Annotated in this window: 67 protein-coding genes (2 of these 67 running past the window's edge); 30 read left to right on the plus strand and 37 right to left on the minus strand. The window is 44.6% G+C overall.

Annotation, left to right across the window (positions count from 1 at the left end; translation table 11 throughout):
* A protein-coding gene (locus JCM16456_RS13495; protein WP_068715182.1) for a RidA family protein crosses the window boundary here: on the plus strand, positions 1–180 show its 3' end. The gene continues 210 nt to the left of window position 1, outside the view; 180 of the gene's 390 nt are visible here — the last part of the coding sequence; its start codon lies beyond the left edge, outside the window; the stop codon is at positions 178–180.
* Between the two features lie 64 nt (positions 181–244).
* On the opposite strand, the gene JCM16456_RS13500 is transcribed toward JCM16456_RS13495, so the two are convergent.
* The 8 genes from JCM16456_RS13500 to mlaF form a co-directional block, all read right to left on the minus strand.
* Positions 245–970: a 1-acylglycerol-3-phosphate O-acyltransferase gene (locus JCM16456_RS13500; protein WP_068715184.1), complete on the minus strand. Its 726-nt coding sequence runs from the start codon at positions 968–970 to the stop codon at positions 245–247.
* Positions 971–1,039: 69 nt separating this feature from the next.
* Entirely contained in the window at positions 1,040–2,305 is a 1,266-nt protein-coding gene (murA, locus tag JCM16456_RS13505) for a UDP-N-acetylglucosamine 1-carboxyvinyltransferase (RefSeq protein ID WP_068715186.1), read from the minus strand.
* 9 nt (positions 2,306–2,314) lie between these two features.
* A complete protein-coding gene (gene ibaG / locus JCM16456_RS13510; protein WP_068715188.1) occupies positions 2,315–2,569 on the minus strand; it encodes a BolA family iron metabolism protein IbaG in 255 nt (84 codons plus the stop codon).
* On the minus strand, positions 2,562–2,891 hold the full coding sequence (locus tag JCM16456_RS13515; protein ID WP_068715190.1) for an STAS domain-containing protein: 330 nt from the start codon (positions 2,889–2,891) through the stop codon (positions 2,562–2,564). The genes ibaG and JCM16456_RS13515 overlap by 8 nt, the downstream gene beginning before the upstream one ends.
* A complete protein-coding gene (mlaC, locus tag JCM16456_RS13520) occupies positions 2,888–3,526 on the minus strand; it encodes a phospholipid-binding protein MlaC (protein ID WP_068715192.1) in 639 nt (212 codons plus the stop codon). The genes JCM16456_RS13515 and mlaC overlap by 4 nt, the downstream gene beginning before the upstream one ends.
* A complete protein-coding gene (mlaD, locus tag JCM16456_RS13525; RefSeq protein ID WP_068715194.1) occupies positions 3,526–4,023 on the minus strand; it encodes an outer membrane lipid asymmetry maintenance protein MlaD in 498 nt (165 codons plus the stop codon). The genes mlaC and mlaD overlap by 1 nt, the downstream gene beginning before the upstream one ends.
* Positions 4,024–4,025: 2 nt before the next feature.
* Entirely contained in the window at positions 4,026–4,817 is a 792-nt protein-coding gene (gene mlaE / locus JCM16456_RS13530; RefSeq protein ID WP_068715196.1) for a lipid asymmetry maintenance ABC transporter permease subunit MlaE, read from the minus strand.
* Complete coding sequence (mlaF, locus tag JCM16456_RS13535) at positions 4,801–5,610, minus strand: phospholipid ABC transporter ATP-binding protein MlaF (RefSeq protein WP_068715198.1); 810 nt, start codon at positions 5,608–5,610, stop codon at positions 4,801–4,803. Before mlaF ends, mlaE begins: the two co-directional genes overlap by 17 nt.
* A gap of 335 nt (positions 5,611–5,945) precedes the next feature.
* Between mlaF and JCM16456_RS13540 the strand changes: the two genes are divergently transcribed.
* The 13 genes from JCM16456_RS13540 to mgtE all read left to right on the plus strand — a co-directional run bounded on the left by JCM16456_RS13540 (position 5,946) and on the right by mgtE (position 15,245).
* Positions 5,946–6,911 (plus strand): calcium/sodium antiporter, encoded by a 966-nt coding sequence (locus JCM16456_RS13540; protein WP_068715200.1) that lies wholly within the window; start codon positions 5,946–5,948, stop codon positions 6,909–6,911.
* 15 nt (positions 6,912–6,926) lie between these two features.
* Positions 6,927–7,901 (plus strand): arabinose-5-phosphate isomerase KdsD, encoded by a 975-nt coding sequence (gene kdsD, locus JCM16456_RS13545; RefSeq protein ID WP_068715201.1) that lies wholly within the window; start codon positions 6,927–6,929, stop codon positions 7,899–7,901.
* A gap of 3 nt (positions 7,902–7,904) precedes the next feature.
* Entirely contained in the window at positions 7,905–8,462 is a 558-nt protein-coding gene (gene kdsC / locus JCM16456_RS13550; protein WP_068715203.1) for a 3-deoxy-manno-octulosonate-8-phosphatase KdsC, read from the plus strand.
* Entirely contained in the window at positions 8,459–9,022 is a 564-nt protein-coding gene (lptC, locus tag JCM16456_RS13555) for an LPS export ABC transporter periplasmic protein LptC (RefSeq protein WP_068715205.1), read from the plus strand. The genes kdsC and lptC overlap by 4 nt, the downstream gene beginning before the upstream one ends.
* The gene (gene lptA / locus JCM16456_RS13560) at positions 9,003–9,500 is read left to right on the plus strand and encodes a lipopolysaccharide transport periplasmic protein LptA (RefSeq protein ID WP_068715207.1); all 498 of its coding nucleotides are present in this window, start codon (positions 9,003–9,005) and stop codon (positions 9,498–9,500) included. The genes lptC and lptA overlap by 20 nt, the downstream gene beginning before the upstream one ends.
* A gap of 7 nt (positions 9,501–9,507) precedes the next feature.
* Positions 9,508–10,233 (plus strand): LPS export ABC transporter ATP-binding protein, encoded by a 726-nt coding sequence (lptB, locus tag JCM16456_RS13565; RefSeq protein WP_068715208.1) that lies wholly within the window; start codon positions 9,508–9,510, stop codon positions 10,231–10,233.
* A gap of 46 nt (positions 10,234–10,279) precedes the next feature.
* On the plus strand, positions 10,280–11,755 hold the full coding sequence (locus JCM16456_RS13570) for an RNA polymerase factor sigma-54 (protein WP_068715210.1): 1,476 nt from the start codon (positions 10,280–10,282) through the stop codon (positions 11,753–11,755).
* A gap of 23 nt (positions 11,756–11,778) precedes the next feature.
* Complete coding sequence (hpf, locus tag JCM16456_RS13575; protein ID WP_068715212.1) at positions 11,779–12,066, plus strand: ribosome hibernation promoting factor; 288 nt, start codon at positions 11,779–11,781, stop codon at positions 12,064–12,066.
* A 2-nt stretch (positions 12,067–12,068) separates the two neighbouring features.
* Positions 12,069–12,527, plus strand: coding sequence for a PTS IIA-like nitrogen regulatory protein PtsN (gene ptsN / locus JCM16456_RS13580; protein WP_068715214.1), 459 nt, complete (start codon positions 12,069–12,071; stop codon positions 12,525–12,527).
* A gap of 12 nt (positions 12,528–12,539) precedes the next feature.
* Positions 12,540–13,397, plus strand: a complete 858-nt coding sequence (gene rapZ, locus JCM16456_RS13585; RefSeq protein ID WP_068715216.1) for an RNase adapter RapZ — start codon at positions 12,540–12,542, stop codon at positions 13,395–13,397.
* Positions 13,398–13,415: 18 nt separating this feature from the next.
* Positions 13,416–13,694, plus strand: coding sequence for an HPr family phosphocarrier protein (locus JCM16456_RS13590; RefSeq protein WP_068715218.1), 279 nt, complete (start codon positions 13,416–13,418; stop codon positions 13,692–13,694).
* Between the two features lie 73 nt (positions 13,695–13,767).
* A complete protein-coding gene (locus tag JCM16456_RS24355; RefSeq protein WP_269450831.1) occupies positions 13,768–13,902 on the plus strand; it encodes a hypothetical protein in 135 nt (44 codons plus the stop codon).
* Positions 13,887–15,245: a magnesium transporter gene (mgtE, locus tag JCM16456_RS13595; RefSeq protein WP_068715220.1), complete on the plus strand. Its 1,359-nt coding sequence runs from the start codon at positions 13,887–13,889 to the stop codon at positions 15,243–15,245. The genes JCM16456_RS24355 and mgtE overlap by 16 nt, the downstream gene beginning before the upstream one ends.
* A gap of 74 nt (positions 15,246–15,319) precedes the next feature.
* On the opposite strand, the gene pmbA is transcribed toward mgtE, so the two are convergent.
* Positions 15,320–16,663 carry a metalloprotease PmbA gene (pmbA, locus tag JCM16456_RS13600; protein WP_068715222.1) on the minus strand — a complete coding sequence of 448 codons (1,344 nt, stop codon included), beginning with the start codon at positions 16,661–16,663 and terminating at the stop codon, positions 15,320–15,322.
* A 108-nt stretch (positions 16,664–16,771) separates the two neighbouring features.
* Between pmbA and yjgA the strand changes: the two genes are divergently transcribed.
* Together yjgA and JCM16456_RS23735 are read left to right on the plus strand one after the other, a co-directional pair.
* Positions 16,772–17,299, plus strand: coding sequence for a ribosome biogenesis factor YjgA (gene yjgA, locus JCM16456_RS13605; RefSeq protein WP_068716085.1), 528 nt, complete (start codon positions 16,772–16,774; stop codon positions 17,297–17,299).
* A gap of 28 nt (positions 17,300–17,327) precedes the next feature.
* On the plus strand, positions 17,328–17,495 hold the full coding sequence (locus tag JCM16456_RS23735) for a hypothetical protein (protein ID WP_156430532.1): 168 nt from the start codon (positions 17,328–17,330) through the stop codon (positions 17,493–17,495).
* Between the two features lie 232 nt (positions 17,496–17,727).
* Here the strand turns inward: JCM16456_RS23735 and thiQ are convergent, their stop codons facing one another.
* From thiQ to mpl, 5 genes are all read right to left on the minus strand, one after another.
* The gene (gene thiQ, locus JCM16456_RS13610; RefSeq protein ID WP_068715224.1) at positions 17,728–18,432 is read right to left on the minus strand and encodes a thiamine ABC transporter ATP-binding protein; all 705 of its coding nucleotides are present in this window, start codon (positions 18,430–18,432) and stop codon (positions 17,728–17,730) included.
* The gene (thiP, locus tag JCM16456_RS13615; RefSeq protein ID WP_068715227.1) at positions 18,426–20,021 is read right to left on the minus strand and encodes a thiamine/thiamine pyrophosphate ABC transporter permease ThiP; all 1,596 of its coding nucleotides are present in this window, start codon (positions 20,019–20,021) and stop codon (positions 18,426–18,428) included. Before thiP ends, thiQ begins: the two co-directional genes overlap by 7 nt.
* 9 nt (positions 20,022–20,030) lie before the next feature.
* Complete coding sequence (gene thiB / locus JCM16456_RS13620) at positions 20,031–21,023, minus strand: thiamine ABC transporter substrate binding subunit (RefSeq protein WP_408068381.1); 993 nt, start codon at positions 21,021–21,023, stop codon at positions 20,031–20,033.
* Between the two features lie 258 nt (positions 21,024–21,281).
* Entirely contained in the window at positions 21,282–21,917 is a 636-nt protein-coding gene (locus JCM16456_RS13625) for a flavin prenyltransferase UbiX (RefSeq protein ID WP_068715231.1), read from the minus strand.
* A 3-nt stretch (positions 21,918–21,920) separates the two neighbouring features.
* Positions 21,921–23,285 (minus strand): UDP-N-acetylmuramate:L-alanyl-gamma-D-glutamyl-meso-diaminopimelate ligase, encoded by a 1,365-nt coding sequence (mpl, locus tag JCM16456_RS13630; protein ID WP_068715233.1) that lies wholly within the window; start codon positions 23,283–23,285, stop codon positions 21,921–21,923.
* Positions 23,286–23,541: 256 nt separating this feature from the next.
* Between mpl and fbp the strand changes: the two genes are divergently transcribed.
* On the plus strand, positions 23,542–24,558 hold the full coding sequence (gene fbp / locus JCM16456_RS13635; protein ID WP_068715235.1) for a class 1 fructose-bisphosphatase: 1,017 nt from the start codon (positions 23,542–23,544) through the stop codon (positions 24,556–24,558).
* Positions 24,559–24,632: 74 nt separating this feature from the next.
* On the opposite strand, the gene JCM16456_RS13640 is transcribed toward fbp, so the two are convergent.
* A complete protein-coding gene (locus JCM16456_RS13640; protein WP_068715237.1) occupies positions 24,633–24,989 on the minus strand; it encodes a DUF2799 domain-containing protein in 357 nt (118 codons plus the stop codon).
* A gap of 89 nt (positions 24,990–25,078) precedes the next feature.
* On the opposite strand from JCM16456_RS13640, the gene JCM16456_RS23740 reads away from it, so the two are divergent.
* Positions 25,079–25,246 (plus strand): hypothetical protein, encoded by a 168-nt coding sequence (locus tag JCM16456_RS23740; RefSeq protein ID WP_156430422.1) that lies wholly within the window; start codon positions 25,079–25,081, stop codon positions 25,244–25,246.
* A 103-nt stretch (positions 25,247–25,349) separates the two neighbouring features.
* Here the strand turns inward: JCM16456_RS23740 and JCM16456_RS13645 are convergent, their stop codons facing one another.
* Genes JCM16456_RS13645 through tamA form a run of 3 tightly spaced genes read right to left on the minus strand, consistent with a single transcriptional unit; the run spans position 25,350 to position 31,172 of the window.
* Positions 25,350–25,697 (minus strand): gamma-glutamylcyclotransferase family protein, encoded by a 348-nt coding sequence (locus JCM16456_RS13645; RefSeq protein ID WP_068715239.1) that lies wholly within the window; start codon positions 25,695–25,697, stop codon positions 25,350–25,352.
* A gap of 10 nt (positions 25,698–25,707) precedes the next feature.
* On the minus strand, positions 25,708–29,460 hold the full coding sequence (tamB, locus tag JCM16456_RS13650; RefSeq protein ID WP_068715241.1) for an autotransporter assembly complex protein TamB: 3,753 nt from the start codon (positions 29,458–29,460) through the stop codon (positions 25,708–25,710).
* Positions 29,457–31,172: an autotransporter assembly complex protein TamA gene (gene tamA, locus JCM16456_RS13655; RefSeq protein ID WP_068715243.1), complete on the minus strand. Its 1,716-nt coding sequence runs from the start codon at positions 31,170–31,172 to the stop codon at positions 29,457–29,459. The genes tamB and tamA overlap by 4 nt, the downstream gene beginning before the upstream one ends.
* Positions 31,173–31,344: 172 nt before the next feature.
* Between tamA and msrA the strand changes: the two genes are divergently transcribed.
* The 8 genes from msrA (at position 31,345) to JCM16456_RS13685 (ending at position 37,206) form a co-directional block, all read left to right on the plus strand.
* Complete coding sequence (msrA, locus tag JCM16456_RS13660) at positions 31,345–31,983, plus strand: peptide-methionine (S)-S-oxide reductase MsrA (RefSeq protein ID WP_068715246.1); 639 nt, start codon at positions 31,345–31,347, stop codon at positions 31,981–31,983.
* A gap of 163 nt (positions 31,984–32,146) precedes the next feature.
* Positions 32,147–32,269: a hypothetical protein gene (locus tag JCM16456_RS24360; RefSeq protein WP_269450832.1), complete on the plus strand. Its 123-nt coding sequence runs from the start codon at positions 32,147–32,149 to the stop codon at positions 32,267–32,269.
* Between the two features lie 174 nt (positions 32,270–32,443).
* Positions 32,444–32,758: a hypothetical protein gene (locus JCM16456_RS24490; protein WP_408068382.1), complete on the plus strand. Its 315-nt coding sequence runs from the start codon at positions 32,444–32,446 to the stop codon at positions 32,756–32,758.
* A gap of 28 nt (positions 32,759–32,786) precedes the next feature.
* On the plus strand, positions 32,787–33,476 hold the full coding sequence (gene zrgA / locus JCM16456_RS13665; protein WP_068715248.1) for a zinc uptake protein ZrgA: 690 nt from the start codon (positions 32,787–32,789) through the stop codon (positions 33,474–33,476).
* A gap of 50 nt (positions 33,477–33,526) precedes the next feature.
* Entirely contained in the window at positions 33,527–34,249 is a 723-nt protein-coding gene (locus tag JCM16456_RS13670) for an ABC transporter ATP-binding protein (protein WP_156430533.1), read from the plus strand.
* Entirely contained in the window at positions 34,233–35,492 is a 1,260-nt protein-coding gene (locus JCM16456_RS13675) for an ABC transporter permease (protein WP_068715252.1), read from the plus strand. The genes JCM16456_RS13670 and JCM16456_RS13675 overlap by 17 nt, the downstream gene beginning before the upstream one ends.
* 10 nt (positions 35,493–35,502) lie before the next feature.
* Positions 35,503–36,012: a DUF3299 domain-containing protein gene (locus tag JCM16456_RS13680; protein WP_068715254.1), complete on the plus strand. Its 510-nt coding sequence runs from the start codon at positions 35,503–35,505 to the stop codon at positions 36,010–36,012.
* 294 nt (positions 36,013–36,306) lie between these two features.
* Positions 36,307–37,206: a TIGR03899 family protein gene (locus JCM16456_RS13685; protein WP_068715255.1), complete on the plus strand. Its 900-nt coding sequence runs from the start codon at positions 36,307–36,309 to the stop codon at positions 37,204–37,206.
* A 53-nt stretch (positions 37,207–37,259) separates the two neighbouring features.
* Here the strand turns inward: JCM16456_RS13685 and cysC are convergent, their stop codons facing one another.
* The 5 genes from cysC to cobA are packed head-to-tail and all read right to left on the minus strand — an operon-like array spanning position 37,260 to position 42,975.
* Positions 37,260–37,880: an adenylyl-sulfate kinase gene (gene cysC, locus JCM16456_RS13690; protein ID WP_068715259.1), complete on the minus strand. Its 621-nt coding sequence runs from the start codon at positions 37,878–37,880 to the stop codon at positions 37,260–37,262.
* Positions 37,881–37,899: 19 nt separating this feature from the next.
* Positions 37,900–39,624: an SLC13 family permease gene (locus JCM16456_RS13695; protein ID WP_068715261.1), complete on the minus strand. Its 1,725-nt coding sequence runs from the start codon at positions 39,622–39,624 to the stop codon at positions 37,900–37,902.
* A gap of 42 nt (positions 39,625–39,666) precedes the next feature.
* Positions 39,667–41,094: a sulfate adenylyltransferase subunit CysN gene (cysN, locus tag JCM16456_RS13700; RefSeq protein WP_068715263.1), complete on the minus strand. Its 1,428-nt coding sequence runs from the start codon at positions 41,092–41,094 to the stop codon at positions 39,667–39,669.
* A gap of 18 nt (positions 41,095–41,112) precedes the next feature.
* Positions 41,113–42,045 (minus strand): sulfate adenylyltransferase subunit CysD, encoded by a 933-nt coding sequence (gene cysD / locus JCM16456_RS13705; RefSeq protein WP_269450972.1) that lies wholly within the window; start codon positions 42,043–42,045, stop codon positions 41,113–41,115.
* A 39-nt stretch (positions 42,046–42,084) separates the two neighbouring features.
* Complete coding sequence (cobA, locus tag JCM16456_RS13710; protein WP_068715267.1) at positions 42,085–42,975, minus strand: uroporphyrinogen-III C-methyltransferase; 891 nt, start codon at positions 42,973–42,975, stop codon at positions 42,085–42,087.
* A 281-nt stretch (positions 42,976–43,256) separates the two neighbouring features.
* On the opposite strand from cobA, the gene cpdB reads away from it, so the two are divergent.
* The 3 genes from cpdB to JCM16456_RS13725 all read left to right on the plus strand — a co-directional run bounded on the left by cpdB (position 43,257) and on the right by JCM16456_RS13725 (position 46,354).
* Positions 43,257–45,221 (plus strand): 2',3'-cyclic-nucleotide 2'-phosphodiesterase, encoded by a 1,965-nt coding sequence (gene cpdB, locus JCM16456_RS13715; protein WP_068715268.1) that lies wholly within the window; start codon positions 43,257–43,259, stop codon positions 45,219–45,221.
* A gap of 70 nt (positions 45,222–45,291) precedes the next feature.
* Positions 45,292–45,813 carry a Crp/Fnr family transcriptional regulator gene (locus JCM16456_RS13720; RefSeq protein ID WP_068715270.1) on the plus strand — a complete coding sequence of 174 codons (522 nt, stop codon included), beginning with the start codon at positions 45,292–45,294 and terminating at the stop codon, positions 45,811–45,813.
* 70 nt (positions 45,814–45,883) lie between these two features.
* Complete coding sequence (locus tag JCM16456_RS13725) at positions 45,884–46,354, plus strand: GNAT family N-acetyltransferase (RefSeq protein WP_068715272.1); 471 nt, start codon at positions 45,884–45,886, stop codon at positions 46,352–46,354.
* Between the two features lie 74 nt (positions 46,355–46,428).
* Here JCM16456_RS13725 and JCM16456_RS13730 read toward each other — a convergent pair whose 3' ends face one another.
* Positions 46,429–46,986, minus strand: coding sequence for a LysM-like peptidoglycan-binding domain-containing protein (locus tag JCM16456_RS13730; protein WP_068715274.1), 558 nt, complete (start codon positions 46,984–46,986; stop codon positions 46,429–46,431).
* A gap of 232 nt (positions 46,987–47,218) precedes the next feature.
* Between JCM16456_RS13730 and JCM16456_RS13735 the strand changes: the two genes are divergently transcribed.
* Positions 47,219–47,839 carry an FKBP-type peptidyl-prolyl cis-trans isomerase gene (locus tag JCM16456_RS13735; RefSeq protein WP_068715276.1) on the plus strand — a complete coding sequence of 207 codons (621 nt, stop codon included), beginning with the start codon at positions 47,219–47,221 and terminating at the stop codon, positions 47,837–47,839.
* Between the two features lie 335 nt (positions 47,840–48,174).
* Here JCM16456_RS13735 and rplQ read toward each other — a convergent pair whose 3' ends face one another.
* From rplQ to rpsH, 13 genes are all read right to left on the minus strand, one after another.
* Positions 48,175–48,555: a 50S ribosomal protein L17 gene (gene rplQ / locus JCM16456_RS13740; protein WP_068715278.1), complete on the minus strand. Its 381-nt coding sequence runs from the start codon at positions 48,553–48,555 to the stop codon at positions 48,175–48,177.
* A gap of 26 nt (positions 48,556–48,581) precedes the next feature.
* Positions 48,582–49,574, minus strand: a complete 993-nt coding sequence (locus tag JCM16456_RS13745; protein WP_068715280.1) for a DNA-directed RNA polymerase subunit alpha — start codon at positions 49,572–49,574, stop codon at positions 48,582–48,584.
* 24 nt (positions 49,575–49,598) lie between these two features.
* Positions 49,599–50,219 (minus strand): 30S ribosomal protein S4, encoded by a 621-nt coding sequence (gene rpsD, locus JCM16456_RS13750; RefSeq protein ID WP_014230671.1) that lies wholly within the window; start codon positions 50,217–50,219, stop codon positions 49,599–49,601.
* Between the two features lie 27 nt (positions 50,220–50,246).
* Positions 50,247–50,636: a 30S ribosomal protein S11 gene (rpsK, locus tag JCM16456_RS13755; protein ID WP_001118870.1), complete on the minus strand. Its 390-nt coding sequence runs from the start codon at positions 50,634–50,636 to the stop codon at positions 50,247–50,249.
* Positions 50,637–50,655: 19 nt separating this feature from the next.
* The gene (rpsM, locus tag JCM16456_RS13760) at positions 50,656–51,012 is read right to left on the minus strand and encodes a 30S ribosomal protein S13 (RefSeq protein ID WP_068715282.1); all 357 of its coding nucleotides are present in this window, start codon (positions 51,010–51,012) and stop codon (positions 50,656–50,658) included.
* Positions 51,013–51,160: 148 nt separating this feature from the next.
* Positions 51,161–51,274, minus strand: coding sequence for a 50S ribosomal protein L36 (gene rpmJ / locus JCM16456_RS13765; protein WP_039969906.1), 114 nt, complete (start codon positions 51,272–51,274; stop codon positions 51,161–51,163).
* Between the two features lie 40 nt (positions 51,275–51,314).
* On the minus strand, positions 51,315–52,646 hold the full coding sequence (secY, locus tag JCM16456_RS13770) for a preprotein translocase subunit SecY (RefSeq protein WP_068715284.1): 1,332 nt from the start codon (positions 52,644–52,646) through the stop codon (positions 51,315–51,317).
* Positions 52,647–52,666: 20 nt separating this feature from the next.
* A complete protein-coding gene (gene rplO / locus JCM16456_RS13775; protein WP_068715286.1) occupies positions 52,667–53,101 on the minus strand; it encodes a 50S ribosomal protein L15 in 435 nt (144 codons plus the stop codon).
* A 5-nt stretch (positions 53,102–53,106) separates the two neighbouring features.
* On the minus strand, positions 53,107–53,283 hold the full coding sequence (rpmD, locus tag JCM16456_RS13780; RefSeq protein ID WP_068715288.1) for a 50S ribosomal protein L30: 177 nt from the start codon (positions 53,281–53,283) through the stop codon (positions 53,107–53,109).
* 7 nt (positions 53,284–53,290) lie between these two features.
* Positions 53,291–53,794, minus strand: a complete 504-nt coding sequence (rpsE, locus tag JCM16456_RS13785; protein ID WP_005597103.1) for a 30S ribosomal protein S5 — start codon at positions 53,792–53,794, stop codon at positions 53,291–53,293.
* A 14-nt stretch (positions 53,795–53,808) separates the two neighbouring features.
* Positions 53,809–54,162 (minus strand): 50S ribosomal protein L18, encoded by a 354-nt coding sequence (gene rplR, locus JCM16456_RS13790; RefSeq protein WP_068715289.1) that lies wholly within the window; start codon positions 54,160–54,162, stop codon positions 53,809–53,811.
* A 9-nt stretch (positions 54,163–54,171) separates the two neighbouring features.
* A complete protein-coding gene (gene rplF / locus JCM16456_RS13795; protein ID WP_068715291.1) occupies positions 54,172–54,705 on the minus strand; it encodes a 50S ribosomal protein L6 in 534 nt (177 codons plus the stop codon).
* A gap of 13 nt (positions 54,706–54,718) precedes the next feature.
* A protein-coding gene (rpsH, locus tag JCM16456_RS13800) for a 30S ribosomal protein S8 (RefSeq protein ID WP_068715293.1) crosses the window boundary here: on the minus strand, positions 54,719–54,761 show its 3' portion. Its footprint extends 350 nt past the window's final position; 43 of the gene's 393 nt are visible here — the last part of the coding sequence; its start codon lies beyond the right edge, outside the window; its stop codon occupies positions 54,719–54,721.

Here is a 54,761-nt window from a genome sequence, read left to right on the forward strand (position 1 = left end):
ATTGTGAAAATGACTGTCTTCGTAAAAGACCTAAACGACTTCGCAACTGTAAATGAAGTGTACGGTAAATTCTTTGATGAGCACAACGTGGCTAACTATCCAGCACGCTCTTGTGTTGAAGTAGCTCGCCTACCAAAAGACGTTGGTATCGAAATCGAAGCGATTGCAGTACGCAAATAAGCATCTGATATTCATTAAAAAAGGGTTGCTTATGCAACCCTTTTTATTGACAAAATCGGTGTCATTAACGTTTATTCAATTCCTGAACTTCCGCATCCAATTCTGCTAATTTATCTTTCATCAAGTCATGGCACAGAGAAGCCAACTGACGTACATTTTCTTTACCGTAATCTTCAGTGCTGATCATGGGTAAGATCTCAACAATCACATGACCATTGTTCCAACGGTTAAGCTTAAGTTTGTCGGTCGAACTACATACGATAGGAGCAACAGGCACGCCAGCGCTAATTGCTGCGTGAAAAGCGCCTGTTTTAAATGGCAACAAACCACGACCACGTGAACGAGTCCCTTCAGGGAACATCCATACCGAGACTTTGCTGTTCTTAATGCTTTTTACTACCTGATCAATTGTGCCTTTCGCCTTTGCTTTGTTAGCACGGTCGATCAAAATATTGCCAGATAACCAGTAAAGCTGACCAAACAGCGGTAACCATGCCAAGCTCTTCTTACCAACAGTAACTACATTCGGTGTCACTGCTTTTGATACAGTAAACATATCCCAGTTACTTTGGTGGTTAGCAATATAGATAGCTTGACCACGCTGATAAACATCTTCTGGAACACGAAATACCAGTTTAATACCAAAAATTGGGGCCATCGCAGCGAACAAGCGACCAAAAGTAAATACATGTTTCGGATTACGTGGCGACAGCAAACAGTAAGCACAGCCAAAGATAAACATGACGATAGCAAATAACGCCACAACAATTACACGAACAAGTGCGATCATCGAATTCTCCAAAGGAGCTAGAATAAAAAAGCCGAAACGCTCCGTTTCGGCCAGTTAATGAGAGCGAGTTTAACTTGCTTCTCTTATACGCTCAATATTTGCGCCGAGAGCAGACAGTTTATCTTCTATCTTTTCGTAACCTCGGTCGATATGGTAAATACGGTCAACAATGGTTTCGCCTTTCGCAATGCAGCCAGCAATCACCAAACTTGCCGATGCACGTAAGTCAGTTGCCATGACTTGCGCACCGCTTAAACGCTCTGAATCACCACAAATGACAGTATTACCTTCAATCTCCGCTTTTGCACCCATACGCATCAGTTCAGGAACATGCATAAAACGGTTTTCAAAAATGGTTTCAGTGATGACACCACTGCCTTTCGCAATCATGTTCAACAAAGTGAACTGCGCTTGCATGTCGGTAGGGAAACCTGGGTGAGGCGCAGTACGAACCGACACAGCTTTAAGCTCGCGTCCGGTCATATCTAAACTGATCCAATCTTCGCCAGTTTCTACTTTAGCGCCCGCTTCTTCTAGCTTAGCCAATACCGCCTCTAACAGATGTGCATCTGTTTTATGGCACATAATTTTGCCTTTGGAAACTGCAGCTGCAACAAGAAACGTACCCGTTTCAATCCGGTCAGGTACGACGGTATGCTTACCGCCAACGAGACGTTCAACACCTTCAATGGTGATGGTGTCAGTGCCAGCACCCGAAATTTTTGCGCCTAGAGCATTAAGGAATGCGGCAGTATCTACGATTTCAGGTTCGCGAGCGGCATTATCTAGAACGGTCTTGCCCTCGGCTAACGTAGCAGCACACATAATCGTGATGGTTGCGCCAACTGACACCTTATCCATCACCACATGAGCACCTTTTAAACGGCCTTCTACTTCGGCTTTTACGTAACCATCTTCCAGAGTAATAGTCGCACCCAATTGCTCTAAACCATGGATATGTAAATCAACTGGTCGCGCACCAATAGCACAACCACCTGGCAACGACACTTGGCCTTGACCAAAACGTGCCACCAATGGACCTAAGGCCCAAATCGATGCACGCATGGTTTTCACTAAATCATACGGTGCGCAGAATTGATCAATCTTACTTGGATCAACATGAACAGAACCATTACGCTCGACTTTCGCACCAAGGCGTTTAAGTAGCTCCATCGTTGTATCGATGTCGCGTAAATGAGGAACATTCGCCACTTCAACAGGCCCTTCGGACAAGATAGAGGCGAATAAAATAGGTAGTGCAGCATTTTTTGCACCGGAGATCGTCACTTCACCTTGAAGAGGTGTTGTGGAACCAATAACTCGAAACTTTTCCATTAACAAACCTTACAGCGACATCAGTTTCTTATCGCGAGCCCACTCATCCGGGGTGTATGCCTTAATGGACAGAGCGTGAATATCATTGCGCTGAATGTACTCCATTAATGGAGCATAAATCAGTTGCTGCTTTTTCACGCGGCTCATTCCATCAAAACACATATCGACGGCAACCACTTCATAGTGACTCCCCTCGCCCTTCACGTGAATCTCCTGAAGATTGAGTGCTTGTTCTAATATCTGTTTTACTTGTGAGCTATCCACAAATCACCCCTGCTGAATTCTCGATGTGTTGAGCCATCATTTGATCAATGTTGCTCAGTTGAAACAGTGTGCTCAGTTGTTCTGGCACAGAATTCAGCATTATATGACAGTTTTGTCGTTTTGCATGCTCAATTAAGTGAATTAACATCACCATTCCTGCCGAATCGATGCGTTCAACCTCAGCTAAAGAGACATTAAGCTTTGTCCCCTCGGGCTGCCACTGGCTTAAATAACGCCACAATTCAGGAACAGTTTCTCTATCTAGAGCACCGCTTAACCTTGCTTGTTGAGCGGATTCGGATTGCCATTGGGGATGACTCATTTGGATTTACTCTCAAAATGAATCGGCTGGTTAGCTAAGTTTTGTAGATCTTTCGCAACAGCAAGAATGCCGTCACGACGAATTTTACCACTCCACTCAGACTGCTTACTCGACAGCAGGCTTACACCTTCTGCGACCATATCGTAAGCTCTCCATTCACCGTTTTTTTCTTTACGTAATTTAAATTCCAAATGAATATCAGGACGCGGAGCATCCACAATATTCACTTTCACACTTGTGATTCGACGATCAGCATCCACCTCAGTTGCTGGAGCAAACTCCAGAGATTGGTTGGTATATTGCGTCAACACTTGTGCGTAGTTTGTCACCAAATATTCGCGAAACTCTTTAATAAAGACTTCAACATCAGAGTGCTTCGCTCCTCGTAGATTAGGACCAAGCAGCTTTAACGCTGCATATTTGGCGTTCACATACGGCATTAACTCTTCTTCGACGATCTGGCGCAAATACTGAGGATCTTGGTGAATTTTAGGCTGCTCATTTTTGAGGCGGTCAAATGCCTGTTCAGCAACCTGCTTCATCATACTATAAGGCTGAGTTTGATCGACTTCCTGAGAATAAACCGCCCAAGAGAGCACCAAACTCAATACGAGAACAAAGTACCGCTTAAACATTATTTCTCCTCAGTTTTACTCGAATCTTTATCGCCGACACTATAAAGGAATTGACCTATCAAGTCCTCTAGCACTAAAGCCGACTTAGTATCTTCGATACGATCACCATTTTTCAGCATAGTCCCTTCATCTTCATAAACAAAACCCGGAACCAAACCAATGTACTGCTCACCGATCAAACCAGATGTCAAAATTTGTGCACTTGAGGTATCTGGGAATTGATTATATTGACCGTCAATTTCCATAGTAACCAGTGGCAACATACTCTGTTTATCTAGTGAAATAGTCGATACTCGACCAACAACAACACCACCCACTTTAACTGGAGAGCGAACTTTCAACGTTCCGATATTATCGAACTCAGCAGACAGAGTATAAGTATCACTTGAACCAATGCTTTTCACGTCAGCGACTTGAAAAATCATCACTAGGATTGCGCAAATTCCTGCCAAAACAAAACAGCCAACCCAAAATTCTAATTTTCGCTTTTGTTGCATGATTAATTCCCAAACATCAATGCAGTAAGTACAAAATCTAGCCCTAAAACAGCAAGAGAAGAATGCACTACAGTTTTCGTTGTGGCTCGACTAATCCCTTCCGAAGTTGGAATCGCGTCATAACCATTAAACAGAGCAATCCAAGTGACGGTAATCGCGAAGATCACACATTTGATTACACTGTTACCTATATCTTTGCCTAATTCGACAGAGGCTTGCATCGTTGACCAAAAACTACCGTGGTCAATTCCTTTCCAATCAACACCGACAAGTTGACCACCCCAAATACCGACGGCCATAAAAATCATGGCGAGTACAGGAAGTGAAATCAAGCCGGCGTAAAAACGTGGCGCCACAACTCGTTTTAGTGGATCCACCGCCATCATTTCTAAACTGGAGATTTGTTCCGTTGCCTTCATTAAACCAATTTCAGCAGTCAAAGCAGAGCCGGCACGACCCGCAAACAGCAGTGCCGTGACTACAGGGCCAAGCTCACGGAGCAAAGAAAGCGCCACCATCTGGCCTAAGCTGGTTTCTGCTCCGTAGTCCACTAAGATAACGTAACCTTGTAAACTCAACACCATTCCAATAAACAGCCCTGAAACAATGATAATAGCGAGAGACTGAACACCTACGCTATAAAGCTGTTTGAGCAGCAGAGGAAAATGTTTGATAGGCTGAGGGCGGCCACTTAAAGCACCAATTAGCATCAAAGTAGATCGGCCAAGAGATTCACAGACGGATAACGCTCGCCGTCCTAGATCACTGACCCATTGCTCAATGTTCGTTAACATTAAATAAGTCCTTCTCTATCGGCTGAGCAGGGAAACGAAATGGCACAGGACCATCGGCTTTCCCCTGTAAGAATTGCTGAACCCGTGGGTCAGATTGCAACGAGAGCTGTTTAGGCGTGCCTTGAGCAATCACCTTACCATCAGCTAACAGATAAACCCAATCGGCAATACTCATCACTTCAGGCACATCATGCGACACCACTACCGAAGTTAAACCTAGTGCTTGATTCAAATTGTGAATCAATTGCACCAAAACTCCCATGGTGATTGGATCTTGTCCCACAAACGGTTCATCGTACAAAACAAGTTCAGGATCGAGAGCAATCGCGCGAGCCAATGCGGCCCGACGAGCCATCCCACCCGACAATTCACTTGGCATCAGTTCTGCTGCACCACGCAGCCCAACCGCTTCTAATTTCAATAAAACGAGAGTGCGAATCATAGATTCGTCTAGCTGAGTATGCTCTCGTAATGGAAAAGCAACGTTGTCAAAAACGTTTAGATCTGTAAATAGAGCACCAGACTGGAAAAGCATACTCATTTTTTTACGTGCTTGATAAAGCTGGCTTCGCTTCAAAGCAGGAATATTATCGCCATCAAACCAGATCTCCCCACTTTCAGGGAGCAGTTGTCCTCCGATCAAGCGCAAAAGCGTCGTTTTACCGATCCCTGAAGGTCCCATAATTGCGGTAACCTTACCTTTCGGAACCTGTAAACTGACATTATCAAAAATTTTGCGGCCAGAACGGGAAAAACTCAGATTTTTAATGGTGACTAAGTCATTATCAGACATGTTATTAGTTCGCCCTTTGGCTTCCTCATCCAGAAGAATGAGCAATCATAAGCAGATTAGTGTAAAATATAAAGCACCATACGATTACAACAGAGATAGAAGCTTTTTTTGTCAAAAGGTTCAAAATTTATTACACAATCTGTTGTAACTAAGTTGGTTATATGAACCATGATGACATGTTAAAATTTTCAACACCAAGCATAAATTGATCCAGCTAAGAGAATTGTCTCTTAAAATGGAACAATAAATGAGATAATCGTCTTCCCTTTTAGTGACCTAAGCGTCAAAATTACCCATTTTATGTTCCACGATTATCAACAAATGCAGGATTATTCATGTTTGAAGCAGTTGGATTGCTCGTTCTCGGTCTCATCCTACTCGTTTGGAGTGCCGACAAACTGGTCTTTGGGTCTGCGGCAATAGCCCGCAATTTTGGGATTTCACCGCTAGTCATCGGTATGACCATCTTAGCAATGGGCTCTTCGGCACCAGAAATGATGGTGTCCGCTACCGCAGCTCTAAGTGATAAAACCGATACTGCCGTAGGTAATGTTCTGGGATCAAACATCGCAAATATTGCGTTGATTCTCGGTATTACCGCTCTAATTAAACCGCTCTCTATTAGTTCCGCTGTATTACGCCGCGAATTACCTTTGATGATTGCTGTCACAGTATTGGCGGGCTTTCTTTTGCGTGATAATCACCTTGGGTTTGGCGAGGGCGTTCTCCTGTTCGCACTATTTGGCGCGTTTATTCTTGGAATGCTGCAAATTAGCCGTATGGAGAAAAAACGTGGCGATAACCTGCTCGATGAACATGAATCTGAAATCCCTGATGATGTACCAAATGGTAAAGCCCTCTTCTGGCTGGTATTTGGCTTAGTTCTGCTTCCTGTATCAGCAGACTTGCTGGTAGATAATGCAGTCATCATTGCTAAATACTTTGGCATGAGTGATTTGGTTATTGGCTTAACCATCATCGCTATTGGTACCAGTTTACCTGAATTAGCCGCTTCCCTTGCTGGTGTGTTGAAAGGCGAAGATGATATGGCCGTTGGCAATATCATTGGTTCAAACGTATTTAATATTTTGGCGGTAATGGGCATTCCTGGCATCTTAAACCCGTCTTACTTAAGCGAACATGCTATGGGCCGTGATTTCTGGGTTCTGCTTGCAGTTTCGCTACTGCTAGTCGTGATGGCTTTAGGCAAATCACGTAGCATTAATCGAATTGAGGGCTCGATTCTGTTTATCATTTTTCTGGCCTATCAAAGTTATTTGTTCATGAACATGAGCGCGTAGTAGGGAGTGTGATCCATGTTGCCTGGCTTTAGTTATCAAAAAGCAGCAAAACAAGTATTAGCCACTGAAATAGAAGGCTTACAGCAATTAGACCAATACTTTAACGACGACTTTACTCGTGCCTGTGACCTCATTTTGAATAACTCTGGCGGGAAAGTCATTGTTATGGGAATGGGCAAATCTGGTCATATTGGTCGTAAGATTGCAGCCACCTTTGCGAGTACAGGCACTTCTGCGTTTTTTGTTCATCCCGGCGAAGCTGCACATGGCGACCTTGGCATGATTACCTCACAAGATATTGTATTGGCAATATCTAACTCGGGTGAATCATCGGAAATTGTCTCGCTTTTTCCCGTTCTAAAACGGCTTAACATTCGCATCATTAGCATGACGGGTAAGCCAGAATCCACCATGGCAAAGCTGGCTGATGTCCATTTACAAATCAGCGTACCCCAAGAAGCATGCCCGTTAGGTTTAGCACCGACATCAAGCACGACAGCCACTCTAGTGATGGGCGATGCCATCGCGATCGCCCTACTTCAAGCGCGTGGTTTTACCTCTGAAGACTTTGCTCTGTCTCATCCAGGAGGAGCGTTAGGACGTAAGTTACTGCTTAAGCTGAGTGACATCATGCACTCTGGTGATGAATTACCAATGGTGAAACCAACTGCGTTGATTCGTGATGCGCTGCTTGAAATTAGCCAAAAAGGTCTTGGCATGACGGCTATTGTGGATGACAAACACAATTTAATCGGTATCTTTACCGATGGTGATTTACGCCGCATCCTCGATAAACGAGTTGATATCCATTGCGCAACGATTGACACGGTAATGACGAAAAACCCTACAGTCGCAACACCTAATTTGTTAGCGGTTGAAGGTGTTAACCTCATGCAAGATAAACGCATTAACGGCTTGATGTTGGTTGACGATGGGAAATTAGTAGGCGCATTAAACATGCATGATTTATTAAAAGCGGGAGTGATGTAATTAATGACTCAGCAAGTAGACACATTGTACGGCTCAGTCGACGCCCGTATCTTAGAGATCGCGAAAAACATCAAGCTACTCATTTGTGATGTAGATGGCGTTTTTTCCGATGGCCTTGTGTATATGGGCAATAACGGTGAAGAGTTAAAAACATTTCATACCCGAGATGGTTATGGTGTAAAAAGCCTCATGAATGCAGGTATTGAAATAGCGATTATCACTGGACGCCAATCGCAAATTGTTACAAATCGAATGAACGCTTTGGGTATCAAACTTGTCTACCAAGGACAAGATGACAAAGTGAAAGCTTATCAGGATATTTGCCAAAAATTGTCGGTAGCACCTGAGCACACAGGTTATATTGGCGATGATTTAATAGATTGGCCTGTAATGGAAAAAGTGGGATTGCAAGTGTGTGTTGCAGACGGGCACCCCTTACTGGCACGTCGTGCTAACTATGTCACCCAAACCAAAGGGGGTCATGGTGCAGTGCGCGAAGTGTGCGATTTGATCCTTCAGGCACGAGATGAACTCGACGTGCATAAAGGTCTGAGTATATGAGTGTTTCCCGAATCATATACGTGATTCTGTTTTTTATCGCTTCTTGGTCCCTCTATTATTTGATGGACAAAGAAAGCAAACCTGATATTCAAGTAGCTCCGAATGCCGAGCTACCTATGTTTAGCGGCAACAACCTAAATAATGTCTCTTATAACAATTTAGGGGTTCGCAGCTATGTAATTGAATCGGACCATTTGGAATATTACGCCAAAAGTGGTGACACCTTATTCCAAAGTCCGGTGTTGAAAGTGTATCAGGATGGAACAACCCAAGAGTGGGAAATTACCGCAGATAGGGCTGTATTATCGAAAAAGCAAGTACTTACCTTGTATGATAATGTGACTGCAAAAAACTTGTTCAAAGATTCAGGTTTTAGCAAAATGGTCACCAAACAGCTTAGTATCAAGTTGGATTCTCGTGATTTTTGGGCAGATACACCAGTGGACCTATTTGGCCCTCAATTTGAAACACACGGTCAGGCGATGAAAGGTAATTTTGCTGACAACTCGGCTGTCCTTTATAAACACGTTCAAGGTAGATATGAGAATTTCACACCTTAGTCTATTGGCTTGCCTTTTGGTAAGTGGACAAACATTGGCTTTATCGACAGACAGTCAGCAGCCTGTGTACATTGACTCAAATAGTCAACAACTGGATATGAAAAGCAACCGCGTGACCTTCTTGGGTAATGTAAAACTCAAACAAGGCAGTATCAATATTAACGCGGATAAGCTTATCGTGATACGTAATGAGGCTACCGGTAAAATCCAAGATATTCAGGGATTTGGACAGCTTGCAACTTTCTCGCAATTGACGGATGAGGGTAAGACCCTTTACGGTGAAGCAGAACAGTTGTACTACAAAATGGCCAATGATGAGCTGATCATGATCGACAAGGCAATGCTCGCTCAAGATGACAGTGAGATCCGCGGTAAAAAAATCCGTTACAAGATCTCTTTGCAAAAACTGATCGCAGACAGTGATGGTGATGGGCGCGTGTCCACCGTCTTACAACCTCAAACGATACAGCAGAAGTAACTAAATTATGTCGGTACTAAAAGCGGAACACCTAGCGAAAAGCTACAAAAAACGCAAAGTTGTCTCTGATGTGAGCCTTGAGGTGCAATCGGGTCAAATCGTAGGCCTACTGGGTCCAAACGGCGCTGGGAAAACCACGTCGTTTTATATGATTGTCGGCCTTGTTGCCCGTGATGAAGGTAAAATCTCGATAGACGACAAGGACATAAGTGTGTTACCAATGCACAGTCGCTCTCGATTGGGAATTGGTTATTTACCTCAAGAAGCGTCGATTTTCCGTAAGTTATCCGTGGAGGATAACATTATGGCTGTGCTACAAACTCGTGAAGAGATGACCCGTGAGCAACGTCAAGATAAGCTCGAAGACTTATTAGAAGAGTTCCACATTCAACATATTCGTAAAAGTGCTGGTATGGCACTGTCAGGGGGCGAACGTCGCCGAGTTGAGATTGCTCGTGCGCTAGCCGCTAACCCTCAGTTCATTTTGTTGGATGAACCTTTTGCTGGCGTTGACCCCATTTCGGTCATTGACATTAAAAAGATAATAGAACACCTGCGAGATCGCGGTCTTGGTGTCTTGATTACTGACCATAACGTACGTGAAACACTTGATGTGTGTGAAAAAGCGTACATTGTAAGTCAAGGACGACTGATCGCTGAAGGTACACCTCAAGAGGTGCTAAACCATGAGCAGGTTAAACAAGTTTATCTTGGCGAACAATTCCGTCTATGATTGACGGAGGTGAACCAGATAACGGATTAAGGTAGTTGGATACTGAATGAAACCTTCGTTACAGCTAAAACTAGGTCAACAATTAGCAATGACTCCCCAGCTTCAACAGGCAATTCGTCTGTTGCAGCTATCTACGCTCGATTTGCAACAAGAGATACAAGAGGCTTTGGATTCCAACCCTCTGCTTGATGTAGAAGAAGGCTCTGATGAAGTCATTGCGCAAGATGATAGCAAATCAGCTGCGAACGAACTTGAAGAGAGAGAACCCAGCGCAGAAGTGACATCTGAGCCAGAACCGCAAGACAGCTCTGATGTTTTTGAAAAATCTGAAATCAGTTCAGAACTCGAAATCGATACCACTTGGGATGATGTGTACAGCGCCAACACTGGTAGTACCGGACTCGCAATGGATGACGATGCTCCTGTCTATCAAGGTGAAACCACGCAATCTCTTCAAGACTACCTACTCTGGCAATTAGACTTAACCCCTTTTAGTGAGACAGACAGAACCATCGCTTACGCACTTATTGATGCAATCGATGATTACGGCTATCTCACCCAGTCATTAGAAGAGATTCTCGAAAACTTTGAAAATGACGATATTGAAATAGAAGAAATCGAGGCCGTTCGCAAACGTATTCAACAGTTCGATCCGTTAGGCGCTGCCTCCCTAAATCTTCAAGACTGCCTTTTGCTTCAACTAGCTACCTTTCCTAGTGATACACCATGGCTAGAAGAAGCCAAACTACTCCTTTCTCAGTATATTGATCAACTTGGAAACCGCGATTACAAACTCATTTTAAAAGAGGCTAAACTCAAAGAAGATGAATTACGTGAAGCGCTTCAACTGATACAGCAGTTGGATCCAAGGCCTGGTAGCCGTATTGCTGAAGATCACGCGGAATATGTGATTCCAGATGTCTCAGTATATAAAGAACACGGCAAATGGGTTGTGGCTATAAATCCAGATAGCGTTCCGAAACTGAAGGTGAATCAACAGTATGCGGATCTTGTACGCGGTAATAGCAGCGAGAGCAACTATATCCGAACCAATTTGCAAGAGGCAAAGTGGTTGATCAAGAGCTTAGAAAGCCGAAATGAGACTTTACTCAAAGTTGCTAAATGCATCGTTGAACATCAACGCGATTTCTTCGAGTATGGTGAAGAAGCCATGAAGCCGATGGTGCTAAATGACGTCGCCCTTGCTGTAGATATGCACGAATCAACCATTTCTCGAGTCACCACTCAGAAATATATGCATACCCCACGAGGCATATTCGAATTGAAGTACTTTTTCTCTAGCCATGTTAGCACCGATAACGGTGGAGAGTGTTCATCAACTGCGATTCGCGCACTGATCAAAAAGTTGGTTTCTGCTGAAAATACAGCAAAACCTCTCAGTGATAGCAAAATCGCAGCCCTACTTGCTGACCAAGGAATTCAAGTCGCAAGACGGACGATAGCTAAGTACCGAGAGTCGTTGGGAATAGCTCCTTCAAGTCAGCGTAAACGCCTGCTATAAGGCCTAAACGAAAAGGAAAGTCTATGCAAATCAATATTAATGGCCATCACATTGATCTTACCGATTCAATGCAAGACTACGTAAATACGAAATTTGATAAACTTGAACGCTTTTTTGATCAAATAACCAACGTTCAAGTGATATTACGTGTTGAAAAATTACGCCAGATCGCAGAAGCTACGCTCCATGTGAGTCAAGGTGAGATTCACGCCACTGCGGAAAACGATAACATGTATGCCGCTATCGACGAGTTGGTGGATAAACTCGTACGACAACTTAACAAGCATAAAGAAAAGCTAAGTAGCCATTAATCATGCAATTAAGCGAAGTGTTGACACTGGACTGCACCAAGAGTGCGGTCCCTTGTTCAAGTAAAAAAAGAGCCCTAGAAATCATCAGTGAAATCGCTGCAGAGCATTCCGGTCAAAATGCCACAGAGCTATTTGAAAGCATGCTAAGTAGAGAGAAAATGGGCAGTACAGGTATTGGTAACGGGATAGCTATTCCTCATGCGCGTATGCCTGAGTGTGAAAAAGCGGTCGCGGTATTAGTGCAATGTGAAGAACCTATCGAATTCGATGCGATTGATAATCGCCCTGTCGACTTGCTGTTTGCACTTCTCGTTCCTGAATCTCAGTGTAAAGAGCACCTCAAAACCTTGTCCTGCATGGCAGAACGTCTGAATGATAAACAGACGCTCAAACAGCTTCGTGGCGCAACCAGTGATCAAGAGCTGTTCGACATTATGGTTAGCCAACCACAACCTCAATAACAGGACACCATCATGCGTTTGATAGTCGTCAGCGGTCAATCGGGAGCTGGGAAGAGTGTCGCGTTACGCGTACTTGAGGATCTAGGCTATTACTGTGTAGATAACCTACCTGTCAATTTACTCAATGCGTTTATTAAATCAGTACAAGGCAGCAACCAAAACGTTGCTGTCAGTATTGATATACGTAATTTACCTAAAGATCCTGGCTTAATCGAACCTGTTTTGGAGCAGCTGAAACGGCATAACGAAGTCAGTGTACTGTTTCTTGATGCTTCAGCAGAAACCCTACTCAAACGCTATAGCGAAACCCGTCGCCTTCATCCTCTATCACTATCCGATACTAAAACGTCGCTGGCCAATGCGATAGAGGTGGAAAAGCAGATTCTGGGTCCGCTCAAAGAGCAGTCAGACCATGTCATCGATAGCAGTAATAAATCCATACATGAATTAAGTGAGTTGGTTCGGACCTACGTTGAGGGTCGCGAACGTAAAAAACTCGTGATGGTGTTTCAATCATTTGGATTTAAATATGGCATTCCTAGCGATGCCGATTATGTTTTTGACGTGCGCTTTCTACCCAACCCACATTGGGAGCCTGATTTACGTCCATTAACCGGGTTAGATGCCCCAATAAAATCGTTCCTCGAAAGCTATCCGGAAGTGATTGAACTCAAACTGCAGATTCAAAAATTTATTGAATATTGGTTACCTATGCTGGAAAAGAGTAACCGCAGTTATTTAACGGTCGCGATTGGCTGTACGGGAGGGAAACACCGCTCGGTATACATAGCACAGCAACTGGCCGATTACTTTTCCCAACTAGGTAATCAAGTTCAGCTTCATCACAATACGTTAGAAAAAGAAATATAATAAGCCAAGGAAAGCGCAATGCCACAACTTAGCCGTACCGTATTAATTCAAAACAAGCTGGGGCTACACGCTCGAGCAGCCGTAAAATTGGTTGAACTCGCACAAGCTTATGATGCTGTGCTTACGATTCAGGGGCAAGATGGTAAAGAAGCCACTGCAGACACCGTAATTGGTTTATTAATGCTGGAATCAGCACAAGGGCAGAACATCACTATATCTGCAGAAGGTTCACAAGCCGAGCAAGCATTAGAGGCTGCGTGTCATCTTATCGAAGATAAATTCGACGAAGACGAGTAAAACGACGTCCCCTTAAAATAAATACTTGGCTAAGATAAAACGAATTAAGTTACTATACCCAAATGACCTCAAGATGCAGACTTCAGAGCTTCATCAACGAGCACAGGTCAAGTTCAATGATGGAAGGAATGGTCATTCCCTTTCAGCGTCATTGAGCGCATATTGTCATTATCAGAACATTAGGGGGCTCCTATGGCAGAGCAAATAGAATTCGATCAAGCTCACCAAACCCTCCATGAAATCACTCAGGCGTTAGAAAACGGTCGTTTTGTCCATGTCCGCAGACAGTTGCAGGATATGGAGCCAGAAGACATTGCGATTCTATTAGAAGCCTCTCCTCGTAAATCCCGTGAAGTACTTTGGCAACTCACTGACCCAGAAGATTATGGTGAAATCCTCGACGAGCTAGCAGAGGATGTCAAAGACGCTCTGGTGTCGAAAATGGCACCCGAGAAACTCGCCGAAGTTACTGAAGGGATGGATACCGATGACGTAGCTTACGTCTTACGTAGCTTGCCAGATGATCTCTCGCGAGAAGTCTTGTCCCAGATGGACAGTGCCGACCGACTGCGCGTCGAAATGGCCCTCTCCTACCCTGAAGATACCGCCGGCGGAATCATGAACACCGACGTCATCACGATTCGCAGCGATGTGGACGTTGACGTGGTATTGCGCTATTTGCGCATGAAGGGCGAGTTACCTGAGCTTACGGATGCGCTGTATGTCGTCGATAGCTCAAACCAATTGATAGGCCATCTTTCTCTGTCGGTGTTACTCACAACTCAACCTGACGTGCCGGTTGCCGAGGTAATGGAAGATGCCGATGAAGCCATCCGTGTCGATACTAAAGACTCTGATGTTGCCAGCCTCTTTGAACGTCGTAATTGGATTTCTGCCCCCGTGGTGGATGAAAACCAAGTTCTCGTTGGTCGTATTACCATCGATGACGTGGTGGATATCATCCGTGAAGATGCTGAACACTCCATGATGAGCATGGCTGGTATGGATGATGACGAAGACACCTTTGCCCCAGTGTTTAAATCAGCGCGCAAACGCAGTATTTGGTTGGGCGCGAATGTACTAGCCGCTCTTGCTGCGGCCTCTGTTTCCAACATGTTCGAATCCACTTTAGAACAGATGGCCTCGATTGCAGTGCTGATGACCATAGTGCCATCGATGGGTGGGGTTGCTGGTAACCAAACCGTGGCACTGGTTATTCGTGGTTTGGCTCTTGGCCATATTGGTAGCAGTAATAAAAAAGAACTGCTCTATAAAGAAGCTGCGATTGGCCTGCTTAACGGTATTCTATGGGCATTATTGATTGGTGCGATTGTCATGCTCTGGAAGGGTAATCTTATGTTAGGTGCCATTATTTCTGCCGCAATGTTAACCAACTTATTTGTTGCTGGTATTGCCGGGGTAACAATTCCGATAATTCTCAAGAAAATGAACATTGACCCAGCACTCGCGGGAGGGATGGCACTCACAACCGTCACCGATGTCGTCGGACTCTCCGCTTTCTTGGGATTGGCCACGTTTCTCATTCATTAGCATTTTCGCCATCAAAAAAACAAAAGCCGAGCGACATGATATCGTTCGGCTTTCTTTTATCGAGTTTGGGCAAATTACTCGCCGGCTACTTTCATCTTATCAAGCAAGATTGAACCGGTTTGAATTTGAGAACGAGTCTCTACATCAGATCCCACTGCGACGATCTGCTGGAACATGTCTTTCAAGTTACTTGCTACTGTAAAACCAGACACTGGGTATTGAATCTGTCCATTTTCGACCCAGAAACCTGCAGCGCCACGAGAATAGTCGCCAGTAACAATATTTACACCTTGCCCCATCACTTCAGTGACTAACAAGCCAGTGCCAAGTTCTTTCAGCATCTGCTCATAGTTTTGCCCCGTCGACTTCACAAACCAGTTATGAATACCACCAGCATGACCCGTTGGTGTCATATTCATTTTACGCGCGGCATAGCTGGTAAGCAGGTAAGTCGCCAAGGTACCATCGGTAATAATATCAAGGTCTTTTGTGGCAACACCTTCACTATCAAATGGCGTAGAGGCTAAACCACGTAGGATGTGGGGACGCTCATGAACGTTAAACCATTCTGGTAGAATCTGCTTACCTAAATGGTCAACCAAAAACGATGATTTACGATACAGATTACCACCGCTGATTGCCATCACAAGGTGTCCCATCAGCCCAGTCGCAACGTCGGCAGCAAACATGATTGGGTAGTGGCCAGTTTTCACTTTGCGCGCATCTAAACGGTTTACAGTATCTTTTGCGGCCTCTTCCCCGACTTGTTGAGGAGTCCACAAATCCTCTTTATGACGAGCAACGGTGTAACTGTAATCTCGCTCCATCTCTCCATTTTGACCTTCACCAATAACACAGCAGCTAATGCTATGACGGCTAGAAGCAAAGCTCGCAAGTAAACCATGGCTATTACCATACACTCGCACACCGTAGTGGCTGTCATAGCTACCACCATCGCTTTGTTTAATCTTATCACTGTAACCAAGAGCAACACGCTCAGCTTCAATGGCAATTTGCGCGGCTTTATCTGGGTCAGGAACATCCGGGTGGAAAAGATCCAAATCAGGAATCTCTTTCACCATTAATTCTTTCGGCGCAGGCCCTGCGTAAGGGTCTTCAGACGTGTATTGGGCGATATCTAATGCAGCTTGTACCGTCTGGTGAATGGCTTTTTCACTGAGATCAGAAGTAGAAGCACTACCTTTACGTTGACCACGATAGACAGTGATACCTAACGCGCCATCACTGTTGAATTCGACGTTTTCTACCTCACACATACGGGTAGAAACACTCAGACCTGTACTTTTTGTAATGGCGACTTCAGCGGCATCTGCACCGTTTGAAGCCATCTCTAACGCTTTTGCGACAGCGGCTTCTAGCTCGATCCGCTGCGCAGCGACTTGCTGTTTTACATCCATATTTCATCCAAACTCTAAGGCATCGTATACCTAGGATAACAAGAATTTCGCTTTCTCCCCATGATTCTTGCTAAAATAGCAGACATAAATAACTCACTAGTGAAGAAAATGGCTCGTAAAAACCAAAAAGCTCCTTGGGAAGAGGAAGAAGAAATCATCTGGGTTAGTAAAACTGAGATGAAAAACGACATGATTGAACTGCAAAAATTAGGGGAAGAGTTAGTTGAACTCAAACCATCAGTTCTTGAAAAGTTTCCTTTACCTGACGATCTGGCTGATGCGATCAAAGATGCACAACGCTTCGACAAAGAAGCTCGTCGCCGTCAGCTTCAATATATCGGTAAAATCATGCGTAACATTGATCCTGAGCCGCTACAAGCAGCTTTAGACAAAGTACGTAATAAGCACTCTCAATCTACAGCTATGCTGCACAAGCTGGAAGAGATGCGTGACCGTATCGTTGAAGAAGGCGACAAAGCGATTGAAGATGTCCTAGCTATTTATCCTGACGTAGACCGCCAACGTCTACGCCAGCTTGCTCGCCAAGCTCGTAAAGAAAAAGAGGGTTCTAAGCCGCCTAAAGCGTCTCGTGAAATCTTCCAATTGCTAAAAGATCTCTACCTAGAAGAATACTGATCTTCTTATATACCCAAATGACCTCAAGATGCAGACTTCAGAGCTTCATCAACGAGTACAGATCAAGCTCAATGACGGAAGGAATGGTCATTCCCTTTCAACGTCATTGAGCGCAGAAATGGGCTTGTTGATGAGCTCCCAAAGGGCGAGTTGTATTCGCTTCTATGCTACGTTACCGATTTTCTACGTAGAATAACTATGTATTCAAATCGGTGCCTTGCCTATGAGCGAATACATTCTCGCTGAAACCGTATCTTGAGGTTACTTGGGTATAGAGCAATGAATAAAGCGCAAACTACCACTGGCGCCGCCAGTGGTAACGCTGTCTTTCTTCCAGTAAAAAATGCCAGGCGTCATTCTGGCTTTTTTTATATCTAAAAGAGCTCCCCATTCACCAGGTGCTATCATTATGTGGTCATAGATTGCTATTAGCTTCCTGCTTGAACAAATTGAGCCAATGGTTCATAAGCATTCTCGCTATTTAAGGCTTCAATAGCATCAACCACTTGTACTTGACCGTGCGACATAAAGGCAAAGTCAGTCGCAATCGCTCTTGCATCTGAAATATGGTGAGTAACCATTAATACACTGGCTTGGCGCTCTGTGGCTAAGCGCTGTACCAGCGCTAACATCTCTTCACGTAAAATAGGATCTAAAGCCGAAAAAGGCTCATCAAGTAACCAAACGGAATGTGGTTGCACAAAGCAGCGCGCTAATGCAACTCGCTGCCTTTGCCCACCAGACAACTGTTCTGGTAATCGTTCAATCACATGTTCCAACCCGACTTGCTGTGCCGCTTGCGCGACTTGTTGCCACTGCGAAGAGGAAAGCTTCAATCCTGGGTGCAACCCCAAGGCAATATTTTGCTTTACCGTTAAATGGGCAAAGAGATTATGCTCTTGAAAAAGCATCGCAAACGGTCGCTTATATGGCGCTTTGCCATTTAATCGCTCACCAAAAAAACGAATTTCACCAAAGTTTGGTTCAATGAATCCAGCCACAAGGCTCAGTAAGGTCGATTTCCCTGAACCACTTGGTCCCATAAGCGCCAAAATACGACCTTGAGTCATGGTTAAATCAAACTCGAACCACTCTTGCTGATATTCATATTTCACACCGTCAAGAACTAACATTGGCGACTTGGGCTTTTCCACTGACATAACATCTCCACTAGATAGAACACGCCAACACTAAAGAGCAATAACGTAAATGAAACAACTGCGGCAGCATCCATCTGATAGGATCCCAGCAGTTGATATAAATAAAGCGGTAAGGTGAGAAAGTCATCGCTACCAAATAAAGCCACCGCACTTAGGTCTCCAAGTGACAGAAGAAAACTCAAGCTCATGGCTTGAGCAATCGGACCTTTAAGCGCTCGAAACTCCACCAGCATTAACCTCTGCCAGCCTTTCATGCCTAAACTGGCACATAAAAACTGATACTGCTGTTGAATCTGCAGCAGCGGTTGGCTCAGCGTTTTTATCACATATGGCAGAGCCATCAAGGCGTTAACCAACATAACCACCCAGTATGCATGGCTAAATACATCAAATTGTTCACGCAGTAGCAAAAACAATCCAGTACTGATCACCAAGCCCGGCGTCACAAGAATAATCGTACCAATGAGCTCAATCCCCGTGGCTTGCACGTTGCGCTGACGAAGACGCAATGCACGACTGGTTAAGAGAATCCCCACACCGACAACACAGGCGAAAATACTGGAACCAAGAGCCACTCGCACCGAAGTCCATAGCGCTTGCCAATATTCCCCACGAGTAAGCACCGACCAGAGCTGTTGATTTATACCGCTTGATACCACCATAACTAACGGGGGTATCACGAGTAGCAAAACAAACCCAAGCCAAAAACCATCCCAAATACGCAATGTTCGCGTCATACGTAACCCAAAGTTACCCGCATTACCGCTTTGATTATTGACAGGAATAACTCGAGAAAATGAATGTAAACCCCAGTAAAGTAGAGAACAGAGCAACATCTGCCAAATGGCCAATAGTGCTCCCGTGGGTAAATCAAAGTCGTATTTAATTGCCTGATAAATGGCAAGTTCAATAGTGGTCGATTTAGGTCCACCACCCAGTGCCATTACCGTCGCAAAACTGGTAAAACAGAGCATAAAAACCAGCCCGGCGATATGCGGAATTTGCTCTCTTAAACGAGGCCATTCAACCCACTTAAACTTTTGCCAGTAGCTCATACCTAAGTGAGCGCACAGTTTGTGCTGATCTTGCGGGATCCCCTGCAAATTCTGCAGCATCAGTCGACTGGCATAAGGGAGGTTAAAAAATACATGCGCCAGTAAAATACCGCCTAAACCATAAATATTAAAAGGTAACGTACCGTCTAGCGAAGAGAATACCTTTGCCAACCAACCGCTGCGTCCATAGATAGCGAGCAATCCAAACACGGCAACCAATGAAGGTAAGACGAGCGTCATACCAAATAATTTAAGTAATAACCCCTTGCCAGGGAAAGAACGGCGATAACAAACATGGGCAACCGGAATGGCTAGCACGACACTGATTAAGGTCGAAAGCGAAGCTTGATAGAAACTAAACCACGTCACGTGCAGATAATACGAATCCTGCACTATCGTCATTAATGAAAAGACAGAGGTTTGCTGCAGCAGTGATAACACCGCCGCAGCAACAAAGCATATCACCATGGCAGCGAGCCATAGGCCAGTTTTCGGAATGGTATTCAACGGAAATTCCTAGCGCGAAACCGCTTGTTGCCACTCACGAATCCAACCTTTGCGATGGGTAGCCACCGTTTGAGGGTCAATACTTAACGCTGTCTTGGGCATATCGAGTGAATCGAAACCTTGTGGTAGTTCAACTGAAGTCACTGGATACATCCAGTTCGTTGTAGGAATCACTTTTTGGAATGCATCAGTCAGCATGAACTGCAAAAATTGGTCGGCGAGCTTGCCGTGTTGAGTACTTTTTACCTTAGCCGCTACTTCCACTTGCATATAATTACCTTCTGCAAAATGGGCCGTCGCATAATGGTTGTTGCTTTCGGCAATCAAATGATAAGCCGGAGAGGTGGTATAGGAGAGCACCATGTCAGACTCGCCTTTTAAAAACATGGAGTAAGCTTCAGACCAACCTTTTGTCACCGTGACCGTCTTCTTCGCTAACTGTTGCCAAGCTTTAGGAGCGCTATCGCCATACACCTCTTTCATCCAGAGCAATAAGCCTTGTCCAGGAGTCGATGTCCTAGGATCTTGGTAAATCACTTTCAAATCAGAGCGCTTTTCAACTAGCTCACGTAATGATGATGGTGGATTCGTTAGTTTAGTTTTGTCGTAAACAAACGCAAAATAGCCGTAATCATATGGGATAAAGGTGTTATCTTGCCAACCGTTAGGCAGGGTTAATCCATCAAGGTCGACTGACGTTGGAGCAAAGAGACCGGTTTTGTTTGCTTCCGCTATCAGGTTGTTATCTAACCCAAGCACAACATCCGCTTTGCTGTGCTGACCTTCTAAACGTAGGCGATTTAAAATCGACACACCATCTGCTAGCGGCACCCATTTCAACTCACAACCACATTGGGCTTCAAAGGCGGTTTTGATAGCAGGTCCAGGTCCCCAATCGGAAGTAAAGGAGTCATAGGTATATACTGTCAGCGTTTCTGGCTGGGCCAATGCGACAGTGGAAAAGGCAATACAACTTAAGGTGGTAACACTTAGGGTTGAAATAATAGAGGTTTTCAAGGCTCGCTCTCCTTTAATGTGAGCGGCACAGGCTTGAGGGTGGGTGCAATAAATTCGAAGTTCGATTTTGACAACCGCACTCAATTCCTACGCCAGCATTATCTGGTTCAGGTGTTTAACCCTCTAGTGAGTCATCTCACTAAAGTGATTAACGGGTCCCGGATATCGTCCGATCTCAGCCTCGCGTAAACGCGTAGCCCCCCGATGAGTGCCAAGGATTGTAAAGCGAAATGAAATAATTCGCTACTGTGTTGTTTGGGAATTGTAACCCCAACGTTCCATAAGTTGTTGGTCAATGCCTAAGTGATCTAACACTCGGGCGACCATAAAATTCACCATATCATCAATCGTTTGTGGCTTATGATAAAACGCGGGGGCAGCAGGCATGATCGTCACGCCCATTTGCGATAATTGATGCATATTAGCTAAATGAATGGTGGAAAATGGCGTTTCTCGCACCACCAACAGCAAATGACCCTTCTCTTTAATCACTACATCAGCCGCACGCTCAATCAAATTGTCAGACATACCATGAGCGATGGCTGCAACACTACCAGCAGAACATGGGCACACCACCATTTGCTTGGGTGCAGCTGAGCCTGATGCGACTGGAGAAAACCAATCCTCTTTGCCACACACGACCAAAAGCTCTGGTTTACATCCCAGTTGTTTCACTAACGCTTTTTGTGCAGCGTCTGGACCAGCCGGCAGTTTAAGGCCATGCTCCGTGGCTAATACCACACGAGCTGCCGATGAAATCAAAAGATAGACTTGGTACTCGGCCTCAATCAAGCATTCGAGTAAACGTATCCCATAAGGGGCACCTGATGCACCGGTCCAAGCAAGGGTAATTCGTTTGCGGGGCGCTGAATCTGTCATAGTTTATTCATTCCCTTTCTGTTTAAGTGCATTCAGCAACTTGTCGTGAATTCCGCCAAAGCCGCCATTACTCATGACTAATATCTGATCGCCTTGCTGTGCTTCTGCCACTATCATAGCGACCAATTCATCGATATCATCACTCACTTTTGCGATCTGCTCACAGTGTTCAGCTACTTCTTTGACCGACCATGAAATCGAACTCGGTTGGAATAAAAACACTTCATCAGCACAGTGGAGAGATTGCGCTAGCGTGGCTTTGTGTACTCCTAACTTCATGGTCGCAGAGCGTGGTTCGAGCACAGCAAGAATCCGTTTCTCTCCCACTTTATTACGCAAACCTTGAAGCGTTGTTTCAATAGCCGTTGGGTGATGGGCAAAATCATCGTAAACCGCCACACCGCTCTCTTCCCCTTTGTACTCTAGACGACGCTTAGTATTTACAAAAGAGGCTAATGCGTCACATGCCAAGTCCGGTGTTACACCGACATGGCGCGCTGCCCCAATCGCCATGATGGCATTTTGCATGTTGTGATCGCCCACCAGATCCCATTTTACCGTGCCGACAATCTCATTTTTAAACAGCACGTCAAACTCACTCGCATCATTGCTGCGTTTTTGCGCATCCCACTCGCCTTCTACACCTGAAAATTCCGTTTCACTCCAACATCCTCGACGTAAAACATCGGCTAATGCAGTGTCTTCGCTTGGTGCAAAGATACGGCCATTACCCGGTACAGTTCGCACTAAATGATGGAATTGACGTTTTATCGCTTCAAGATCATCAAAGATGTCTGCATGATCAAACTCAAGATTATTCATGACTAACGTGCGCGGATGGTAATGTACGAACTTAGAACGCTTATCGAAAAAAGCACTGTCATATTCGTCTGCTTCAACGACAAAAAACATACTTTCGCCGAGTCTAGCCGAGATACCAAAGTTGCCAAGTACGCCGCCGACCAAAAATCCCGGCTGATATCCACAAAAATCGAGAATCCAAGTAAGCATACTTGAAGTCGTTGTTTTACCGTGAGTACCAGAAACAGCTAATACCCAACGGTCATATAACAAGTGTTCTTGCAGCCATTGCGGCCCAGATGTATAGCGCAAATTATGGTTAAGAACATACTCTACACATGGGTTACCTCGACTCATAGCGTTACCAATGACCACTAAATCTGGCTGAGGCTCAAGCTGAGAAGGATCAAATCCTTCAATAATTTCAATACCCTGCGCTTCTAACATCGTACTCATGGGAGGATAGACATTGGCGTCAGAGCCTGTGACCTTATACCCCATCTGGCGAGCTAAGGTTGCCAATCCACCCATAAAAGTTCCACAGATGCCCAAGATATGAATATGCATAAAAATCAGCCTCACAAGCTGTATTGGTGTTTGTGCCCCAATTATCCTCATTCACTTGGTAAAAGCGAGTAAAGCTTTATCAGAGAAATGTCATTTCAGAAAAAAGGATGCGGATTTTGAGATCTCAAGCAGTTACTTCAGTACCCATAAAAAGTTCTGCGCTCTAAAATCTCGCTAAGCTCTGGTGTTACTGGGTTGTTAACAGCCATATCAACATCAAGCTAACGCCCCCATAAAATATAAATAAGGAAAAGACATGTCTGAGTTGCGTACACTCGGGGAATTCATTGTTGAGAAACAACACGATTTTCCTCACGCAAGTGGAGAATTGTCCTCACTGCTAGCGTCAATTCGATTGGCCGCCAAGATCGTTAACCGCGAAATTAACAAAGCGGGCCTCGTCGATATTACTGGTGCTACGGGTGTGGATAACATCCAAGGCGAAGAGCAACAAAAGCTGGACGCTTATGCTAATGACAAGTTCAAAGCTGCACTAGAAGCACGCGACCAAGTGTGTGGTGTTGCTAGTGAGGAAGAAGATGAAGCGGTAGCCTTCAATAAAGAACTCAACAAAAACGCAAAATACGTCGTTTTAATGGATCCTCTCGACGGGTCAACCAATATTGATGTCAACGTCTCAGTCGGTACTATTTTCTCCATTTACCGCCGCGTTTCAGAAGTGGGGACACCACCAACCGAAGAAGATTTCCTACAACCTGGTAATAAGCAGGTTGCTGCAGGTTATGTCATTTATGGCTCATCAACTATGCTGGTTTATACCACTGGTAATGGCGTCAATGGTTTTACTTATGACCCATCACTTGGCACGTTCTGCCTTTCTCATGAAAACATGACCATTCCACAAGACGGTCGTATTTACTCAATCAATGAAGGCAACTACGTTCGTTTCCCGACCGGAGTGAAAAAGTACATTAAATTCTGCCAAGAAAATGTGCCAGAAGATAATCGCCCTTACACCTCTCGTTACATCGGCTCGCTTGTAGCAGACTTTCATCGTAACTTATTGAAAGGTGGTATTTATCTTTATCCAAGAACAGAAAGCCATCCGAAAGGGAAACTACGTTTGCTTTATGAATGTAACCCAATGGCGTTTTTGATTGAACAAGCAGGCGGTATTGCAACAGATGGCAATCAACGCATCATGGACATCAAACCAACCGAATTACACCAACGAGTGCCACTCTTTATTGGTTCAACCAATATGGTTAAAACGGTGCATCGCTTCCTAGAGCAGTATCCTGACGAAGAGTAATCCGCATTTTTACTCTGCCGCGTAATAAAGAAAGCCAGCAAAATTGCTGGCTCTCTTCTTTGACCTTTATCTGGCTAATCTATACCTGAATCGTCATCCCAAGAATCACCATCACGGTATAAATCATCAAACTGTGGTTTGGTAGTATCACACACGCCTCGATAAGGTTTGTGGTGAATACCTAACATGTAAGGGTCCTGTTCACAATATTCAGTTACACCCACTAAATAGCCGGAGCTATATGATAAGTACAATGCATCCGTCAGGGAGGCATCGCTTCGATCCTGTAACTCAGTTTTCGATAACTTAACCTGGCCAAGTTCACCTTGTTGGAACCCGTATCCCTGCCAAGCATCGGTGCTGGTAGTGGAAGGCGTAGGCTGCGCACTACATCCAGCTAAAAATATCGCCAACACTAATAACTTTTTCATCAGCGTTCTCCTCTCTGAATCGCCGAATTCAGTATAGAAAGTGATTGGGATATTCGTATTGTGAATATGTATACCCAAATGACCTCAAGATGCAGACTTCAGAGCTTCATCAACGAGCACAGGTCAAGCTCAATGACGGAAGGAATGGTCATTCCCTTTCAACGTCATTGGGCGCAGAAATGGGCTTGTTGATGAGCTCCCAAGGGGCGAGTTGTATTCGCTCCTATGCTGCGTTACCGATTTTCTACGTAGAATAACTATGTATTCAAATCGGTGCCTTGCCTATGAGCGAATACATTCTCGCTGAAACCGCATCTTGAGGTTACTTGGGTATAAAATAGTATAAATTTAGCTAATAAATTAAACTCGCTGACACCAATCCCCTGATTCTATTAGGATATCTAGATGATCACTTTCTTGATAAATATAGATCCAAGCATGACCAAAAGTGGTTTCAATGCGTTCACGACGGTATTCAACGGGGACATCTTCTAATTCGTCAATTTTGGCTAAGGTATCATCATCAACCAAATAAACTTCTCCCGAAATAGCATGATGTCCTTCAACTAAACCGGGATAAGGTCCGAGATCATAAAGTGCATATTCAGGCGGTGTATCGAAATGCCCAAGTAGTTGGCTATTAGCCAGATAGTGATGATTACACTCACCTTGGCGTAAGGTGCCATAAACAAAAACCAGATGTTGCATAGCCCTCTCCTTAGTCAAATTCAAATTGGTACAGAACATCAACCGCACTGGTTAATCCTGATACCGCTTCTACATACAAATCCTTCATTAAACGATAGCGTACAGTAAACTCACCAACCGAGTTAAAAATACCGACACCATATTTGACTTGCAAGCCCGGTAAAATGTAACCACTTACCGTAACCTGAGAATCCTCCCCAGAACCTGCGGTATCTAACTGCAGATCTTGCACACCAACCGCCTGCCCTAGCTCACCAACCAATTTACCACTTTGTGCCAAGCTTAAACCAATTAAGGTTGTCGTCATGGAGTTTCCTCCTTCCTCTCCATCAATATCTTGCCCACGCAATAGATAAGATAGAGCATTGGCTTGGGGCATACTAGGGTCAGAGAAAACCGTCACTTGAGGCGCATCGGCAGAACCAGTCACTTTAATACCGGCCGTCACGTCGTCTTCGATGTTGTCAGGATTACGAATCGCCGTAATGGATAAATTAGGCTGATCAACCGCCCCATTCATCACAATTTTCCCTTCCTGTATCACCAAATCTTGGCCAAACGAACGGTAAGTACCATCAATCAAATTAACTTCACCTGTCACAAACGGACCTTTGTCTTTTTGTGTCACGTTAAGATGACCAGTAAGACCCGCTTTTAAACCGAAGGCACTCAATTTAAAGTCATTACCAATATCGATAGAAACTGCAGTTTCTATATCAAATGGGAAACGGTTTTCCTCTGTTACAGGCTTCAAGTTTTTATCGAGAATAATTTGATCTTTCGATACGCTCACTGCACTTTGCGGCAGTTCCTCAACCACAACGCGCCCCCAAGGTAAGGCTATATTTCCAGAGATGGAAGCCAGTTTAGGTTTCATTGCTAAAGAGAGATCTGGCACCACTTTGGCTTTCACCATAGGCGGCATATCTACCATGAGAGAATCAGCACCCACATGTGCGTTGATACGCCAATTCGCTAAATCGGTCCAATCCGCATCTCCCGAGAGCAACAGTTTTCCATCTTGAGTCGTAATGGAAGACTGCAACTGAGCCAAATAATCTTTAAATTCAATCTGCACATGTCCTGAGTTGATATCAACCGGAGAAATCTCACCATGTACAGCAATATCATCAATTGTAAGGTGCCCTTTCACTTTTGGATGCAGCATATCGCCACGAAAATCTAAATCTGTTGTGATAGTCGATGTCACCTTGCTGTATTCACCAAATTGATTGGCAAGAAAATCAAGGTTAAGTGGTGTTAGTGCCAAATGGCCTTGCATCTGCTTGTTCGATTTAGTCACATCCGCAATCGCCACATGTCCAGATAAAGTACCATTTTGGGAAACATCAACTTGCCACTGAGCTTGCAATTGATTCTCTTCAAGACGTGCTTTTAAGTTCGCCTTATCCCAAGCAACGGTCAGTGGAGCATCCAACTGCTGCACGACCTTCCCATGCCCAAGCATTAAGTTAATATCAACGAAAGGCGCTTTATCTGGAGCCCATGAGGCCAAAAACTCTGCATCACCTGAACCATACAAAGCAGTATCTTGTGGGAAGAACATCGCAAGCTGTTGAAAGTCAAGCTGATGGGCAGATATTGCAACAGCCCCTGTTTTTCCAATAGTGGTCGATTTATCTAAGCAAATCGCCGCGTTTCCATCTTTCCAGCAGTGTGATCCAATACGCACTTCTTGCCTATCTGCATCCACTGCCAAAGCCGTTTTCTGCTGCAATCGCCATTCACCAATGTCAGACCCAATTGACCAATGGTCAATATTCCCTTTCCATAGTATTGATGGCTTAAGTTCAAACCGCCCATCGAAAGCGACATCCGTACGCAATTTTGGTTCTGGTGCCGCAACTTTAAGTGCAATTCTATGTTGGTCTTGAGTCCCTTTTACTGACAATTGAGCGGAAGTCATTTTGTACTGCTGATAAACGATATCACTCGTACTCAAAGCAAGATCAACGGTTGGCTTAACCAAAGGAGAAACCATTCCTCTTAAAGTAAACTGACGAACTTTCAATTGCTTTTGCCAGACAATATCACCACCATCAACAGCAAGTTGGATATTAGGTCGCTTGGCTTTACCGCGAAACAGCATCGTTCCCTGCAACTTACCTTTTGCGTTAGGAAGCGATTTTGCAATATCTGGAATATGCAATTGAACATTCATATTCCATTGCTTAGCAAGCTTACCTTGAACCTCAATACGGTTTTCACCGTGCGCTAAAGTAATTCCTTGAGTAGAAACGTCAAATAGCCCTTTACCCTGCTCATCACCCGCGCTGACTTCTCCAGCTAGGTGCAAAGGGTAATTTCTCACCTCACCATTCAGCGCAAGCACCGGGAACTCAACTTGCCAGCCACCGGCTTCGGTTAAATGCCCAGAGGTTTCCAGATGACCACTGATGTTACCTTTAGCTTGTGGCCAATAATATCCCGGTTGAATATCATCTAGATCGAGTTTCGCCTTCCAGTTCGCTAGAACTTTCCAATCCGCGCTAGCTTGACCACTAAACTGTCCACCCAACGTATCGACTTGCACCTGTGACAAGTTTATTGACGATAAGCTGCCAGTACCTTTCACGTTCAGCTCGATCGGTGGTATTTGCTGCCCTTTTAACGCACTGGCTAACATCAATTGATACTGATTCAAATCACCAGATGCGGTGAGATTAGCATGCTCAATATGGTATTGCGCCTCATCGGTGAGAGGCCATTGAGCCGTTAGATCCTTCACTTTAAGTAAGAACGGAACATTGGGTTCAAGCGGCTGAATATTGGTATCTACTTTACCAGTCACAGGTCCAATTAAATTGGCATTGATACCTAAATGAGACAAACTCCCCTGAAGCTTCGCTGACAAAGATTGGCCCGTGATTGAGTTCGTATTTAATTGAGACGAGAGAGTCACATCCAATGGGTAGTTTTTATCCAACTGAATATGCCCTTTAAGATCTACATTGCCTTGGGGTGCAATAACCGACAATGACGAGATCGAGATATCATGCTGGTAGGCTTTACCACTTAAATTCAATGAGTTAACAATAATTGGAGTGGATTGCTCAAAACGAAAATCATCAACATGAAAATGAGGCACTGAAATACGCAGTGGGATTTGCACACTGGGTAATTGAATAGCCATTTGTTTTGAGGGTTCAGCGTTGGTCTTGTCAACCGCCTTATTCAGCGCTAATCGGATCTGCTGCCATTGAGTTTGACCTAACTGTAATTGGTTACCAAACATTGTCGCACTGGTTGATAAATGCTTCCAACTCAATTGCGTACCAAAGAGATTCAAATCAATATCATCCAGCGCTAAGCGACTAACATAAAATGGTATCGGAGTCGCAATGGCACTGGGCGCATTGGTTTGATTATCTTCTTTGTTTTCATTTGAATCTTGAGGTGTTTTTAGGGTCACCTTAAGTCCTTTCGCCGCTACCGTTCGCAAACAAATTGCAGGCTCAAGCAGACAATGCCCTTTGATCCCTAAAGTTAGTTTATCAGCTGTGGCATCAACCCCATATGAATCATCTTTATAGGTTACTTTGTTAAGCGAAAACTCAGGGTAAAGCGCCCCATCAGCAGAACCAATCGACAACTGCGGCACAAGATTTTGTAACCCTATGAGCAACACGTTTAAACCAGAATTACTAAACAGTAAGCTACCGACTATCACGGCCAAGACTAACAGGAATACTGTACAGAACAGCGTAGCAAGACGAGTCCATTTCAACGCCAGATGGATCATAGTTCAGGCCCTAGCGTGAAGTGAATACGGAATTGATCGCCCGGATCTTCTTGTAGCCCCCAAGCAAAATCGAGACGCAATGGTCCAACCGGAGAGATCCAACGGATCCCAAAGCCAGTACCGGTTTTCCAGTCTGGTAACGTATCAAAGGCATCTCCGGAATCAACAAAAACCGCCCCCCACCAATTTCCAGTAATACGATATTGATATTCCAAGCTGCCCGTTGCAATGTACTTAGCTCCAGCTAATGCACCTGATGAATCGGTCGGAGATATCGATTCGTAACCATAACCACGAATACTATTATCACCACCAGCAAAAAAACGTAACGAAGGTGAAATCCGGTCAAAGTTTTGTACTAGGTTTGCGCCACCATCAAGACGGAAAAGACCGCGATGATTCTGCCCATAACTGCGAATCCATGAGGTTCCCGCTAACACCCGCAAAACTTGTGTTTCAGAGAATAACGAAGGATCACCATATTCAAGAGTAATGGTTTCTTTATCCCCCCAGGTCAGCAATGTGCCTTTGGCGCGAGTACGAGTTCTGGTATAAGTCACCCCTGGTAACACAAACTGGCCAATATCGTCTAACTCACCTTGCTCGTAGTTTTCAATCAGGTAGCGTGCAAAAATGGTGCGATGCCAACCATCGTCCATCAACCAATGACGTTCGATAGCTAAATTCGATTCTATGCTTTGAGTATCTCGACTATCGACATGCTTCATACCATAAGAAAAACGGTAGTACTGATGTAACACATCTTCTAATGGAATTTTGTAGCCAAGGGTAATGACTTGCTCTGGTTCAGAAATAGAAAAACTACTATCAAAACTGTGCCCCAGCTTATTTACCCAAGGCTTTTCCCAGGATAATGTTCCTTTAATCCCTACATCAGTTGAGTAACCTAACCCCGTTTCTAACTGGTTACGAGCTTGAGGAGCTAAAGTGACTTTCATTGGTAACGAACGCTCAGTGTCAATCTTACTGAGGTCCGGCTCCACGAGGACAGATGAGAACCACTCTGTGCTTGATAATGCTTGGTTAAAGTGAGCCACATCAGACACATCATATGAATCCCCAGCTTTATATGGCTGGAGTGAAGCAACCCTCGCTAACTCAATTTGGCTTCCGGTAATTGTCGTTTGACCAAATTGGTAGCGAATACCACTATCAAAATACAGCGTAATGATCGCTTCATTTAATTCTGGAGCAACCCCTATCTGACTTTTGATAAATTTGCCATTGAAGTAACCTTTCTTCATCGCTAGGTTACCTAAGCCACTTTTCAAAGCATCATATTTACCATGATTAAGCGGGACACCAACTGTCAAACCACTTTGGTTAACTAACCGAATAAAGTCCTTATCTTGCTTAGCTTCACCGGTAATTTGAATATCAACTTTGACTATCTTTGTTACCACTCCGGGAATCACTTGTACGATCAGCTTATCTTCGCCTTCTGGTACAGAAAAACTGATGTCAGGGTGGTAATAACCTAGCGCGTTGAGAGCCTCAGTTATCTTTTGTTCGATTTGCGATTGAAAACGCAATTTAACAGAGTAATCTTCTGGTGAAATAGAAGATAGATAGGCTTGCACATTGCTTTCCAAAGCGCCATCCAACCCTTGAATATCAAGTTCGGCTTTGGCGAAAGATGAAGCAGAAAACAGCATTGCGCAGATAAACGCTGGAAAAGATGTTCGTCTCATGCTTAATTAAGGGGCATCGTGGTTCAGCAGATTCTAATCATTAATGGCTGAATCATACAGCGAAACACCGATTGCGTCTGTACGGAAACGGTCAATTATCAAACCCAACTCAAAGAGTTCGTCTCGATTGGCATAGAAACGCCACCATCAGCGCATGAATAAAGGAAATAATATGCTCGATAAACAAGTAATGATCACCGCTGAAAATGCATTGCCGGGTCGCTCAACCCCAATGACCATCGATGACACCCATTTTATTAATCAAACCAGTATGACAGCCCCCCCTAAAGAAGGTGAAGAACACGTTCTTATTGGTATGGGATGTTTTTGGGGCGTTGAACGTCTGTTCTGGCAACTAGACGGAGTAGTCTCCACTTCTGTTGGTTATTCTGGTGGCTTTACCCCCAACCCAACCTATGAAGAAGTCTGCACTGGTCAAACGGGTCATGCGGAAGTGGTTCATATTGTCTATGACCCAAGTAAACTGTCATTTAAGCAATTACTCAATCACTTCTGGGAAAATCACAACCCAACTCAAGGCATGCGCCAAGGTAACGATTTAGGCACTCAGTATCGCTCTGCAATTTACTATTACACAGAAGAGCAAAAGGCAGCAGCTGAAGATAGCCTAGCTGCATATCAAGCCTTGCTCTCCAACAGTGAGTTTGATCGTATTACCACAGAAATATTACCCGCTACAGAGTACTATTTTGCCGAAACCTATCACCAACAGTACCTTGCAAAAAATCCCAACGGTTACTGTGGATTAGGTGGAACAGGGATCTGTTTCCCTCCTAGTCTCCAAGGCTAACTGAACAGGCCATGAAATTGGGTTTCATGGCCTAAACCTACCATTGGGTAGCTGTTTTGTTTCACTCAACGTCATCAACTCACTCACCGCTGAAAACGAATTAACTGTTCCTAAAATACTAAATGCAGACTCGCATCCCCTAGCGCTCCTCTTTGCCATAATAATGCAAAAAAAACGCGGTAACGTACTGTCTGTGATAGAGGACCGCTTAAATGAGCATGTAACTGAAGTAGCTCCTCATTTAGTCGGTGATGCACTTCTCCCCATCATGGTCATTATGTGGTGATAAATTGGTACAGGGTCAGATAACAACCTGACGAATCTCGCGTATATTTAGCAACAAATTAATTCGTAGAAGCAATTATTCATTGCTTGCCTCATCACTGATTTGTTATACCATAACATTTCTCTAACTCGATTATGCTGGTGAAAGATGGGGCAATCTCTACATACATTGCGAATGCATGCTCGGATCGTGTCTTGGTGCTCGCTCCCACTCGTGCTATTCCTATGTATTGCCTTCGTTCATCATGAAACTGATTATGATGTGGCTCATCACCACCATCATGTTTGCCAACATTTTTCAAATGTTCACAATGCCTTACCTCCCCACGTACCTGATGTTCCGGTTTGGAGCTCACACGTTGTTTGGCATCCTCTTACGCTACTCCCCGCCCTGGTAGTACAACTCGTACCCAGTATTGCACGAGCTCCCCCTTCATCACTTCTGAAACAGAACTATACCCAAATGACCTTTGAGGTTACTTGGGTATAACATTTCATTTATTTTTCAGGAGTACATCATGTTTACTAAATCGCTGATTGCGATCACTCTGTCTAGCACACTGGCAGCAACGGCTTTCGCCCAAGAAGAATTCCGTCAACACGAAGCCCATGTTCATGGCCATGTCGAAATGAACATTGCCCAAGATGGCCACGACCTTCTCATTGAAATTGATGCCCCAGGTGTCGATGTCGTTGGATTTGAACACACACCTCAATCTGACAACGATAAAGCAACGATGAAAAAGGCACTTGCACTGCTTAATGATCCGACTCAGTTATTTTCTCTCTCATCAAGCGCGAAATGTCACATTGAAGACGTATTGGTGAGCAATACTGTAGAAGGCCATGATGAAGAAGCTCATGAGCACGATCATCACCATGACGATGCTGACGAACATCATCACGACGATGAACATCACCGCGACGATGCTGACGAACATGAACACCACCATGCCGATGAACATGAACATGAACATGAACATCACGAGGGTGACGAGCATGAGCACGAAGGTGAACACCACCATGAACATGGTGCGTTCAACATCCAATATCAATTCCACTGTGATGAGATTGACCAATTAACTCAACTTGAGAGTCACTGGTTTACTCACTTCCACAACACCAAAGAGTTGGATGTGAATTTGCTGACCGACAAACAGCAAACAGCATTAGAGCTTTCACCTGGTCACAGCACTATCTCTCTGTAATGACACATATGGAGTGAGTAACTACTCACTCCTAATTTCAAGGAATGGTAATGGATTCAGTTTCAAACTCGAGTGCAGTCATCACTCTAGAGCAAGTGACCTATCGGTGGCCAAAATCATCACAGTCAACTCTGGATATTCCCGAGCTTACGGTAAAAGCTGGTGAGCATCTGTTCATCAAAGGTCCGAGTGGGTGTGGCAAATCCACGTTATTAAGCTTGCTAACCGGCATTAATGTCGCCACATCGGGTCAAGTTTCGGTGCTTAACCAGCCCTTAGAAAAACTGACTGGCAGTGAACGAGATCGCTTTCGTTCAGATCATATTGGTTATATTTTTCAACAATTTAACCTATTACCTTACCTGTCAGTAATCGAAAATGTGGTATTACCGTGTCAGTTTTCTTTATTGCGACGCACTAACGTTGCCGGCCAAGCAAAACAGAAGGCTACGGAGCTTTTACACCGTCTTCGCCTACCGCAAGAACTACTACACAAACCAGTTATCGAACTCAGTATAGGTCAACAGCAGCGTGTTGCTGCCGCTCGTGCACTGATCGGTGAACCAAGCATTGTCATCGCCGATGAACCGACTTCTGCTTTGGATTTCGATACTCGCACGCTATTTATTGAACTGCTGTTAGAAGAAGCAGACCGTGTCGGCTCTACATTGGTGTTTGTAAGTCATGATCCTACGTTAGAAAAGATGTTCAAGCGAAGTGTTTACTTACCTGAATTAAATAGAGCAGGAGGCCAACATGAAAGTGATCGCTAACCTAGCTTGGAAAAGCTTACTCAATCGCAGAACAACCGCACTGCTTGTGGTGCTCACTGTTGCCATCTCAGTTGTATTGCTATTGGGCGTCGAACGCATTCGAACCCAAGCAAAAAGCAGCTTCGCGAATACGATTTCAGGTACCGACTTAATCATTGGCGCTCGCTCTGGACAAGTGAACTTGCTGCTCTATTCCGTCTTTCGTATCGGTAATGCTACCAACAATATCGACTGGAAAAGCTATGAAGAGTTTGCTCATAACCGAGCAGTAAAGTGGGCAATACCGATTTCTCTTGGCGACTCCCACAAGGGGTTCCGTGTCATGGGAACCAATCAAGCCTACTTTGACCATTACCAATATGGACGTAAGCAACCACTTACTTTTTCAGCTGGCCAATCTTTTCATGGCCTATTTGATACGGTAATTGGTTCCGATGTCGCTAAGCAACTGGGATATAAGGTAGGAAGTAAAATCATTATCGCCCACGGCATTAGCGATGTTGGTTTTAGCCGCCACGATAATTTGCCTTTTACCGTAGTGGGAATATTAGCTCCCACAGGCACTCCAGTGGATAAAACCGTTCATGTCTCGCTTGGCGCTATTGAAGCAATTCACGTCGGGTGGGAATCAGGCGCACACCTCGGTGCAACCCCTGATGCTCAAACCTTAGAGCAGCAGCAATTTCAGCCGAAACAAATCACCGCCATGCTCGTCGGTTTGAAATCGAAAATTCAGACCTTTGCCCTGCAAAGAAAAATCAATGATTATCGCTATGAGCCTCTCAGCGCTATTATGCCAGGAGTTGCCCTACACGAACTGTGGGGAATGATGTCTGTCGCCGAACAGGCCTTAATGGCGGTATCGGTTTTTGTCGTGATTGCAGGTTTACTTGGCATGCTCAGCAGTCTTTTAACGAGCTTGCAAGAACGCCGCCGTGAAATGTCGATTTTGCGCGCCATGGGAGCTCGACCGTACCACATATTCACTCTGCTGGTGAGTGAAGCTAGCGTACTTACCTTCACGGGAATCGTAACAGGAGTTGCCATACTTTATGCCTTACTTGGCATTGCCGCTCCAATAATCGAAAGCCATTACGGTATTTTAATTGATTTTACAGCGCTCACCTGGCATGAATGGACGCTGATCGCTTATGTCCAGATAGCGGGCATTGTGATTGGGATCATTCCAGCTATTCGCGCTTATCGCCAATCATTGAGCGATGGCATGACTATTCGTTTATAGGAATTTATACATGTTAAAACGTTTCATTACGTTGGGATTGATGGGGCTGTTAAGCGTCATATCATTTGGCACATTCGCTAACACAGATCCAATTACTTTAGACTGGCTCGACCTTATTCCTCAATCAGAAAGAGCGCAATTTGACCAACAAGGAATGCCTCTACCTGATCACTCGGGAAGTGCTCAAGTTAATCAATCAAAAGTTGGTCATGTGCGACCAGAATTAAACGGTACGTTGGTTAAAATTCCTGGGTTCGTTATTCCTCTGGAAGGTGACGAAAATAAAATCACCGAATTTTTGCTGGTTCCCTACTTTGGTGCCTGTATCCATGTGCCACCACCGCCACCGAACCAAATCATTTACGTTCGCTTTCCTGAAGGCGCTCCGGTACAAGAACTCTGGGATGTGGTTTACATAACAGGCAAATTGAAAACGGAAACAATAAGCTTAGATTTGGCTGAGACTGCATACGCTTTAGAGGGAATGGCTATCTCTGCATACGAGGATGAAGAGGGTTAAAATAGGCAAAGCGCCTATCATGTTACAAATTTGTTACGCCAAAAATGTGGATAAATAAACTAAGACAACCACATAAGCTGCCACAAGAATACCGACTGATAGGTGCTTTTTCATTCTGATAGCTTTGATATTTTTCATTTTAACCACCTCAGATAATGAAACAATTTTAACAAATTGTTATCATCTTTGATAGTGTAATTTTGTGCACTTAGCTCCAGAGTTTCACTAGCCCCCGCTAACATAAACGGGTACATTTTACTGTATGGATAAAATGTCATCGTTTTTAGGGAAACCATGTCAGAACCTAATCAGCCCGTCGTGATTGAGCACAATGCAGACCATGCTAACCATCACGAAAAAAAGAGTACCTACGTTAAAGACAGTGCCAGTCGCATTTTGACTATTGCCCAACAGCAAGGGCTCGACGCACTGCTACAAACAGAAAAACCCAAACACAATCCCTATGAACGGGCGCTCAAACGCGAGCGTACACGTCGCGAGGTTCGCCAAAAAAACTTAGAACAAATCATTAAGTTGGCTCATGTATCATGCCACAATGAAACGGCTGGTGATCCAGACCAAGATTGGCTATATCGATTTTTCGATATGGCACAAGATATCCATAACTCTTCAATGCAGCGCTTATGGGCACAAGTTCTCAAAAGGGAAGTAACCAATCCTGGCTTTACGTCGATGAAAGCACTGAAGGTACTACAGGACATGACACCCAAGGAGGCGCAAATTCTGCAACGCGCCGCGGCTTTATCATGCAGCTTTGGCAGTGACCATAGTTTGAAGTTACTATTTGGTCTCAAAGCACAAAATGGCAGTCTATTTCGTTTAGGAAAGCGCGATAGCACCACAGCCATTAATATCGGTAATTTTAATCTGCCCTACTCGAGTTTATTAGTATTGATTGAATTGGGATTGCTGCATGCGACCGAATTGGAATCGGGAGAGATAGAACTCGACCCACCTTTAGCACTTAGCTACCAGGGGAAAAACCTCTCTTTGCAAACCACGTCTAAAGGCGTGCGATTACTCTATTACCGTTTTAGCCCTACCGGCAATGAGCTGTGCCGTTTGTTAGGCAATAAACTCAATAACGCCTATTATGACCAATTAATCGCATTATTGAGTTTAAAGTTTACTGTACAGAGTGACGTTCAATCTACTTTTCATCACGCGGTATAATAAAAAACCACCAGCACAAACTGGTGGTTTTTATATTGATTTCTATTCGATAGTTATTGACGAATAATGCCTCGTTCGTTGAGTGCGATAAGACACTGCGCAACCAATTCATCAATACTGGCATCACCCGCGGGTAGATCAATTTCAGGCTCGAGCGGCGCTTCATACGCAGAGTCGATTCCCGTGAAATTGGCAATTTCTCCAGCGCGCGCTTTTTTGTATAACCCCTTAGGATCACGTGACTCACATACATCAAGAGACGTATTCACATACACTTCAATAAATTCGCCGTCGGGCATCATGTCGCGTACTTGTTGGCGCTCAACTCGATGTGGTGAAATAAAGGCGGTCAATACAATCAGGCCAGCGTCGGCCATCAACTTAGATAGCTCACCAATACGCCGAATATTTTCCCGACGATCTTGTTCTGAAAAACCAAGATCACTGCAAAGTCCATGGCGTACATTGTCACCATCAAGCAGATAAGTGTGATAGCCCAATTGAGCTAAACGCGTCTCTAACGCCCCTGCGATGGTTGATTTTCCTGCACCTGACAGTCCAGTAAACCATAAAACGGCTGGCTTTTGGTGCTTCAACTCTGCTCGTAAGTGTTTATCAACCGCATGCTGATGCCACACGATGTTCTCATCTTTCACACTTGGTGCGGAGCTCATAATGTCATCCCTCTACAGATTAAAATGGAAAAAAGACCGGAATCAGTGCGATGACTAAGGTGGAATACACCAGTGAAATCGGAATTCCGATACGCACATAATCTCGAAGTTTGTAATTCCCTACGCTATAAACCAATAAATTAGTCTGATATCCGTAAGGAGAAATAAAGCTAGCGCTCGCGCCAAACAGTACAGCCATAATAAATGGCATAGGATCAACTCCATAACCAACCGCCATGCTATAGCCAATCGGAAAGGATAAAGCAGCAGCCGCATTGTTGGTGATCAACTCTGTTAAAACGAGAGTAATTAAGTAAGTTGCCACCATAGCGCCAAAAGCACCCCAGCCATTAAATGCATGGATAAAAAGGTCGCCCATACGCTGAGATAACCCAGTCGAAATCATAAGCTGTGCAATGGACAGAGCCGAGCCAACAATAGCAACGATATCGATTGGAAAGCGGCGACGAACTTCACCAATGTGTAGGACTCCACTAGCCAATAATACGATCAGATAAATAGCGAGCCCTTTGATTATGGGTAGTACATTGAGTAATCCAGCCACGATCACGGCTAAAAACCCAACCAATACAAACAGTGATTTGATGCTATCGAGACGAGCGCTGGTATCAAGATCATTGATCAAAACAAATTCACGGCTGTTCTTACTACGCTGATCTTCAAAGCGTTTGCCGGGAACCAGAACTAATGTATCACCAGCGGTCAAAACAACGTTGCCCAGACCACCATCTAAACGCTCATGCCCACGGCGAATAGCCACTACCACTGCATCAAACTTTTCACGAAAGTGACTCGACTTTAAAGTTTTATCGCAAATGCTCGCTGATGAACTGATCACAACTTCAACAAAGTTTTGACCATTCAATTCCTGTTGTCCAAACAGCGTCAACCCCGGAATCTCTTGCAATGTAGACACACTCTCTACATCACCACAAAACAACAATCGATCATGTGCTTCTAAAACAAAATCAGGCTCCACAGAAGGGTGACTTTCTCCATGACGAACCACTTCCGCCAGATAAAGCTTACGTAGTGCACGCAAATTATTTTCAGCAACACTGCGCCCCACCAGCGTTGAGTTGGGGTCCACAATCGCTTCGAGGAAGTAGGGCAAATCATCCTGAGTTTGCTCGTCCGTATTCGGCAAAAAGTAACTCAGTGGAATCATGATCAGCACGCATGCAACGAGTACTGCAAGCCCTATCATGGTTGGAGCAAAAAAGTTAAGCCCAGGTAAACCAGCATCCTCAACAAAGCTGTTAATAATCAGGTTAGTAGATGTTCCGATAAGCGTTAAAGTACCGCCGAAAATCGCAGCATAAGAAAGCGGAATTAACAGTTTAGAAGGTGCATGTTGTTGATTACGCTTTACCGCACCAATTAGAGAAACAACCACCGCCGTATTATTGGTAAATGACGATAGAAAAGCCGTTGATAAACCTAGTTTCGCAATCACAGTGCCTAGATGGCCTTTTGAAATACTACGACTCACCCAACTGATAAGACGCGTTTTTTCCAATGCTATTGAAACAAGCATCAGTAGCACTAACGTCACCAAAGAAGAGTTAGTAAAATTGGCCGCTAACGTAGTAACATCCATCAAACCCGATAGGTAAGCGACAACTGCGGCACCTGAAAAAATAATACTGGGCTTAATTCTCGACAGCAATAAGCACGCGATAATCATAACCAGAATAGCTAAAACCAGACCCTGTTCCCACATACCGCGTCCTTATGACGAGGGAGCGAGCGCTCCCTCCCGATATTACTTAATCAGTTGACTAAGATCTTTGGCACCCCAGTGAGGGAAGTGCTTACGAACTAATGCGTTTAGCTCCAATTCAAAGGCACTAAACTGACCTGCATCGACAGCTACTTTATGTAAACTCTCACGCACCATACCAGCACCAACGGTAACATTCGTTAAACGGTCGATAATGATAAAACCACCGGTATCTGCACAATCGAGATACTGATCAAGCGCAACAGTTTCATTAAATGCCCATTCACACAAACCAATACCATTGAGTGGTAAAGAGCTACTAGAAAACGTATCTAACGTGTTGATATCGTATTGATAACGTACAGACTCAATGTGACCAACCGTTTTCTTACCTGCAATCTTGATGTCGTAATCACGATTTGCTGCCAGAGGCTCATCCGTCATCCACACCACATCTGCAAGCAAATGGTTAGTTTGTGCAACATCCGCCTGTTGATGAACAATTAAGTCACCACGACTAATATCAATTTCATCCGCAAGCGTTAGCGTTACAGCCAATCCTGCTTGAGCACTTGGTAAGTCACCATCAAAGGTCACAATGCGCGCAATAGTAGATTCTTTACCTGATGGCAACACTTTAATCTTGTCACCAACAGCAATAGAACCAGAGGAGATCGTGCCAGCAAAACCGCGGAAATCGAGATTGGGACGATTCACGTATTGCACAGGGAAACGGAACTCTTGATTGCCTTTTGGCGCATCCACATTGACGTCTTCCAGAAGCTCAAGCAAAGTTGGGCCTTCGTACCATGTCATATTGGCACTGCGATCCACCACGTGATCACCTTCTAACGCCGAAATGGGAATAATACTAATATCCGTTGAACCACGTAGATGCTCAGAAAACTCTAGATATTGCTGTTTGATCTCTTCAAAACGAGCTTGTGAATAATCAACAAGGTCCATCTTGTTCACTGCAACAACAAAGTGCTTGATTCCAAGAAGGTTTGAAATAAATGAGTGACGACGAGTCTGATCCAACACGCCCTTACGACCATCGATCAAAATAACCGCAACATCACACGTTGACGCCCCTGTCGCCATATTACGGGTGTATTGCTCATGTCCTGGAGTATCGGCAATGATGAACTTACGTTTCTTGGTTGAGAAGTAACGATAAGCCACATCGATAGTGATGCCCTGCTCACGCTCGGCCTGTAGACCATCCACTAACAAGGCAAGGTCAGGACGATCGCCGGTAGTCCCTACACGTTGGCTATCGGAACGAACTGCAGCCAATTGATCTTCATAAATCTGTTTAGAGTCATGGAGCAAACGACCAATTAGCGTACTTTTACCATCATCTACGGATCCACAGGTAAGGAAGCGCAGTAATGATTTGTGTTGGTGTTGATTGAGGTAACCTTCAATACCTAGCTCAGCGAGTTGAGCTTGAACTGCATTATTCATTCTCTATTCCTTAGATCCTTAGAAGTAACCTTGACGTTTTTTCAATTCCATCGATCCCGACTGATCGTGGTCGATCGCGCGTCCTTGTCGTTCACTTGACGTTGTGACCAACATTTCTTCGATGATTTCTGGCAACGTTTGCGCTTTCGACTCAACAGCACCAGTCAATGGGTAACAACCTAGAGTACGGAAACGAACGCTCTTATGTTGCAACTCTTCACCAGGAAGCAGTTCCAAACGGTCATCATCTTTCATGATAATCATGCCATCACGCTCAACCACTGGACGAACAGCAGAGTAGTAAAGAGGAACGATTTCAATCCCTTCTAGATAGATGTATTGCCAGATATCCAGTTCAGTCCAGTTAGAGAGCGGGAAAACACGAATGCTTTCGCCTTTGTTGATTTGGCCGTTATACGTGTGCCAAAGCTCTGGACGCTGGTTCTTCGGATCCCAGGTGTGGTTTTTGTCACGAAAAGAGTAAACACGCTCTTTCGCCCGTGACTTTTCTTCGTCACGACGAGCGCCACCAAACGCAGCATCAAAACCGTATTTGTTCAACGCTTGCTTTAAACCTTGGGTTTTCATTACATCGGTGTGTTTTGAACCATTTTCGAATGGACTGATATTCATGGCTAACCCTTCCGGGTTTTTATGTACGATCAGATCCAAGTCGTATTTCTTCGCCGTCTCATCACGAAACTTGATCATCTCTTGGAATTTCCAGTTGGTATCCACATGCAGAAGTGGAAATGGAAGCTTCCCTGGATAAAAGGCTTTACGCGCTAGGTGCAACATGACAGAAGAATCTTTACCAATCGAATACATCATCACTGGATTGGAAAATTCCGCTGCCACTTCACGGATGATATGGATGCTTTCAGCCTCAAGTTTTTTCAAATGAGTTAAGCGTTGTTGATCCATCTTATTGCTTCCTTTTAGTTTGCCGATGGGCTTGGCCCTTTGACTCTTGCAATATGAGTAATGTCTTTAAGCGTATTGGAATTGAGCTTCTGTCTGAGCTTCTATCTGAGTGTCTTGCCCGAACCATTGCAGCTTATCCGCCAGAGAAACCACCTCACCAACCACAATCAGCGCTGGCGATTCTGCCTGCTTTGCTAATTGCGCCAGTTGCGCAAGCTCTCCTCGGTACACCTTCTGCGCCGCTTGCGTACCACGTTCGATAATGGCTATCGGTGTGGATGCTTTACGACCATGAAGAATCAACTGCTCAGCTATCTCTTGCGACTTCATTAATCCCATATAGATAACCAAGGTTTGATTGCCACGAGCTAGGGTTGACCAATCCACATCCTGCGATTCTAACTTGCTGTGTCCTGTCACAAATAAAGCGGACTGAGCAAAATCCCTGTGGGTAAGCGGAATACCAGCATAAGCCGTAGCCCCAGCCGCCGCAGTAATGCCCGGAACGACGTGAAAACGAACTCCTGCATCAAACAGCACTTCAAGCTCTTCTCCACCACGACCGAACATAAAGGGATCGCCACCTTTGATGCGTACCACTCGATGTCCTTGCTTGGCAAAATCCACCAAGAGCTGGTTGGTTTTATCTTGAGGAACGCTATGATGACCAGCGCGTTTACCAACGCACACTAAAATCACATCACTTGGAATCAAGGACATAATTTCATCTGAGACTAAGTAGTCGTACAACACCACATCTGCTTGCTGCAAAAAGTTGAGCGCTTTTACCGTCAGCAATTCTGGGTCACCTGGACCTGCACCAACCAATGCCACTTCACCCGCGCGTAATTGGCTTGGTGATAATCGGCTAACCGCTTGGCTTAATACACCCGTTTCAATTGAAACTAATCTAGGCGCCTTGTTTACTGATGAGGACACGTCTACAACGTCGGCCATCTTTGTCATCCCTTACTCAATTCATGTTTCGCATTATGATGAGTCGAATTTATTACCGGAAATTCTATAATTTCATTTTTTATTCGAAAAATTGATAAGAGATTGGCACAGTTGAAGCATTAGGGTGGTGTATTTGTAGCCAAGTCATTGTTCCACAAGGGATGATGCCTAAGCATTGAGGTGCGTAATATCACAATTTGCTGGGCACTTAACTCTTTGTTTCTTGCAAATTTGTTATCGTGATAGAGTTTTTACTCTCATAAATAGGGATGGAATAGGAAATGGCAGTGGCACTTAAACCTCTTTCTGTCGCGGTATTGTGTGGACTTTTGTCTATCTCAAGTACAGCGATGGCCGACACGCTTAAACTTCGTATTATTGAAACCACTGATATCCATGCAAACGTAATGGATTACGATTATTACAAAGATAAACCTTCAGAAAAAATTGGCCTCGATCGCGCTGCGACTGTCGCTAAAAATGCACGAAATGAAGTTAAGAACGCGCTTTTTATTGATAACGGAGATTTAATCCAAGGCAGCCCGATGGGTGACTACATGGCGGCTAAAGGCATCAAGCCCGGTGAAATCCACCCCGTGTATAAAGCGATGAATACGCTACCTTATGAAGTGGGTAATTTTGGCAATCATGAATTTAATTACGGCATCGACTTTCTTAAAGAGAGCATCAATGATGCTAAATTTCCTTACATCAATGCCAATATTTACGATGCGAAAACAGGCAAACACTTTTTTACCCCTTACCTGATTCGCACCTACCGTTTACAAGATACCGACGGCCAAATGCAGACACTTAAAGTCGGCTACATCGGTTTCGCACCACCACAAATCATGGTGTGGGATAAGAAAAATCTCGCAGGGAAAGTAGTGGTCAAAGATATTAAAGAGACCGCTGAACAGCTCATTCCTGAAATGAAAGCGAAAGGCGCAGATGTGATTGTCGCCATTCCCCACTCTGGTCTATCAACTGATCCATACAAGGTTGGCGCTGAAAACTCGGTTTATTACCTCTCTACCGTAAAAGGAATTGACGCCATCGCTTTTGGTCATGCGCATGCCGTCTTCCCAGGTAAAGGTTTTGAACATTTACCCAATATTGATGACACAAAGGGCACAATTAACGGTGTTGCATCGGTGATGCCGGGTCGCTGGGGTAGCCATGTGGGCGTTATCGATCTAACGTTATCAAAACAACATGGGCAATGGAACGTTATCGATGGTCGTTCACAAGCCCGCCCCATTTTTGATAGTGCCAATAACCGCTCACTTGCTGAACCCGATCCTGCCATTGTTAAAGCACTTGCCGCAGACCATGCAGCCACTCGTCAATTTGTAAACCAACCCATCGGCAAAGCAAATGATGTGATGTACAGCTATTTGGCTCTGGAACAAGATGATCCTACCATTCAGATCGTGAACTTGGCACAAACCGATTATGTGAAACAGTTTATCCAAGGTGATCCGGATCTCGACGGCTTACCGGTATTATCGGCAGCCGCTCCGTTTAAAGTGGGGGGACGTAAAAATGATCCATCCAACTACACCGAAGTCGAAGCGGGTCAGCTCTCGTTTCGTAACGCAGCGGATCTTTATCTCTACCCAAATACTCTGGTTGCTTTAAAAGTCACGGGGCAACAAGTCAAAGATTGGCTTGAATGTTCTGCCGGTCAATTTAATCAAATTGACCCCAATACCACCAAACCACAATCGTTGATCAACTGGGATGGCTTTAGAACGTATAACTTTGATGTGATGGACGGGATCAAATATCAGATCGATGTTACTCAACCTGCAAAATTTGATGGTGAATGTCAGCCATTACATCCCGATTCATCTCGAATCGTTAACCTGACCTATCAAGGTAAACCAATTAATCCGAAGCAACATTTCATCGTCGCGACGAATAACTACCGTGCTTATGGTGAAAAATTTGCTGGCACTGGCGCTCAATACGTTGCCTTTGATGCCCCTGATGAAAACCGTACCGTTGTGGCTAACTATATCTCTCGAGTCAGTAAAGAGCAGGGAGAAATCACGCCAAGTGCGGATAATAATTGGTCATTTGCACCAATAGCGAGCCACACTAAACTGGATATCCGCTTTGAAACCTCGCCAAGTGACAAAGCCACACAGTTTATTCAGCAGAAAAAACAGTATCCGATGACCAAAGTGGGTCTCGATGATAATGGTTTTGCTATCTATCGTATCGACTTACAAAAAGAGTGATCGATTATTCTTAACCCATTAGTATGTGCCGTTACCTAATCCGTAACGGCATTTTTATGAGGAATTTCTGATGCTTGAACAGCCATTTTTTGATTACTTAACCCAGCATGGATTTACGACCATTGATGCCAGGACGTTATGTGATATTGGAAAAGTCATTGAGCTGCCCACTAGGCATATTCTTCACCATCAAGGAGAACATCCCGAATCGCTGTATTGGCTAAACTCCGGGCTATGCCATAGCAGTTATCTCACCGATGATCAGCAAGAGGTCACCAAAGAACTTATCTACGAGCAAGAGTGGATTATTCCTTGTGAAAGTATGGTATTGGATGAACCGATCGACTGTTTGGTTGAATCATTGACAGAAATTCAACTGATTGAAATTCCGCTTGCGATGGTAGCCAACTGGCGAAAAGAGTCCCCTCACCTCTATCTGCAATTGTTGGAGCTTTACAGTGTCCAGCAAGCACAAAAACAACGTTTTAACTGTCTTTTTAGTGCACACGAGCGCTGGCAACTCTTTCAACAACACTTTGCTCATCTGTGTGATAAAGTTCCTCATGAGCTGTTACGCCGATACCTTGGTTAACGGCAAGCGATAAACCCAAACAAGGTCCGACACGTTAGTTGTAGGGATGATAGCGAGAGACAAAAACCAGATGGAAGCAACAAACACAAATATCGAATGGCAGTGCTTGAGCTTTGAACAGCTAACCACTCATCAGCTTTACGACATTCTCCGTTTACGCGTTGATGTCTTTATCGTAGAACAAAACTGTCCATATCATGAATTGGATAACAAAGACCGCCATCCAGAAGTCAGACATCTACTAGGGATAAAAGATGGTGAAATTGTCGCCTACAGTCGTCTTTTAGCGCCAGAGGTCAGCTTTGCATCACCCAGTATTGGACGAGTCATTACGCTGGCACAAGCGCGAGGTAATGGTTTGGGACATCAATTAATGACACAGGCAATTCAACACACGAATCGATTGTGGCCAAATCAGCCAATAGAGATAGAAGCCCAAGCACATTTGCAGGTCTTTTATGAGCAACATGGGTTTGTAAAAGTATCTGAACCTTTCATGCTTGATAATATCCCGCATATAGAAATGATTCGTGACGCATAATCCCAGCGACGCTATTAGATAATGGCGACGATAGGTATAACAACGACGTAGAGAGTAAGTTTATCTTGCTCTCTTTAGTTACTGCGGCCAAACGATCCATCAGACATTCGTAAAAACATCACTGACTGATCGCCTTTTTCCAACTGTAAGATGTCAAGATCGCCCTTGGTCGTCATTTTATAACGAATCAACTGCCCCGCTTTTATATGACTCAGGGGCTTATCACCACCCTCTATACGAACCAGAGCATTTAGGTCAGCCATAGGGATTGAATTGGAGCGAAACACTTCAGCTAATGTATCACCACTTTTAACTATATATTGGTGCCACATCTTTGATTGAGGCGCTTTATTCTCTTCACTCAATTGGCTACTAAGACCAACTCGATTCACGTTAACTGATATGCGTTGTTCGGTCGACGGTTCCTCATTAACGAACGTTGGCATGGGAACCACCATCAAAAGCAACTCTAGAGGGATAAGCACAGACAAAACCCGACGATGTAATTTGGGCAATCCTAGCCACAACGCTTTGGTGTTACACCAAACAACACGCCAATCCACTTGCTCGATGCGCTCTTTAATGGTTAGCCAGTAATCTGTTTCTTGCTTTTTCTTCTTGCGACGATTCATGGTAAGTATCCACTGCTCAAACAGTTACAGTATAAAAATTCACATGCCTAGAGTATAGAGGTCGACTACAGTAAAACGTAACCTTGACAATATCTTGTATTTTTCTCAACCAGATACTGAGGTTGCTCACACCTTAACACCTTTTCGAGCGGATTTCCCGCCAGCCGTTTCATCCTAAGCGTGAACCTGCTATGCTTTCGCCTTTATCCAACTAAGACAAAGAGTGATATTTATGTCTGAAGTGAAATTTGAAACTGTAGAGCAAAAAGCAAGCTACGGTATTGGTCTACAAATGGGCCAACAACTTGCAGGTAGTGGTCTAGAAGGCCTAAACGTTGACGCCATCGCAGCAGGTATTGCTACTGCATTGGTTGGTGACATGCCAGCAATCGAAATCGATGAAATCAACAACGCATTACAAGCTCTTCACCAACGTGCAGAAGAAACTCGTCGTGAAGCTGCAAAAGCTGCTGCATCAGAAGGCGAAAGCTTCCTGAAAGACAACGCTCTTCGTTCAGAAGTAACGGTTCTTGAGTCTGGCCTTCAATACGAAGTACTGACTGAAGGTACTGGTGAAATCCCAACTGCAGACAAGTCTGTTCGTGTTCACTACCACGGTGAACTTGTAGACGGTACCGTATTTGATAGCTCAGTACGTCGCGGTCAACCAGCTGAATTCCCAGTAACTGGCGTAATCAAAGGCTGGGTTGAAGCACTTCAACTAATGCCTGTTGGCTCTAAATGGAAACTGTACGTACCACAAGATCTTGCTTACGGCGAGCGTGGTGCTGGTGCAGCAATCCCTCCATTTGCAGCTCTTGTATTCGAAGTAGAACTACTAGATATCCTATAATTCTATATCAAACTTAATTGCTTAACGGTGCCCTATGGCGCCGTTTTTTTATTCTGAAGAAATATCAATTGTGGTAATTAAGCGGTGAGTGATGGCAGGAAACCAGCAAAGAATGCCGCATAGATTGCAGTAAAATAGTGCTTCTAATTGCAAAGTCTCAAAACGAAGTTATCACTGCTTTTAGCCGCAAGAATGATCAAATAATGACGGTAATGGCTATACCCAAATGACCTCAAGATGCAGACTTCAGAGCTTCATCAACGAGTACAGGCCCCAAATAACAGACGAAAAAAAACCGGACATAAATGCCCGGTTTTTTCATTTTCTCGAACTGATTACTCAGCAGCAGCTTCTGCTTCTGGGCGATCTACAAGCTCAATGTATGCCATTGGAGCTTTATCACCAGCACGGAAACCACACTTAAGAATACGAGTGTAGCCACCTTGACGTGCTGCGAAACGTGGACCTAGTTCGTTAAATAGTTTTGCTACAACTTCGTTATCACGAGTGCGAGCAAATGCTAGACGACGGTTTGCAACGCTGTCAGTCTTAGCTAGTGTAATCAAAGGCTCAACTACGCGACGTAGCTCTTTTGCTTTTGGTAAAGTTGTCTTGATAACTTCATGACGTACCAGAGAGCTAGCCATGTTGCTAAACATCGCTTTGCGATGTGAGCTGTTGCGGTTGAGTTGACGACCACTCTTACGATGGCGCATGACCTAATCCTTCTAACTAGTATCGATTAATCTTCTGCAATTGACGCTGGTGGCCAGTTTTCTAGGCGCATACCCAGAGACAAACCACGCGATGCAAGAACGTCTTTAATCTCTGTAAGAGATTTTTTACCTAAGTTTGGCGTTTTAAGAAGCTCAACTTCAGTACGTTGCACCAGATCACCGATGTAGTGAATCGCTTCTGCTTTCAAACAGTTAGCAGAGCGAACTGTTAGTTCAAGATCGTCTACAGGACGCAGTAGGATAGGATCGAATTCTGGTTTCTCTTCTTTCTCCTCAGGAACTCGTACATCACGAAGATCTACGAATGCATCCAATTGTTCAGCAAGAATAGTTGCTGCACGACGGATAGCTTCCTCAGGTTCAAGAGTGCCATTCGTTTCCATATCGATAACTAGCTTGTCCAGGTCTGTACGCTGTTCAACACGCGCTGCAGCAACTGAGTAGGCAATTTTGTCTACAGGGCTGAAGGTTGCATCGACTAGCAAACGGCCGATAGGACGCTCGTCTTCTTCGGTATGGATACGGGCAGACGCCGGAACATAACCGCGGCCACGTTGAACTTTGATACGCATTGCGATCTCAGCGTTATCATCGGTTAGATGACAAATAACGTGCTCAGGGTTTACGATCTCTACATCACCATCATGGGTGATGTCACCTGCAACCACAGGGCCCGAGCCTGATTTGTTTAGTGTAATGAACACTTCATCTTTGCCGTCAGCAACGCGAACAGCTAATCCCTTCAGGTTCAGTAGAATCTCAAGGATATCTTCCTGAACACCTTCTTTGGTGCTGTATTCGTGAAGTACGCCTTCAATCTCCGCTTCCGTGACTGCACAGCCAGGCATAGAAGATAGAAGAATTCGGCGAAGTGCATTACCCAGAGTATGGCCGAAACCACGCTCTAACGGCTCAAGAGTTACTTTTGCGTGTGTCGCGCTGATCTGTTCGATATCAACAAGACGTGGCTTAAGAAATTCTGTTACAGAACCCTGCATTGTGTCCTCTCTTTAGTTTAAACCTTACTTAGAGTAAAGCTCGACGATCAATTGTTCGTTGATGTCAGCTGATAGATCAGAACGTTCAGGCATACGCTTGAATGTACCTTCCATCTTGCCACCATCTACTTCAATCCAAGTTGGTTTTTCGCGTTGTTCAGCAACTTCTAGAGCAGCTTTAATACGAGATTGCTGTTTAGCTTTCTCGCGGATAGAAACAACGTCGTTAGCCGCAACTTTGAAAGAAGGAACGTTTACAACTTTACCGTTAACTAGGATAGCTTTGTGGCTAACTAGCTGACGTGCTTCTGCGCGAGTTGCGCCAAAGCCCATGCGGTAAACTACGTTATCTAGACGACCTTCTAGAAGCTGAAGTAGGTTCTCACCAGTGTTACCTTTTAGGCGAGCTGCTTCTTTGTAGTAGTTACGGAATTGCTTTTCAAGCACGCCGTACATACGACGAACTTTTTGCTTCTCACGAAGCTGAACGCCATACTCAGATAGACGACCGCGACGAGCGCCGTGTACACCTGGTGCGTTATCGATTTTACACTTGGTATCAATCGCACGAACGCCTGACTTAAGGAACAAGTCAGTACCTTCGCGGCGGCTAAGCTTAAGCTTAGGACCCAAATATCTTGCCATGATCTTTCTCCAATGTTCCTAGAAACGTTATACGCGACGTTTCTTAGGTGGACGACAACCGTTATGAGGGATTGGTGTCGCATCAACGATGTTTGTGATACGGAAACCAGCAGCGTTCAGTGCGCGAACAGTAGATTCACGACCTGGACCAGGACCCTTAACCATAACTTCCAAGTTCTTTAGGCCGTATTCTTTAGCCATTTCAGCACAACGTTCAGCAGCAACCTGTGCAGCGAACGGAGTTGACTTACGAGAACCACGGAAACCTGAACCACCTGCAGTTGCCCATGCTAGAGCGTTACCTTGACGGTCAGTAATGGTTACGATTGTATTGTTGAAAGATGCGTGGATATGCGCTACGCCATCAGCAACTTGTTTGCGTACGCGTTTACGTGCGCGAGTTGGTTGTTTTGCCATTGTACTCTACCCTTCCCGACTATTTCTTGATCGGCTTGCGCGGACCCTTACGAGTACGTGCGTTGGTTTTAGTACGCTGTCCACGTAGTGGTAGACTGCGACGATGACGAAGACCACGGTAACAGCCAAGGTCCATAAGACGCTTGATGTTCATGGATACTTCACGACGTAGATCACCCTCTACAGTGTACTTAGCTACACCATCACGCAGTTGATTGATCTGCTCTTCAGTTAGTTCACTGATCTTAACATCTTCAGCAATACCCACTTCAGCTAGGATAGCTTGAGAGCGAGTTTTGCCAATACCGTAGATTGATGTTAATGCAATTACGGCATGTTTTTGATCAGGAATGTTAATGCCTGCTATACGGGCCACTATTCACTCCTAGGTACTCTATTAAAGAATTATCCGCAGCAGAGCCCGTTGAGGATACGCTGCGGTATACTACTTCTTTTGCACGCAAAAGGTAGGCCGAGGAATATACTCGACACTACCTTATTTTTCAAGTAAAAATTTCTGCTAATTAGCCTTGGCGCTGCTTGTGCTTAGGCTCACTGCAAATAACGCGAACGACACCGTTACGTTTGATAATTTTGCAGTTACGGCAGATTTTTTTAACGGAAGCACGAACTTTCATTGCTAAACTCCGTAAATGTAATCAGAACTGTCAGACCGGATTAACGGCCATAACCTTTCAGATTAGCCTTTTTCAACACAGACTCATATTGATGAGACATCATATGTGTCTGTACCTGTGCCATAAAGTCCATGATAACAACCACTACGATAAGTAGTGATGTCCCGCCAAAGTAGAATCTTACGTTCCACGCTGACATCATGAACTGAGGGATCAGACAGATAAAGGTAATGTATAACGCGCCAGCCAATGTCAGGCGGGTCATTACTTTATCAATATATTTGGCTGTCTGCTCACCTGGGCGGATACCGGGTACGAACGCACCTGACTTCTTAAGATTATCAGCCGTTTCTCTTGGGTTGAAAACCAACGCCGTATAGAAGAAACAGAAGAAGATAATCGCTACCGCATAAAGTATTACGTAAAGAGGTTGTCCAGGGCTTAACGCCAATGAAACATCGGTTAACCAACTAAACGCTGGGTTACCACTCTTACCAAACCACTGTGCCAGGGTACCTGGGAACAGGATGATACTTGATGCAAAGATAGCAGGAATTACACCAGCCATATTAATTTTTAATGGCAAGTGAGTGCTTTGAGCAGCAAATACTTTACGACCTTGTTGACGCTTAGCGTAGTTAACGACGATACGGCGCTGACCACGTTCCATGAAAACAACGAAGTAAATTACTGCAAAAGCAATTACTGCAATCAATAATAGCAGAAGTACGTGCAGTTCACCTTGACGCGCTTGCTCGATAGTTTGTCCGATTGCTTTTGGCAATCCAGCAACGATACCTGCAAAAATAAGTAACGAAATACCGTTACCAATTCCTCGCTCTGTAATTTGTTCACCTAACCACATTAGGAACATGGTGCCGGTTACTAAACTTACGGTGGCAATTAGCGTAAACATGGTTTGATCGATAACGACCAGATTAGGGACCATGTTTGGTAGGCCAGTTGCGATACCAATAGCTTGGAAAATTGCAAGTACAAGCGTGCCGTAGCGCGTATATTGGCTTATCTTACGACGGCCTGCTTCACCCTCTTTCTTGAGCTCAGCTAACGCTGGATGAACTACAGTCAGCAATTGGACAACAATAGATGCCGAAATATACGGCATGATGCCCAATGCGAATATAGATGCACGCGAAAGTGCACCACCAGAGAACATGTTGAACATCTCAATGATGGTGCCTTTTTGCTGTTCGAACAAATCGGCGAGTACAGCAGCATCAATACCAGGGATCGGCACAAAAGAGCCTGCTCGGAATACTAAAAGTGCACCAATTACGAATAATAAGCGCGACTTCAATTCACTTAAGCCGCCTTGAGCACTACGAAAATCATTTCCTGGTTTCTTAGCCATCTGTACCTCAATCCTCGAGATTACGCCTCGATTTTACCGCCCGCAGCTTCGATAGCAGCTTTAGCGCCTTTAGTCACGCGTAGACCTTTTACAGTCACTGCTTTGTTGATCTCGCCAGAAAGAACAACTTTAACGTTTTCGATGTTTTTAGCGACAACGTTAGCTGCTTTCAAAGTGTTTAGATCAACTACGTCACCTGTTACTTTCGCTAGCTCAGCTAGACGAACTTCAGCAGACACTAGGCTCTTACGAGAAGTGAAACCGAATTTAGGTAGACGTTGTTTCAATGGCATTTGACCGCCTTCAAAACCTGGACGTACTTTACCGCCAGAACGTGACTTTTGACCTTTGTGGCCACGGCCACCAGTTTTACCAAGGCCAGAACCGATACCACGACCTAAACGCTTCTTAGAAGGTTTAGAACCCGCAGCCGGTGATAGAGTATTCAAGTGCATTCTGATTACTCCTCAACTTTAACCATGTATTGAACTTGATTGATCATACCACGTACACATGGAGTATCTTCTAGTTCAACAGTATGGCGGATACGACGAAGGCCTAAACCACGCAAAGTAGCTTTATGCTTAGGTAGGCGACCAATTGAGCTTTTAGTTTGAGTTACTTTAATAGTTGCCATGGTGTTCTTACTCCGAAATAGATTCAACAGTCAGACCACGTTTAGCAGCAACCATTTCAGGTGACTTCACACTACCCAGTGCATCGATCGTTGCACGAACGATGTTGATTGGGTTAGTTGAACCGTACGCCTTAGACAGTACGTTGTGTACACCAGCAACTTCTAGTACTGCACGCATCGCACCACCTGCGATAACACCAGTACCTTCTGCAGCAGGCTGCATGTAAACTTTAGAGCCCGAATGGCGACCTTTCACTGGGTGGTGAAGTGTGCCTTCGTTTAGCGCGATAGTAGTCATGTTACGACGCGCTTTTTCCATTGCTTTTTGAATCGCTGCAGGTACTTCACGAGCTTTGCCGTAACCGAAACCTACACGACCATTACCGTCACCAACTACTGTTAGTGCAGTGAAGCTCATGATTCGACCGCCTTTAACCGTTTTAGAAACACGGTTAACTGCGATTAATTTTTCTTGCAAATCATTCGCTTGAACTTGTTGTTCTTTAGCCATCTTCCAACCCTACCTTAGAATTTCAGACCAGCTTCGCGAGCAGAATCTGCTAGCGCCGCTACTCGACCGTGGTATTGGAAACCAGAACGATCAAATGCAACTGCACTTACGCCTTTTTCAAGCGCACGCTCAGCAATAGCTTTACCTACTGCTTTTGCAGCATCGATGTTACCGGTGTTTGTAACCTGCTCACGGATCGCTTTTTCTACAGTAGAAGCTGCTGCGATAACCTCAGAGCCGTTAGCTGCAATCACCTGTGCGTACACGTGACGAGGAGTACGGTGTACTACTAGGCGAGTTGCACCCAGTTCTGCAATCTTACGACGTGCGCGAGTGGCACGACGGATGCGAGATGCTTTCTTATCCATAGCGTTACCTTACTTCTTCTTAGCTTCTTTAGTACGCACATTTTCATCTGCGTAACGAACACCTTTACCTTTGTAAGGTTCAGGTTCACGGTAAGAACGAATATCTGCCGCAACTTGACCAACTAGTTGTTTGTCACAACCAGTTACGATAATGTCAGTTTGAGTCGGACATTCTGCCTTAATACCTGCTGGCAGTTCATGCTCAACAGGGTGAGAGAAGCCAAGAGTTAGAGCTACAGCGTTGCCTTTAACAGCAGCACGGTAACCAACGCCTTTCAGAGTCAGCTTCTTAGTGAAGCCTTCTGTAACGCCTACAACCATGTTGTTAACTAGTGCACGTGCAGTACCTGCTTGTGCCCATGCGTTAGCAACACCTTCGCGTGGACCGAAAGTAAGGTGGTTGTCTTCTTGCGCGATAACAACAGCGTTGTTAAGTTCGCGAGTAAGTTCACCTTTTGCACCTTTAACGGTGATCTCTTGGCCGTTTAATTTCACCTCTACGCCAGCTGGAATAGCGACAGGTGCTTTAGCAACACGAGACATATCCTACTCCTTATTACGCTACGTAACAGATGATTTCACCGCCAAGACCCGCTTTG

It is taken from the genome of Vibrio tritonius (assembly GCF_001547935.1).
In the GTDB taxonomy this organism is placed as follows: Bacteria; Pseudomonadota; Gammaproteobacteria; order Enterobacterales; family Vibrionaceae; genus Vibrio; species Vibrio tritonius.

Excerpts from the sequence above, each read along its gene's own strand:
- JCM16456_RS13500 (WP_068715184.1), bottom strand. The coding sequence starts at position 970 with ATGATCGCACTTGTTCGTGTAATTGTTGTGGCGTTATTTGCTATCGTC.
- murA (WP_068715186.1), bottom strand. The coding sequence starts at position 2,305 with ATGGAAAAGTTTCGAGTTATTGGTTCCACAACACCTCTTCAAGGTGAA.
- JCM16456_RS13515 (WP_068715190.1), bottom strand. The coding sequence starts at position 2,891 with ATGAGTCATCCCCAATGGCAATCCGAATCCGCTCAACAAGCAAGGTTA.
- mlaC (WP_068715192.1), bottom strand. The coding sequence starts at position 3,526 with ATGTTTAAGCGGTACTTTGTTCTCGTATTGAGTTTGGTGCTCTCTTGG.
- mlaD (WP_068715194.1), bottom strand. The coding sequence starts at position 4,023 with ATGCAACAAAAGCGAAAATTAGAATTTTGGGTTGGCTGTTTTGTTTTG.
- mlaE (WP_068715196.1), bottom strand. The coding sequence starts at position 4,817 with ATGTTAACGAACATTGAGCAATGGGTCAGTGATCTAGGACGGCGAGCG.
- mlaF (WP_068715198.1), bottom strand. The coding sequence starts at position 5,610 with ATGTCTGATAATGACTTAGTCACCATTAAAAATCTGAGTTTTTCCCGT.
- JCM16456_RS13540 (WP_068715200.1), top strand. The coding sequence starts at position 5,946 with ATGTTTGAAGCAGTTGGATTGCTCGTTCTCGGTCTCATCCTACTCGTT.
- kdsD (WP_068715201.1), top strand. The coding sequence starts at position 6,927 with ATGTTGCCTGGCTTTAGTTATCAAAAAGCAGCAAAACAAGTATTAGCC.
- kdsC (WP_068715203.1), top strand. The coding sequence starts at position 7,905 with ATGACTCAGCAAGTAGACACATTGTACGGCTCAGTCGACGCCCGTATC.
- lptC (WP_068715205.1), top strand. The coding sequence starts at position 8,459 with ATGAGTGTTTCCCGAATCATATACGTGATTCTGTTTTTTATCGCTTCT.
- lptA (WP_068715207.1), top strand. The coding sequence starts at position 9,003 with ATGAGAATTTCACACCTTAGTCTATTGGCTTGCCTTTTGGTAAGTGGA.
- lptB (WP_068715208.1), top strand. The coding sequence starts at position 9,508 with ATGTCGGTACTAAAAGCGGAACACCTAGCGAAAAGCTACAAAAAACGC.
- JCM16456_RS13570 (WP_068715210.1), top strand. The coding sequence starts at position 10,280 with ATGAAACCTTCGTTACAGCTAAAACTAGGTCAACAATTAGCAATGACT.
- hpf (WP_068715212.1), top strand. The coding sequence starts at position 11,779 with ATGCAAATCAATATTAATGGCCATCACATTGATCTTACCGATTCAATG.
- ptsN (WP_068715214.1), top strand. The coding sequence starts at position 12,069 with ATGCAATTAAGCGAAGTGTTGACACTGGACTGCACCAAGAGTGCGGTC.
- rapZ (WP_068715216.1), top strand. The coding sequence starts at position 12,540 with ATGCGTTTGATAGTCGTCAGCGGTCAATCGGGAGCTGGGAAGAGTGTC.
- JCM16456_RS13590 (WP_068715218.1), top strand. The coding sequence starts at position 13,416 with ATGCCACAACTTAGCCGTACCGTATTAATTCAAAACAAGCTGGGGCTA.
- JCM16456_RS24355 (WP_269450831.1), top strand. The coding sequence starts at position 13,768 with ATGCAGACTTCAGAGCTTCATCAACGAGCACAGGTCAAGTTCAATGAT.
- mgtE (WP_068715220.1), top strand. The coding sequence starts at position 13,887 with ATGGCAGAGCAAATAGAATTCGATCAAGCTCACCAAACCCTCCATGAA.
- pmbA (WP_068715222.1), bottom strand. The coding sequence starts at position 16,663 with ATGGATGTAAAACAGCAAGTCGCTGCGCAGCGGATCGAGCTAGAAGCC.
- yjgA (WP_068716085.1), top strand. The coding sequence starts at position 16,772 with ATGGCTCGTAAAAACCAAAAAGCTCCTTGGGAAGAGGAAGAAGAAATC.
- JCM16456_RS23735 (WP_156430532.1), top strand. The coding sequence starts at position 17,328 with ATGCAGACTTCAGAGCTTCATCAACGAGTACAGATCAAGCTCAATGAC.
- thiQ (WP_068715224.1), bottom strand. The coding sequence starts at position 18,432 with ATGTTAGTTCTTGACGGTGTGAAATATGAATATCAGCAAGAGTGGTTC.
- JCM16456_RS13625 (WP_068715231.1), bottom strand. The coding sequence starts at position 21,917 with ATGACAGATTCAGCGCCCCGCAAACGAATTACCCTTGCTTGGACCGGT.
- mpl (WP_068715233.1), bottom strand. The coding sequence starts at position 23,285 with ATGCATATTCATATCTTGGGCATCTGTGGAACTTTTATGGGTGGATTG.
- fbp (WP_068715235.1), top strand. The coding sequence starts at position 23,542 with ATGTCTGAGTTGCGTACACTCGGGGAATTCATTGTTGAGAAACAACAC.
- JCM16456_RS13640 (WP_068715237.1), bottom strand. The coding sequence starts at position 24,989 with ATGAAAAAGTTATTAGTGTTGGCGATATTTTTAGCTGGATGTAGTGCG.
- JCM16456_RS23740 (WP_156430422.1), top strand. The coding sequence starts at position 25,079 with ATGCAGACTTCAGAGCTTCATCAACGAGCACAGGTCAAGCTCAATGAC.
- JCM16456_RS13645 (WP_068715239.1), bottom strand. The coding sequence starts at position 25,697 with ATGCAACATCTGGTTTTTGTTTATGGCACCTTACGCCAAGGTGAGTGT.
- tamB (WP_068715241.1), bottom strand. The coding sequence starts at position 29,460 with ATGATCCATCTGGCGTTGAAATGGACTCGTCTTGCTACGCTGTTCTGT.
- tamA (WP_068715243.1), bottom strand. The coding sequence starts at position 31,172 with ATGAGACGAACATCTTTTCCAGCGTTTATCTGCGCAATGCTGTTTTCT.
- msrA (WP_068715246.1), top strand. The coding sequence starts at position 31,345 with ATGCTCGATAAACAAGTAATGATCACCGCTGAAAATGCATTGCCGGGT.
- JCM16456_RS24360 (WP_269450832.1), top strand. The coding sequence starts at position 32,147 with ATGCAAAAAAAACGCGGTAACGTACTGTCTGTGATAGAGGACCGCTTA.
- JCM16456_RS24490 (WP_408068382.1), top strand. The coding sequence starts at position 32,444 with ATGCATGCTCGGATCGTGTCTTGGTGCTCGCTCCCACTCGTGCTATTC.
- zrgA (WP_068715248.1), top strand. The coding sequence starts at position 32,787 with ATGTTTACTAAATCGCTGATTGCGATCACTCTGTCTAGCACACTGGCA.
- JCM16456_RS13670 (WP_156430533.1), top strand. The coding sequence starts at position 33,527 with ATGGATTCAGTTTCAAACTCGAGTGCAGTCATCACTCTAGAGCAAGTG.
- JCM16456_RS13675 (WP_068715252.1), top strand. The coding sequence starts at position 34,233 with ATGAAAGTGATCGCTAACCTAGCTTGGAAAAGCTTACTCAATCGCAGA.
- JCM16456_RS13680 (WP_068715254.1), top strand. The coding sequence starts at position 35,503 with ATGTTAAAACGTTTCATTACGTTGGGATTGATGGGGCTGTTAAGCGTC.
- JCM16456_RS13685 (WP_068715255.1), top strand. The coding sequence starts at position 36,307 with ATGTCAGAACCTAATCAGCCCGTCGTGATTGAGCACAATGCAGACCAT.
- cysC (WP_068715259.1), bottom strand. The coding sequence starts at position 37,880 with ATGAGCTCCGCACCAAGTGTGAAAGATGAGAACATCGTGTGGCATCAG.
- JCM16456_RS13695 (WP_068715261.1), bottom strand. The coding sequence starts at position 39,624 with ATGTGGGAACAGGGTCTGGTTTTAGCTATTCTGGTTATGATTATCGCG.
- cysN (WP_068715263.1), bottom strand. The coding sequence starts at position 41,094 with ATGAATAATGCAGTTCAAGCTCAACTCGCTGAGCTAGGTATTGAAGGT.
- cobA (WP_068715267.1), bottom strand. The coding sequence starts at position 42,975 with ATGGCCGACGTTGTAGACGTGTCCTCATCAGTAAACAAGGCGCCTAGA.
- cpdB (WP_068715268.1), top strand. The coding sequence starts at position 43,257 with ATGGCAGTGGCACTTAAACCTCTTTCTGTCGCGGTATTGTGTGGACTT.
- JCM16456_RS13720 (WP_068715270.1), top strand. The coding sequence starts at position 45,292 with ATGCTTGAACAGCCATTTTTTGATTACTTAACCCAGCATGGATTTACG.
- JCM16456_RS13725 (WP_068715272.1), top strand. The coding sequence starts at position 45,884 with ATGGAAGCAACAAACACAAATATCGAATGGCAGTGCTTGAGCTTTGAA.
- JCM16456_RS13730 (WP_068715274.1), bottom strand. The coding sequence starts at position 46,986 with ATGAATCGTCGCAAGAAGAAAAAGCAAGAAACAGATTACTGGCTAACC.
- JCM16456_RS13735 (WP_068715276.1), top strand. The coding sequence starts at position 47,219 with ATGTCTGAAGTGAAATTTGAAACTGTAGAGCAAAAAGCAAGCTACGGT.
- rplQ (WP_068715278.1), bottom strand. The coding sequence starts at position 48,555 with ATGCGCCATCGTAAGAGTGGTCGTCAACTCAACCGCAACAGCTCACAT.
- JCM16456_RS13745 (WP_068715280.1), bottom strand. The coding sequence starts at position 49,574 with ATGCAGGGTTCTGTAACAGAATTTCTTAAGCCACGTCTTGTTGATATC.
- rpsD (WP_014230671.1), bottom strand. The coding sequence starts at position 50,219 with ATGGCAAGATATTTGGGTCCTAAGCTTAAGCTTAGCCGCCGCGAAGGT.
- rpsK (WP_001118870.1), bottom strand. The coding sequence starts at position 50,636 with ATGGCAAAACAACCAACTCGCGCACGTAAACGCGTACGCAAACAAGTT.
- rpmJ (WP_039969906.1), bottom strand. The coding sequence starts at position 51,274 with ATGAAAGTTCGTGCTTCCGTTAAAAAAATCTGCCGTAACTGCAAAATT.
- secY (WP_068715284.1), bottom strand. The coding sequence starts at position 52,646 with ATGGCTAAGAAACCAGGAAATGATTTTCGTAGTGCTCAAGGCGGCTTA.
- rplO (WP_068715286.1), bottom strand. The coding sequence starts at position 53,101 with ATGCACTTGAATACTCTATCACCGGCTGCGGGTTCTAAACCTTCTAAG.
- rpmD (WP_068715288.1), bottom strand. The coding sequence starts at position 53,283 with ATGGCAACTATTAAAGTAACTCAAACTAAAAGCTCAATTGGTCGCCTA.
- rpsE (WP_005597103.1), bottom strand. The coding sequence starts at position 53,794 with ATGGCTAAAGAACAACAAGTTCAAGCGAATGATTTGCAAGAAAAATTA.
- rplR (WP_068715289.1), bottom strand. The coding sequence starts at position 54,162 with ATGGATAAGAAAGCATCTCGCATCCGTCGTGCCACTCGCGCACGTCGT.
- rplF (WP_068715291.1), bottom strand. The coding sequence starts at position 54,705 with ATGTCTCGTGTTGCTAAAGCACCTGTCGCTATTCCAGCTGGCGTAGAG.